The following is a 57671-nucleotide window of genomic DNA, read 5'->3' on the forward strand; positions in this document are numbered from 1 at the left end:
GTACGGTCCAGCAGCGTGTAGCGGCCAGCCAGGAGAATGCAGTCGAGATCCGCTTCCCGCATGACATCGAGGCAGACCGGAACTTCGTTGACGCCAAGACCGTAGGCGGCGACGGCGCCGCTCGATTTCAGCTCTTCAAGCGCTTTCAGGCCGCCGTCGAAAAGCTGGCGCAGGTAGATCGCGTTGCGCTCGGCCCCATGGGTGTAAACGCCGATATCGTGGACAAAGAGAATATCGATGCGGTTGAGACCAAGACGCGCATGGCTGAATTCGACCGAACGCATGATGCCGTCATAGGAATAATCGTAATCCGTATCGAAGGGCAGCGGATTGACGAAGCCGTAGCTTGGAACCTTGTCGTAGGCGACCGGCCGCTGCAGCCGGCCAACCTTGGTCGACAGAACGTAACTTCCCGTCGGTTTGTCGCGCAGGAAATCGCCGACACGCCGCTCGGCCAAGCCGAAACCGTACCAGGGGGCCGTATCGATGAAGCGAATGCCGGTTTGCCATGCGGCCTCAAGCGTTTCCATCGCCACATCCCGCGGACAGGCGCGGTACATGCCGCCGAGCGGGGCAGTGCCGAAGCTGAACTCCGTGACCGACAGGTCAGTCCGTCCTATTTTTCTGGTCTGCAGCAAAAGTTTCTCCTCGACGCCTCTTCTAGAACTGGTTGGCGACACGTTTCGTCAGAGTGTCGCGCCCAGGTGCCAGGGTACGAATTCATTGTCGCCATAGCCGAACAGTTCGCTCTTGGTTTTCTTGCCGGAGGCCGTATCGACGATCAGATCGAAGATTTCGCGTGCCTTGCCGGCAATCGTCGCATCGCCTGTGGCGATCGTGCCGCAATCGATGTCCATGTCCTCTTCCATCGACTGGTAGAGCGCCGTGTTGCTGGTCAGCTTGATCGACGGGCATGGGCGCGAACCGAAGCAGCTGCCGCGGCCAGTCGTGAAGGTGATAACATTGGCGCCGCCGGCGACCTGGCCCGTGGCTGAAACCGGATCGTAGCCGGGTGTATCCATGAACACGAGGCCGTGTTCCTTGACGCGTTCGGCATAGTTGTAAACAGCCGTCAGCGGCGAACGGCCACCCTTGGCCACGGCACCGAGCGACTTTTCAAGGATCGTCGTCAGGCCGCCGCGCTTGTTTCCCGGCGAAGGATTGTTGTCCAGCGAAGCACCGTGCATCGCCACGTAATTTTCCCACCAGGAGATCAGCCCGTCGAGCTTCTTGGCCACATCCTCGTTCACAGCACGGCTGCGGAGCAAATGCTCGGCACCGTAGATTTCCGAGGTTTCCGAAAGAATGGCCGTGCCGCCGGCGCCGGCGAGAATATCGACGGCGGCACCGAGTGCCGGATTGGCCGTGATACCTGAGAGACCATCGGAGCCGCCACATTGCAGGCCGACGATGATTTCGCTGACCGGAATGGCAACGCGTTTGGCAGTGCCGACCTCGGCCGCAATTTCACTCAGCACGCCAAGCGCGCGGGCAACCGCACGGCGCGAACCGCCCGCATCCTGAATATTGAAGTGGCGTTTTCCGGCACCCGCGCCGCTCTGGCCATAAAGCGTCAGCTGGTTGACTTCGCAACCAAGGCCGACCATGAGCACGCCACCGAAATTGACGTGTCGCGTATAACCGGCGAGCGTCCGGTGCAGGTTCTGCATGCCGTCGCCGGTCGAACTCATGCCGCAGCCCTGATCGTGAACGATCGGCACGAAACCGTCGATGCCGTCATAATGCGGCAAAATGGTCTTGTTGGCTTCCTCGGCGATCGCGCGACAGACGGTGGTGGAACAGTTGACGCTGGCAATGATGCCGATGAAATTGCGCGTTGCCGCCCGGCCATCAGCGCGGCGATAGCCCATGAAGGTGCGGGCCTTGTCAGCTTGGCTCGCCGCTTCGGGCGGCACGGGTGCGCCGATCGAAAGACGGTCCTGATCGAAGGCGAGATTGTGCGAATGCACATGGTCGCCAGCGGCGATCTCCACGGTTGCCCGGCCGATGGCCTGGCCGTATTTCACGACGGGTTCGCCGATATGCACCGGCCGGATCGCCACCTTGTGCCCGGGATCGATCCGGCCATTGGCACGAACACCGCCGGGAAGATCGCCACCGGCTTCGATGGCAAGGGATGCGACGGCGACATTGTCTTCCGGCGACAAAACGATGAAGGACGGTGCGGCCACCCTGAATATCTCCCGTGACGATTTTTGGGAGAACGGTGATGTTCTCCGATTTTTGTCTTTTATCTACAATAGACAGTTTTCCGTCAATGGGTATTATGCGCATCACCCAAGCGTCGATGCAAAACGGCAGTGACGCCAAAAAACAAATAGGGGATGAAACAATCATGCGGGATCAAGTCGTTGGCCAAGACAGGATGAAGCGAACCAGCTAGAGGAACGTTGATCAACAGGCGTTCGATCATTGCGGCAATCGGCACGACCGCATCTGCGGATCGACAGGTTTCTCTATCCAATCGGCAAAATCATGGCGAAGCAAAACACTGTCTTCAAGGAAGCCTTCAACCGGTGCCTCAAGCTCCTGGCCGAGACTGCAGCGTTGCCGTCAGAGCCGGAGCTGGGCGCCCTGCTCGGTGTCAGCCGGACGACGATACGCGCCATCCTGACACGGCTCGAAGAACTGAAGCTGATTACATGGGACAAGCGGGCAAAGACGGTGCTGCGGCAGCCGGAACCGGACGATTATTACCCGGTAGAGGAAACTGATTCGCTCTCCGACATCATCGAGCGCAGTTTCATGCGCCGGATTCTGGCTGGGGGGCCGAACCGGGAATGCAGATCAACGAGCTCGAACTCGCCCGCGACATCGGCACCGGCACGACCAGCGTGCGCGAATTCCTGATCCGCTTCAGCCGCTTCGGCCTGATCGAAAAGCGTCCGAACAGCCATTGGATTCTCAAGGGTTTTACCCGCGAATTCGCGCTCGAACTGACTGAAGTGCGGGAAATGTTCGAGCTTCGCTCGGCGCACTCCTTCGTGGCTCTTCCGGAGGGCCATCCTGCCTGGGCGGAACTGTCGCGGATCGAGTTGATTCATCACGAGATTCTGAACGACATCGACAACCGCTATATGGAATTCTCCGAACTCGACGAACGCTTCCATCGCCTGCTGCACAAGTCGTCCAGCAACCGCTTCATCGTCGATTTCTACGACATTATCGCCATCGTTTTTCACTATCACTACCAGTGGAACAAGGCGAATGCACGCGAACGCAATGCCCGGGCGCTCGAGGAGCATCTTGCCTATATCGACGCGTTGCGCGCCCGCGATCCGGCGAAAGCGGAAGAGGCCTGCAGACGGCATCTGCGCTCCGCGCGCGAAACCCTGCTTCAATCGATCCAGTAAAGGCTGCCCAGAACGATGAGAACAGCGATCGTACAAATCGGAACCAGCCGGTTTCTCCAGGCCCATGCCGACCTTTTCATCAGCGAAGCGCTGGAGCGTGGCGAGGCTGCCGGCAGGATCACTATCGTCCAGACGACGGGATCGGCAGAGCGCGCCGGACGTCTCTTGGCACTGGCGGCACCGGGTGGTTTTCCCGTTGTTGTCCGCGGGCTGGAAGCAGGGTGCGAGATCAACCGCAGCCAACAGGTGACGAGTGTCGCGCGCGCCTTGTCGACGACAACAGACTGGGCAGAAGTGATGCGCATCGTGGTCGAGGAAGCGGAAATCCTTATTTCCAATACCGGCGATACCGGCTACCGCGTCGATGCCGACAGCCCGGAGCAGACCGTTCCCGCCTCTTTTCCGGGTAAGCTTCTTCTTCTGCTCCATGCCCGCTACAAGGCCAATGGCAGGCCGCTCACCATGCTGCCCTGCGAATTGGTTTCGCGAAACGGCGACGTGCTGAAAGCGCTGATGCTGTCGCTTCAGGATGGTCGCATCGGTGATCCGGCCTTCGCAAACTGGCTCGATACCAAGGTGATCTGGGCCAATACGTTGGTCGATCGCATTGTTTCGGAACCGATCGAGCCTGCAGGCGCAGTTGCGGAACCCTATGCGCTCTGGGCGATCGAACAGCAGCCGGGTCTGTCGCTGCCCTGTAAGCACCCAAACGTCCTACTCGTTTCCGATCTGACACCCTATGAGAAGCTGAAGTTGCATATCCTCAACCTAGGACACACCGTACTTGCCGATATCTGGCTGAAACAAAAGCGACCCGACGCGGAAACTGTCCGGGACATTCTGGGCGTTACGGAAATCCGCTCCACGCTTCTCGGCATCTACGAAACGGAGGTCATCCCCGCCTTCGCAGCCAATGGGCTCGGTGCCGAGGCAAAAGCCTATGTCACCGCAACGCTCGAACGTTTCGACAATCCGTTTCTCGACCACCGCATGCGCGACATCGCCAATCATCACGCGGAAAAGCTTGTGCGTCGCATCGTCGATTTCAGTGCATGGAGCCCGACCATCGCTATGCCAAAGCTGATGGAAATCGCCAATGCGCTCTGATCAGTAGCCGGATACGGGTTTGGCCCCGGTTTCGCCTGAAAGAAACGTTTCGCGCAGTTGTGTCGTCGCGCTGACGAGAAGCGTAACATCTGTTCCAATGGCCATGAAGGTCGCTCCGAGGTCGCGGTAGATTCGTGCCTGATTGAGATCGAGTGTCATGATGCCCCGGGCCTTTCCGGCACGCTTGATCCGCTCGAACGCATCGGCGACGGCAGCGAATACCTCGGGAGAGCCCGGTTTTCCGAGATGCCCCATGTCGGCTGCCAGATCGGAGGGGCCGATGAAAACCCCGTCGACCCCATCAAGGGCCGCCACCTCATCGAGGATCGCAAGCCCGGCCCGGCTTTCGATCTGGAGAAGCAGGCAAATTTCGTCATTGGCCGTTTCGAGATAGTCGCCGATACGGCTGAACTGCGAGGCGCGCCCAAGGGCTGCCCCCACGCCGCGGATACCGTGCGGCGGATACCGCACGGCGCGGACCAGCGCCTGCGCCTGCTCGACCGATTCGACCATCGGAATCAGCAGGGTCTGCGCCCCTGCATCCAGGATTTGCTTGATCAGCCAGGCTTCGCCAATCGGCAGGCGCACGATCGGATGGCTGCCGGACCAGGCCAGCGCCTGAATCTGCGCCGCAAGCAGCGGAATGTCATTCGGGCCATGCTCGCCGTCGATCAAAAGCCAATCATAGCCGCTGCCGCTTACAATTTCCGCGGCATAAGGGCTTGACAGCGCCACCCAAAGCCCAAGTTGGAAACGATCCTCGCGCAAAGCTGCCTTAAAGAGGTTTTTCGGTGCTGGCATGCGGCATTCTCCTTCATCTCGACAACAATCCTTAGCCGGAATCAAAAAGCCGGCCAGAGCAGGCCGGCCGGCTTTTCCAAATGCAGCTCGGTATCTTAGGCAATGCCGCCAAGGCAGACATATTTGACTTCGACAAATTCCTCGATGCCGTATTTGGAGCCTTCGCGGCCGAGGCCGGAGAGCTTGACGCCACCGAACGGCGCTTCGGCCGTCGAAATCAGGCCGGTATTGACGCCGACCATGCCGTATTCCAGCGCCTCGGCGACGCGGAAGACACGCGAGAGATCGCGGGCGTAGAAATAGGACGCCAGACCAAATTCAGTGTCGTTGGCCTGGTCAATGACATCGGCTTCGTTCTTGAACTTGAACAGCGGCGCCAGTGGTCCGAAGGTCTCTTCACGCGCAACGGCCATATCCTTGGTGACATCGCCAAGAATGGTCGCCTCGAAAAGGTTCCGCCCAGCGCGTGCGCCTTGCCGCCCTGCAATACCTTGGCGCCCTTTTTCAAAGCATCTGCAATGTGTTCCTGGACCTTCTCAAGAGCGGCCTTGTCGATCAGCGGGCCGAGGATGACACCTTCATCCATGCCGTTGCCGGTCTTCAGCTTGCCGACGGCAGTTGCCAGTTTTTCGGCAAAGACATCATAGACGCCTTCCTGCACATAGATGCGGTTGGCGCAGACGCAGGTCTGGCCGTTGTTGCGGAACTTGGCGATCAGTGCGCCCTCAACTGCGGCATCGAGATCCGCGTCATCAAAGACGATGAACGGTGCGTTGCCGCCGAGCTCGAGGCCCAGCTTCTTGATGGTCGGCGCGCTCTGCTTGTAAAGCTCGATGCCGATTTCGGTCGAACCGGTGAAGGTTACCTTGCGCACGGTCGGGTTCGACGTCATCTCGCCGCCAATTGCAACAGCCGAGCCGGTGATGACGGAGAACAGGCCCTTTGGCAGACCTGCGCGCTCTGCAAGCAGCGCAATGGCGATTGCCGAAAACGGCGTCTGGGAGGCAGGCTTGAGCACCATTGCGCAGCCCGCTGCGAAAGCAGGTCCGGCCTTGCGGGTGATCATTGCATTCGGAAAATTCCAGGGCGTGATCGCGGCGACGACGCCGATCGGCTGTTTCATCACCATCAGGCGCTTGTCAGGCTGGTGGCCGGGGATGAGATCACCGTAGATGCGACGGCCTTCTTCTGCAAACCAGTCGATGAAGCTGGCACCATAGACGATTTCGCCGGTGGCTTCGGTCAGCGGCTTGCCCTGCTCCAGTGTGAGGATGCGGCCGAGATCATCCTTGTTTTCGATCATCAGGTCGAACCATTTACGCAGGATGCCGCAACGGTCCTTGGCGGTGCGCGCGGCCCAGCCTTTTTGTGCGACCCGCGCTGTCTCGATGGCGGTCTTCGTCTCCGCTCCACCAAGCTTCGGCACATAGCCAATAACCTCGCCCGTCGCCGGGTTGTTGACCGCAATTCCGCTTGCTGGATCTCCATTGATCCATTCACCCCCACAAGAGCGGCCTGACGGAAAAGCGTGGGGTCTTTCAGGGTGAGCGTCATTGCGGCAATCCTTTTTCCAAAACTTTGCAGAACTTATACAAGTTATTTCGGAATGTCGATATCGAATCTTGAGCAAACAAACGTCGCAAAGCGGCGGACTAGCAGAAAGCCTCCCTGATTGTCTGGATTAGCGAAACAGTCCATCTCCGAACCGCGGCCTTATCCGGTCGGGTCCTTTGCAGTAAAAATTACCGGCATTCCGCTCAGAAGCAACAGTTTCCAGAAGCCGACGACGGACAATACAAAGGACCATCCCATGACCACCAACAGCAACCATCGCCAAGCCGACTTTCCGATCGAGCCCATGTTCCTAAACCGCTGGTCGCCGCGGGCCTTCGCCGATGTGACCATGTCGGAGGCCGAACTGCTAACCATTCTGGAAGCTGGCCGATGGGCGCCATCAGCCTTCAACTCCCAGCCCTGGCGTTTTGCCTATGCTCTACGCGGCACGCAGCAGTGGGAGACAATTTTCCCGATCCTCAATGATTTCAACAAGAGTTGGGCCAAATCAGCCGCAGCCATCGTCATTGTCATTTCGAAGACGCATTTTACGGCACCGGGTGCAACCGAAGCCAAGCTCTCCCATAGCCATAGCTTCGATGCCGGCGCTGCATGGGGTGCCATCGCTCATCAGGCACAGCTCGACGGGTTCCAGGCGCATGGCATGACCGGCATACATTTCGACAAGGCTGTCGAAATTCTCGGAATCCCGGACGGCTACCGTGTCGAGGCAGCGATTGCGATCGGCAAGGTCGGCGACAAATCGCAGCTTCCGGAGCAGTTGCAGGCGCGCGAAACCCCAAGTTCTCGCCGCCCACTCTCGGAAATCGCTTTCAACGGCACATTTATTGACGCCTAAAAACACAAAAACCACGCCTCCTTGTGGTGGCGTGGTTTTCAAATTCGCATCGATGAATGACGTCAAACGTCGAGATTGGCGACGTTCAGAGCATTTTCGACAATGAAGTCGCGGCGCGGCTCGACCTCGTCGCCCATCAGGCGCGAGAACAGGCCATCGGCATCGGTGGCATCGGGGACTTTGACCTGCAGCAGCGAGCGGACGTTCGGATCGAGGGTTGTTTCCCAGAGCTGCTCGGCGTTCATCTCGCCGAGACCCTTGTATCGCTGCATCGAAAGGCCCTTGCGGCCAGTCGCAAAGATCGCGTCGAGAAGCGCCCGCGGACCACTGATTTCGAGCGCTCCGTCCTTGCGCCGCAGGATAGGCGGATGGCCATAGATTTCCTTCAGCCGCGGTGTCAGCTGGTCGATGTGGCGTGCATCCGAAGAACCGATCAACGCCATATCGAGGGCGGCGACTTCCTTGACGCCACGCACCATGCGCTCGAATTTCAGGCCACCGTCACCGGCAACCACCGCCGTCCAGCCCCGTTCGGTTTCCTCGGCGATCAGGTCGAGGCGTTTGGCTACTTCTGCTGCCGTCGCTTCGGACTGCGCCTGGTTGTTGTTCAGTTCCGGATTGAGCGCACCGGCAATCGCCGCCTGCTCGACGACCGAGCGGCTGTAGCGCGAATGCAGGCCCTCGACCAGGGAGCGCAGGCGGAGCGCATCGATGATGACTTCACGCAGATCCTGACCGGCGCGCACCTCGCCGGAGCCAAGCTCGAGCGACGCATCCTCAAGGCCCATGGAAATCAGGTATTCCTCAAGCGCCTTTTCATCCTTCAGATACTGGGCAGACTTGCCGCGCGATACCTTGTAGAGCGGTGGCTGGGCGATATAGAGGTGCCCCTGCTCGATCAGCGACGGCATCTGGCGGAAGAAGAAGGTCAAAAGCAGCGTGCGAATATGGGCGCCATCGACATCGGCATCCGTCATGATGATGATCTTGTGGTAGCGCAGCTTGGCGAGATTGAACTCGTCCTTGCCGATCGATGTGCCGAGCGCGGTAATCAGCGTGCCGATTTCCTGGCTTGAGAGCATCTTGTCGAAACGCGCGCGCTCGACGTTCAGGATCTTGCCGCGCAGCGGCAGGATCGCCTGGTTTTCGCGCGACCGTCCCTGCTTGGCCGAACCGCCTGCCGAATCACCCTCCACAAGGAAGAGTTCGGACTTGGCCGGATCGCGTTCGGAGCAGTCCGCAAGCTTTCCCGGAAGCGAGGAAATATCCAGTGCACCCTTGCGGCGGGTGAGTTCGCGCGCCTTGCGGGCCGCTTCGCGGGCGGCGGCTGCCTCGATGACTTTTCCGACGAGAATCTTGGCGTCGCCGGGATGCTCCTCCAGCCAGGTGCTGAGGGCTTCGTTGACGAGGCTTTCGACGACCGGCCGGACCTCGGAGGAAACCAGCTTGTCCTTGGTCTGCGAGGAGAACTTCGGATCCGGAACCTTGACAGACAGGACGGCAGTGAGGCCTTCGCGGCAGTCTTCGCCGGTCAGCGTCACCTTTTCCTTTTTCATGATGCCGGAACTCTCGCCATACGAGATGATCTGGCGCGTCAGGCCACCACGGAAGCCAGCCATATGCGTGCCGCCGTCGCGCTGCGGGATGTTGTTGGTGAAGCACAACACGTTCTCGTGGTAGCTGTCGTTCCACCACATCGCGACTTCGACGGTGATGCCGTCCTTTTCGCCCCGGATGGCGACCGGCTTGGCCACGAGCGGCTTCTTGGCGCGGTCGAGATAGGCGACGAACGCCTCGAGACCGCCGTCGTAAATCATCTCGGTTTCGCGAATATCGGAATGGCGCTTGTCCGTCAGGAGGATACGAACGCCGGAATTGAGGAACGCAAGTTCGCGCAGGCGATGCTCCAGCGTTCCGTAATCGAACTCGATCATCGTGAAAGTTTCGGTCGAGGGCAGGAACGTGACCTCGGTACCTGTCTCGCCATTGCTGTCGCCGATCACCTTCAAGGGTGCGTCAGCCACGCCATGGGTGAAATTGATCTCGTGGATCTTACCCTGGCGCTTGATTTTCAGCTGCAGCTTGACCGAGAGCGCATTGACCACGGAGACGCCGACGCCGTGCAGACCGCCGGAGACCTTGTAGGAATTCTGGTCGAACTTCCCGCCCGCATGTAGTTGCGTCATGATGACTTCGGCAGCAGAAATGCCTTCGCCGGTGTGGATATCGGTCGGGATGCCACGGCCATTGTCCGTCACGGTCACCGAACCGTCGGCATTCATCGTTACCGTGACAAGGTCGGCGTGGCCCGCCAACGCCTCATCGATCGCGTTGTCGACGACTTCGTAGACCATGTGGTGCAGGCCAGAGCCATCGTCGGTATCGCCGATATACATGCCCGGCCTCTTGCGAACGGCATCAAGGCCTTTGAGTACCTTGATGGAGTCTGCACCATATTCGGCATTTGCGCCGGTTTCGGTTTCGGGAGTATCGGTCATTCAGCGTGGGTCTTTCCAAGGTTCTCGAGAGAGGGCAATTCGGTCCGAATCACCCTCGCAATGCCTTCCGGACTATAGGGAATTTGTCCATGGTTCCAAATCCTGCACGGCCTGAAGCGGCAGAAAACAGGGGATCATCACAGTTCATTATCAGCAAATCGGGCTTTTTCCAAAACATCTTCCAAACGGGTGAGGGTTTCGCCGGAAAGCGAGCGGATCTGGACGGCGAGCCGATTTGCAAAGGCCGTATGGGCGGGCGAAAGACCCGCGGTATCGAGTACCACACGCGGGTCGGACAGAGAGGCAAGGCGGAAGAGTTCATCGGCTTCGTCCCAGATCACATTGAAGTAGCCGGCGACGCGCTGCAGGAATTCGAAGCTTGGCGCCCCGCGTTTTCCATGTTCGAGCGCCGAGAGATAAGCGGCCGAAACGCCGATCGCTGCGGCCATATCCTTCTGTGATACACCTTTCTGACCGCGCAGAGCGTGCATCGCCTCTCCGAACGGCGTCACGATGTTTCGCCCCTGACCCGCGCCAGGCGCACATAGAGGGCACCGTCGCCTCCGTGATTGCGCGCCGCCGGCTCGTAGGACGAAATCAGCGTCCTGAATTCCGGCAGCGAAAACCACATCGGCACCGCCCGCTTCAGAGCGCCGTCGCTGCCAAGCGACGTCCCTTTGCCGGTGATCACCAGCACGTGCCGCAATCCGCGCTCATGAGCCCGGAGCAAAAAATGCAGCAGAAAGCCGTGCGCTTCGCTCTGGATCATCCCGTGCAGGTCGATCCGTGCCTCCAGCGTCAGATGCCCCTTGGCGAGCTTTCGTTTGACCGGTTTTTCGAGCGGCTGATGAAGCTTCGGGGCGACCTTCTTCTGCACGGCCGCATCGGCGGAACCGAAGGCCTCGGCGAGCGATTTGCCTTCCTTTACGATCACCGGCGCGGGCTTCTTCGGCTCGACGATCGGCTCCTCAAAGCCTTCCAGATCCTCCATCCGTCCGGGAAGTGGACGCGTCGAGCGCGCAACCTTGCCCCACAGGATGCGGTCTTCGCTGGAGAGCTTCTTTTCCTTAGCCATGACCGTATCTTGCCGCGGCCGCCTTTGGAATCAAGACGAAAAACGTGGCGGGGTTGCGCACGGAACCTGCCAGCCGCCCGGCTTCGTCGCCCGAGCCGGTAAAGATATCGCCACGTGCCGGCCCGACGATGGCCGATCCGGTATCAAGCGCGAGCATCAGCCGCCGGAAAGGTTTGCCGCCATCGATATGAGTTAGGCTGTCGCTTGCGATGAAAAACGGAACGCCGAATGTATGGATCATCCGATCGACGGCCAGCGACCGGCCGGGCTCAAGCGGCACTTTGGCGGCTGCGACCGGACCCAGTGCAGGATCTTCCACCTCCGCCTCGCGAAAGAAGATGAAGGAGCGATTGTGCCAGAGCACGGATTGCGCCTCGTCGGGATGATCGGCCAGCCATTGCCGGATCGATTGCATCGATACCGTTGCGGCGTCGATTGCGCCCCGCTCGATCAAAAGCTTCCCGACCGCCGAAAATCTGTGGCCGGTCTTGGCCGCATAGGTGATCCGGCGGACAGACCCATCCGGATAAACCAGGCGTGCAGCTCCTGCACATGGGCAAAGAAGACATCGACCAGCGAGTGCGCATAGGCGATCTCAAGACCCCGGCCATCGAGATATCCTTCTTCGATCGCCCTGCGGTCCGGATATTCGCCGATCCGTCCATCGCGGGACTGTCCGAAGGCAAAATATTCATCCATGTCCGACGGCCGGTCGGATCCGTCAATATCCACCAGGTCAAGGGGACGGCGATAGAACGGATACCGATAGGTTCCATCGGCCACAGCGCTGACGAAAACGTCCGGCTCGTAAAAGGCCGTGACGAAACCCGCCTCGCCATCCGCCCGATCGATCCGGAACGGTACGAACTGGTTTTCGAAGAAGGAGCGCACAGTATCGACATTGCCGATTTCGACCGTCGCTGCTGCGTCAAATGCCGGCATCAGGTCCACGGTCGAAATGCCGAGAGAACCGGCCTTGTAGGGCTTGACCTCAGTCACATGCCGCCGGCATCGGCCAAGGGCGGCCAGCAGCGGAGCCGGATTGTCGTCCGCCCATCCGGGAAGATCCGCAAAGGCAACCCGCTGCACATCGAAATCCATCACGACCGCCCGATCAGTTTTCGGATTCCGTGGCGATCAGCTTCCAGTTCGGATCGCGCGAGCGGGTGTCGCGGGCAAACGTCCAGAGATCGTTGACCTCGGACACGGCCTCCGCATCGCCATCGACGATCGCGCCGGCTTTGTCATAGGTCGCGGAAATCAACTGGCTGATGATACGCAGGGTGATGTTGGCTTCGCTATCCTTGATTTCGGCATGCACCATGTCGGCCTTCTCGATGCCGACAAAGGTGGACTTGACAACCTCGCCCTTGCTTTCACGATCCGCGATCGCCGCATCGAAGCCCTCAAAGACTTCGCGGGAAAGCAGACCCTTCAACGTTTTGCGATCGCCGTCGGCGAATGCCATGACGATCATTTCGTAAGCCATCTTGGCACCGTTGACGAATTCCTTGGGGTCGAAATCCGGATCGGAATCGACCATCCGACGCAGCCCATCGTTGAGAGGGGTATTGGGTCGGGCAAAGGAATCCACTGCTGTGTAGCGGCTGTCTTCCTCCGGCGCGCCGTCGCGTCGTGGCAGCTGCACGACCTTTCCCCGCTCCGGAGCTTCCGCTCCCTCCCGGGGCGAATACGGATCGACCGGCGGGCGTTCGTTGCCTGTCCTTCTGCCAAGGACACTGCGCAGCTGGAGGAATATGATCACCGCAGCAACCAGAAAAAACAATGTGACGAAGTCAAAAGAGCCCATTTCCACCCAGAACCGCTGTTAAAATTTCTTGCGCTTACCCCATATAGTCTGCATGTCACGATCATTCAAATGACTATATCGCTTCTTTGCCTTGAAAGACCGGGCTTTGCCGCCCCTTGCACCCGAGCGGACACAATGCGTTCCCTGATGATACCCCTTTTGTTCTGGCGCTGCCCTTGGCTGAGATCGCGACCTTCGTGCTTGTCGGTCGCGAGGTCGGCATCTGGACGACCCTGTTACTGGTTCTGCTAAGTGGTTTGGTCGGGGCGGTGCTGCTGCGTATCCAGGGCCTGGGTGTCCTGCGGCGGATCAGCGAGACGACTGGCCGCGGCGTCGATCCGGGTCGGGAACTTGTCCATGGCGTGATGATCGTTCTTGCGGCATTTCTTCTGATCATCCCGGGTTTCATAACGGACATTTTTGGTCTGTTGCTGTTCATCCCGGCGGTGCGCGAAGCGGGATGGCAACTGGTGAAGAGCCGCCTGACAATCGTGACATCAGGCACTGGCTTTCGGCGTGGTCCGGAAACATCCCGCGGACCTGACATGCGGCATGGTTCAAAGGTGATCGATCTGGACGACGACGAATTTTCGCATGACGATCCGCGCCGCCCACCCGCCGGCAATGGCGCCGACGACAAGGACCGCTTGCGCTGAGCCCTCCGGCGCCAAGGGTTGTAAGCCTCCATATGAAATGTTAGAGCGCTTCACCGAATTGAAGTCCGAAGGAAGAAGGCCTTATGACGACCGAAACAGCATCCAATGGTAACGCCGGCGCGGCCGAAAGCCCGTCGCTGAACATCCTGGCCCAGTACATCAAGGATCTTTCCTTTGAAAATCCGGGTGCGCCGCGTTCGCTCCAGGCCCGCGACAAGGCCCCTGCCATCAACATCAATGTCAACGTCAACGCCAATCCGCTGTCAGAAACCGAGTTCGACGTCGTACTCGCGCTGACCGCGGAAGCCAAGGATGGCGACAAGATTCTCTTCAATGTCGAGCTGACCTATGGCGGCGTCTTCCGCATCGCTGGCTTCCCGCAGGAGCACATGCTGCCTCTGCTGTTCATCGAATGCCCGCGCCTGCTGTTTCCGTTTGCCCGTCAGATCGTCTCCGACGCAACGCGCAATGGCGGCTTCCCGCCGCTGATGATCGATCCGATCGACTTTGCGCAGATGTTCACGCAGCGCATGGCCGAAGACAAGGTCCGGGCGCAGGTCTCGAACACCGCGAACTGATCCATTCTCTGGAATTTTCTATGGGTGCCCGGCTTTCGCGAGCCGGGCATTTTTTATGGCGGTTTTTATACCAGCGGATCGTATTTGGCCCAGATCGCCTTGTCGCCCATCTTCGCAACTAGTGCCGCATGGCTTGCAACATCCGCATCGCTCAATCGTGATGGCAAAGGATGTGGACGCTGTCCAGTCGGCACGATGGTTTCGTCGGTATCGGCAACTTCACCGCGGCTCTGGCCGGACATCAACCCAAGCGCCGCCTGCCGGCCGCCGATCATCTCGATATAGACTTCAGCCAGAAGCTCGGAGTCGAGCAGCGCGCCGTGCTTCGTGCGGTGCGAGTTGTCGATACCGTAGCGCCGGCAGAGTGCATCGAGCGAATTCGGTCCCATCGGGTGCTTGCGGCGGGCAAGCGACAACGTGTCTGTTACCAGATCATTGGAAACAGGCGGCAGGCCAAGACGCGCAAATTCCGCATTGATGAAGCCCATGTCGAAAGTCGCATTGTGTGCGACCCAGCGTGCCCCTCAAAAAAGGCGAGGAGCTCTTCAACAATCCCGGAAAAGCCCGGCTTGTCCTTCAGGAAATCATCGCTGATGCCGTGAATGGTCAGCGCGTCCGGATGCACCTTCCGGTCACCCGGATTGATGAAGACGTGAAAGGTCCGGCCGGTCGGGAAATGATTGTCGAGTTCAATACCGCCGATTTCGATGACGCGGTCCTGCCGATTGTCGAGACCGGTCGTTTCCGTATCGAAGATGATTTCGCGCATTCCGGTCTTCCCTATTTCAAAAGGTCAGCCACCACGGCAGCCACCTGAGCCCGGGCCGAATCAAGCCCCGCACCGGTATCGATGATGTAATCGGCTTTCGCGCGCTTTTCATCATCGGGCATCTGCCGCGCCAGGATAAGTTCGAATTTTTCCACGGTCATCCCGAGTCTCGCCAGAACCCTCTGGCGCTGGATGTCGGGATCGCAGGTCACGACCACGACCTTGTCGACCCTGCCCTCTCCGCCGGTTTCGAACAACAGAGGGATATCAAGAAGAACTAGAGGCGTTCCCAAGTCGCGGTGCACATCCAAAAACTTGGCTTCCCGCTCGCGCACCAGCGGATGGACAATGGTCTCAAGTGTCCGGAATCCGCTGGGGCTTTCTGCGAGGGTGCGCGACAGCGCTCCCCTGTCGACAACGCTACCATGCGTCGTGCCAGGAAAGGTTGCTTCGATTAGGGGAACAGCCTCACCCCTGTAAAGATCATGGACGACTGCATCAGCATCGTTCACCGGAATACCGAGATCGGCAAACATCGCAGCCGTCGTTGATTTTCCCATGCCGATCGAACCGGTCAATCCGAGGATAATCATGCGTGCCCGTCCATGTCGTCGATGATGATCTGGCGCAGTGCGTCATCGACCACGGGCTTTTTCCCAAACCATCTTTCAAAACCGGGAGCCGCCTGATGCAGGAGCATGCCGAGACCGTCAACGGTCCGCAAGCCCTGCCCTTCCGCCTGCGCAAGCAGCGGCGTCTTCAGCGGCACGTAGACGATATCGGTCACGACGGCATCCGGGTCCATCACTGTAAAATCAATTTCCGGAACAGGCGTGCCATCCATGCCAAGCGATGTCGTGTTGATGAACAGGCCTGCACCCTTCAGCAGATCAGAGAGATCATCCATGGACTGTGCCTGAACCGCCGGGCCGAACCGGTCGGCCAGTTCCTGTGCCCGCGCAACCGTGCGGTTGACGACATGAATGGTTTTCACGCCGCGGTTCCTGACCGCCTGGACAACGGCACGGCTTGCGCCGCCTGCACCAAGGATCACTGCGGTGTCACAACGGTCCCAACCTGCAGCCCGTTCGTCCAGATTTGCAGTGAAGCCATAGCCGTCCGTATTGGTCGCATGGATCAACCTATTCTCGATCCAGACAGTGTTGCTTGCTCCGAGCTCCTGGCTCAGTTCGTCCGGTCTGTCGCAGAGCGCGAAAGCCCGCTCCTTGTGGGGAATGGTTACATTGCCGCCGCAGAAACCGGACGAGCCGTCCCGCAATGCAATTAGAAAGTCAGCAAATTTTTCCGGCGAGACTTGGTGCGCCCGGTAGCTTCCCGGCAGACCGAAGCTTTTCAACCAGTGCCCATGGATCAGGGGCGAGCGCGAATGCTTGATCGGGAAGCCGGTGACGAAGGCATGGTTAACAAATGTTTCACGTGAATCACGCATCGATCACCCGCAGTTCTCTCAGTTTTTCAAGCAAAGACAGCATCGGCAATCCGAGAATGGTAAAATAGTCGCCTTCGATTTTTTCGAACAGCTGGATGCCTTCGCCCTCCAGCTGGTAGGCGCCGACACTGGATAAGGCTTTTTCCCCGACCCGCTCCAAGTGACGGTCAATAAAATCCACCGACAGGGTTCGCATCGTCAACCGCGCAGACGAGACGTGTGTCCAGACGAGTGTCGATCCCTGCACGAGCGCAACTGCACTGTTCAGCTGATGGGTTTGGCCGGACAGGGAGAGAAGGTGGTTGCGCGCATCCGCCCCGTCGCGCGGCTTGTGATAGACCCTATCGCCGAGCGACATTGTCTGATCGGAGCCTATAACGATTGCGTCCGGACAGCTCTGCGCTACGTTTCGAGCCTTGGCTTCCGCCAGCACCAGGGCAACCTCCTGCGGCGATGCGCCCTTTTCTTCCAGAGGTGCTTCGATCGCCCGCTCATCAATGGTCGCCGGCTTCCAGTCGAAGGCAAGACCGGCATTGGTCATGAGCATCCGTCGGAAGGGACTGGACGAGGCAAGAATGAGAGAGGCTGACATTGCGGATCCTGTCGCGGCTTTCGGCGTTCGGCCTTACCGCAGACGCGGCCGAAGGGCAACGATGGCCGCAGCCGTTTCCTCGATCGAGCGCCGCGTGACATCGATCACCGGCCAGTTGTTGCGCGTGCAAAGGGCGCGCGCGTATTTCAGTTCCTCGGCGATCGAAGCCCGGTCGGTATAATCCTCACCGTGAAATCCTTGCGTCGTGCCGAGCACCCGGTGCTGGCGGACCTGTGAAATCCGGTCGGCGGTCGCAATCAGTCCGACGACCAGCGGGGTGGTCGCTTCATAGAGCCGCTCAGGCAAGGGTACGCCTGGCACGATCGGAATATTGGCGGTCTTGATGCCGCGATTGGCGAGATAGATGCTTGTCGGTGTCTTCGACGTTCGGCTGATGCCGATCAAGACGACATCGGCATCGTTGAAATCGGCGGGTAGCTGACCGTCGTCATGGTCCATGGTGAAGTTCAATGCGTCGATGCGGGCAAAATAATCGGCATCCATGACGTGTTGCGCGCCGGAGCGCCGGCGCGATGGCGCACCGAGATAGGTCTGGAAGAGATCGATCACAGGTTCAAGGACCGACACGCAGGGCACGCCCATCTCCTTGCACTGGGCATCGATGATGTCGGAAAGTTCGCGGTCGACGATGGTGTAGAGCACGATGCCCGGTGCCCCGTCGATTGCCTCCATCACCTGCATTAGCTGCTTGCGGTTGCGGATCAACGGATAGACGTGCTCCAGCGCATGCGACGACTGGAACTGCGCCGCCGCCGCCCGCCCTGCGGCAATCAGCGTCTCGCCCGTTGAGTCAGAAATGAGATGCAGATGGAAATAGTTTTTCTGGTTCTCCACGCTATTCTCCGGCAGCTGTTGATAAAGCGGGACGAACACAGCTAAGGGCGACGCCGGGGCGAAGGCAAGGGGAAAACCTCCGACTTATGCACAATTGGCTCGGCGCAGATTGTTTTTAGCCCGGCTTGTGGAGAAGACTCACGCAATGACAAAGTGTCACGTCCGTTCACAGCTTATCCACAAACAAGATGAAAACTCTGGGCATCGCAAATATTTGAATCAAAACCGTGTTTCGATCTTTTCCCCGCTCCTTTCATGCCGTCGTGAAATTTGGTGTAATCATGAAATTGAATCATCTCGAATGTGGAAAAGCAGCGGGGTCATTTTAATCCTTGATAGTCACCGACTCTAAGAAATAGAAACCTTTTAGATAAGTTAGTATTTTATAGGGAGTGCGTGACAAGTGACCGCGAATAGCCGTAAGGTCCTGCAGGTTCTGGATGGCCAGACACTGACACCACCTCCAATTTGGCTGATGCGACAGGCAGGTCGCTACCTGCCGGAATACCGGCAAACCAGGGCAACAGCCGGGAGTTTTCTCGATCTCTGTTACACGCCGGAACTTGCTGTCGAAGTGACGCTACAGCCAATCCGTCGATACGGTTTTGATGCAGCGATTCTGTTCTCCGATATTCTGGTGATCCCTGATGCGCTCGACAGAAATGTTCGCTTTGAAGAAGGCAGAGGACCGCTGATGGACCCTATCGATCCGTCTGGTATTCTCGCACTGAAGGCAGATAGCGTCGCAGATCACTTGAAGCCGGTGATCGAAACCGTGTCACGCCTTCGCCTGGAACTGCCCGGTGAAACGACACTGCTCGGTTTCTGCGGTGCGCCTTGGACCGTGGCGACCTATATGATAGCTGGCCACGGAACGCCGGACCAAGCGCCGGCCCGCCTGTTTGCCTATCGCCATCCTGAAGCCTTCGACCACCTTCTGTCGCTGCTTGCCGATGTTTCGGCCGATTACCTGGTGGCGCAGATCGATGCGGGCGCAGATGCCGTGCAGATCTTCGATTCCTGGGCGGGCGTTCTCGGTGAAACCGAGTTTCAGCGCTACGCCGTGAAACCTGTCCGCCGCATGATCGACAGCATTCGCGCCCGCCGTCCGCAGGCAAAGATCATCGCGTTTGCCAAGGGTGCGGGAATTCTGCTGAAGAATTACCGGCAGCAGACGGATGCTGATGCGATCGGGCTCGATTGGTCTGTGCCCCTGTCCTTTGCCGCAGAGCTGCAGAAAGACGGACCGATACAGGGAAATCTGGACCCGATGCGGGTGGTTGCCGGCGGGTTGGCACTGGATGAAGGGATCGATGCGATCCTGCAGCTTCTGGGCAATGGTCCGCTGATCTTTAATCTCGGTCATGGCATAACACCGCAGGCCGATCCTGATAACGTTTCCAAATTGGTCGAGCGTGTCCGGAGAGCTGCTTGATGGTCGAGCATCAGATCGACCATCGCCCGGGGAACAAGGCGCGGAGCCGCGCCCTTGTGGCGATCGTGGTCTTCCTCGCCGTCCTTGGTGGACTGTTGATCGCGCAGCCTGATAATCTCTATCTCTGGATCAAGGCGCTTCACATCATCGCGGTCATATCCTGGATGGCAGGACTGCTCTATATGCCGCGGCTGTTCATCTACCACACCGACGCGCCCGTCGGATCGGACCAGTCCGAGACGTTCAAAGTGATGGAACAGCGCCTGCTGAGGGTCATCATGAATCCGGCGATGATGCTTTCCTGGGGTCTAGGCCTCTATCTCGCCTGGAGTGTCTACGGCTTTCAGGGCGGCTGGCTACATGCCAAGATTCTGTTCGTCATGCTTCTGACAGGCGTTCACATCCATTTCAGCCGAGCTGTTCGTGCCTTTGCTCACGACGGGACACGGCGTGAGGCCCGCTACTGGCGTCTGATGAACGAGGCGCCGACGGTCTTGATGATCCTTATCGTCATCATGGCGGTGGTTAAACCGTTCTGAAAAAGCGGGTTGAACGAATTTTCGGCTAAATTGGCTGAGGCCCTTGCGGCGTTTCACGTGAATCGCTATTTTCACAACATCTCATCTTTCGTGGCATGTGTAAAAGTTACGAGTCTGCCCCTTCCCCTGCAGCTCCCTTTCAAAAAACACGCCGACCTCCATTGCAAAATATACCGAGTGTGGTGCCCTTCATGGCTGAAATGAAGCTACAAGAACTTAAAAACAAGACCGCTACCGATCTTCTGGCTTTTGCCGAATCGGTCGAGGTCGAGAATGCCAGCGTCATGCGCAAGCAGGAGCTGATGTTTGCGATCCTCAAGATGCTTGCCAGTCAGGATGTGGAAATCATCGGTGAAGGCGTCGTTGAGGTGCTTCAGGACGGTTTCGGTTTCCTGCGCTCGGCGAATGCAAACTATCTGCCTGGCCCGGACGATATCTACATCTCTCCATCGCAGATCCGCCGCTTCTCACTGAAGACCGGTGATACTGTCGAAGGACCGATCCGCGGTCCAAAGGAAGGCGAACGCTATTTCGCTCTGCTCAAGGTCAATACGATCAATTTTGAAGATCCCGAAAAAATCCGCCACAAGGTCCACTTCGATAATCTGACGCCGCTCTATCCGAACGAGCGCTTCAAGATGGAACTTGAGGTTCCGACATCAAAGGACCTGTCGGCACGCGTGATTGACCTGATCGCCCCGCTCGGTAAAGGCCAACGCGGCCTCATCGTCGCACCACCGCGCACCGGTAAGACAGTTCTCCTGCAGAACATAGCGCATTCGATCACTGCCAATCATCCGGAATGCTATCTGATCGTCCTGCTCATTGACGAGCGGCCGGAAGAAGTGACCGACATGCAGCGCTCGGTGAAGGGTGAAGTTGTCTCCTCGACCTTTGACGAACCAGCAACGCGCCACGTGCAAGTTGCGGAGATGGTCATCGAAAAGGCCAAGCGCCTGGTCGAGCACGGCCGCGACGTTGTGATCCTGCTTGATTCCATCACGCGTCTTGGCCGCGCCTACAACACGGTCGTTCCGTCGTCGGGCAAGGTGCTGACGGGCGGTGTGGATGCGAATGCGCTCCAGCGGCCGAAGCGCTTCTTTGGTGCTGCCCGTAATATCGAGGAAGGCGGCTCGCTGACGATTATTGCGACCGCCCTGATCGATACCGGCAGCCGCATGGACGAAGTCATCTTCGAAGAGTTCAAGGGCACCGGCAACTCCGAAATCGTCCTCGATCGCAAGGTCGCCGACAAGCGCATCTTCCCGTCGATGGATATTCTCAAGTCCGGTACCCGTAAGGAAGATCTACTGGTTCCGCGCCAGGATCTTCAGAAGATCTTTGTTCTTCGCCGAATTCTTGCGCCGATGGGCACAACGGATGCTATTGAATTCCTGATCGACAAGCTAAAGCAGACGAAGACGAACGGCGATTTCTTCGACTCCATGAATACCTGATCACAGGAAGTGATACTGGCAAAGGCCCGGGTTTTGACCCGGGCTTTTATGTTTCAAGTTTCGAATTTCCAATGGCACATTTTGCCGGCATGATTGAAATCGCTCCGTACCGATTCGTTCCCGTAACGTAATAGGGATGCGCCTTCCGATTCGGATGCGTTTCGAATCATAAATCCCGCTGCTATTGCCGGTTTGAGATGTTCCCAAGGACTAAGAGCGAAGTATACATGGACGACACGATCTATGCCCTGTCCTCCGGTGCCCTGCCCTCCGGTGTCGCTATTGTGCGGATCAGTGGGCCTCATACTCGTGATGTTTTATTCCGAATGGCCGGTGAGATCGGATCCAATCGTGTTGCCCATCTTCGATCGATTCGTAACCGGAACGGTGAGTTGATCGATAGCGGGTTAGTCCTCTTCTTTCCTGGTCCTTCATCATTCACGGGTGAAGACTGCGGCGAACTACAGGTTCACGGCGGTCGCGCCGTTGTCCAAGCTCTGTTGTCGGAGTTGGGGAGCATACAAGGTCTGCGACACGCAGAACCAGGTGAATTCTCGAGACGTGCCTTTCACAATGGCAAGCTGGATTTGGTGGAGGTCGAGGGCCTTGCTGACTTGATCAGCGCGGAAACAGAAATGCAGCGCCGTTTGGCGGTCGAGCATGCTCAGGGTGGAATGTCTGCGGTTTATCAGGGTTGGGCCCGTCGTTTGACTCATGCCCGTGCGATGATCGAAGCAGAGCTTGATTTCGCGGATGAGGATGATGTGCCTGGTTCCGTGGCGGAGGCCATTTGGGGGGATATGGCGAGCCTGCAAATAGAAATTGCGGAACATATTGCCGGCGCTCGTCTGGCGGAAATCATCCGGGACGGTTTGAAGGTGGTTATCGCCGGTCGGCCAAACGCTGGAAAATCCAGTCTTATCAATCATCTTGCGGGACGTGATGTTGCGATCGTCACGGATATTGCCGGGACGACCCGCGACGTCCTTTCCGTCGACCTTTCCTTAGCCGGATTCTCTGTTCGTCTTTACGACACAGCCGGCTTGCGGGAGACTTCGGAACCCATTGAACGCGAAGGTATAAGACGTGCTCGTTCTACTTTGCAGGACGCGGATTTGGTGCTTCTTCTTTCAGACGTGCCAAACGGGTTCGCAGATGTCACGCGCGAATCTGAGCACAGTAAACTCATCCGTGTGAGGACCAAGATTGATCAGATCGACCAAATATGGGATAAGGCCGACTTCGATATCGCGATTTCGACCAAAACCGGCGAAGGAATCGAAACTCTTTTGTCGCGGATATCTTCCTATCTACCTGTTTTAACAGGAAAAATCTCGTTTTCAATTCCATCGCGACGTCGCCATGTTGACTGTCTGAATCAGGCAGTGGATGCCATCGCAGCGAGTCTGATCCATTCCAAAACTGGGTTGGATATCCAGGCGGAATATTTGCGAGTTGCCGGTGATGCGCTTGGGCGCATTACCGGGCGAGTGGATGTAGAAGAACTTCTGGATGTGATCTTTTCGGAATTTTGCATTGGTAAATAGACTTCCAGGTCAGCGCCGCATAGACACTTGGTCGTGCACAGTGTTTCACGTGAAACGACTTGACTCAGCTCCGGTCCTCTGAATCGAGCTACGACGGGAGACGTCAGACATGACATTGAAATATGATGTTGTCATTATCGGAGGTGGACACGCCGGGTGCGAAGCGGCGAGTGCCGCTGCGCGCATGGGCGCAAGAACAGCTCTGTTGACGCATAGGCGGGATACTATTGGTGTCATGTCCTGCAATCCAGCCATCGGTGGATTGGGGAAAGGACATCTGGTTCGTGAGATCGATGCTATGGATGGTCTGATGGGACGCATAGCCGATGCTGCTGGCATACAGTTCCGACTTTTAAATCGAAAGAAGGGGCCTGCTGTTCGTGGCCCGAGGACTCAGGCTGATCGCCGGCTTTATCGTGAAGCTATGCAGGAGGCGATTGCTTCGATTGAAAATCTTGATGTCATCGAAGGCGACGCTTTTGATCTTCTCATGAATGGGCGGCAGCTTTCCGGTGTGACTCTTAAGAACGGCCGAACAATAAGCTGTCGTACTGTTGTACTGACGACGGGGACATTTCTTCGTGGCCTCATTCACCTCGGGGAGAGGAAGATTCCGGCCGGTCGTATGGGAGAGGAACCTTCGCTCGGTTTGTCCGCGACACTTGAGCGTTTTGGTCTGCGCTTGGGTCGGCTGAAGACCGGAACACCTGCTCGTCTCGACGGGCGTACAATCGACTGGGAAAATGTTGGTCGCCAAGGTGCCGACGATGAGCCAGTCCCATTTTCATTTATGACCGATCGGATTAACAACCGGCAAATCGAGTGCGGCGTGACGCGTACCACCGCCGCGACGCACAAGATTATTACGGACAATCTCGGTAAATCCGCGATGTATTCGGGGCAAATCATGGGCGTCGGACCGCGCTATTGCCCGTCGATTGAGGATAAAATCGTCAAATTCGGTGAAAGGGACGGTCATCAAATTTTCCTCGAACCGGAGGGCCTTGATGACAATACGGTATATCCCAACGGGATTTCGACTTCTCTCCCTGAAAACATTCAGCAGGAATTTATTCGGACAATCCCATGTCTGGAGCATGTTGTGATCCTTCAGCCGGGTTATGCCATAGAATATGATCATGTCGACCCGAGGGAACTATCGTCCACCCTTGAGGTCTTGAAGATTCCTGGTCTGTTTCTCGCGGGTCAGATTAATGGCACAACGGGATATGAAGAAGCAGGTGCACAGGGGCTCGTCGCCGGGCTTAATGCCGCGCTGGTTTGCGGCGGAAACGATCCACACGTTTTCAGCCGGACCAATTCCTATATTGGGGTGATGATCGATGATTTGACGTCCCGCGGCGTGAGCGAGCCATATCGGATGTTTACGTCCCGGGCTGAGTATCGTCTGTCTTTACGCGCCGACAATGCCGACGTCCGCCTAACACCGGACGCGATTAGCCTTGGGATGGTTTCGGCTGAACGACAACATCGCTTCCAATGTTGGGCGCGGACGTTCGAGACTGCGAAGGCCTCGCTTATGGCATTGCAGGTAACGCCTAATGAAGCGCGAAAGTTTGGGTTCCATATCAATCAGGACGGTCAGCGACGCTCCGCCTTTGAGCTGCTGTCCTATGCGGAGCATTCTATTGGATCTCTGGCGAGACTTTGGCCGGAGTTGTCAGCGATCGAGCCCAAGATCGCTGCGGCTTTGGAGATTGACGCGACTTATGCTGTTTACATGGAAAAACAGGCGGCCGACATCGCAAATGTTAAGCGAGAAGAATCTGCTGAAATTCCGGAGTATTTTGACTTTTCAATTTTATCCGGTCTTTCGAATGAGCTGGTTCAGAAGCTGACGCTGACGGCGCCACGCAATTTGGCCCAGGTCTTGAAGGTTGATGGTATGACACCTGCGGCAGCATCGCTGATTCTGGCCTATCTGCGGCGTGACACTGTGCAATCTGTACCTCCCAAAAAGGCTATTCAATGAATGCGAGTCTACCTTCGACAGTGAACGGATTGCGTGTTTCACGTGAAACAGCGGAAAAGTTGGACCACTTTTCTCGCCTCTTTCAGAAATGGGCCAAGACTATAAATTTAGTTGCCCCTTCAACGAGGCAAAACCTATGGGAACGTCATATTGCAGACAGCATTCAGATCTATCAGATGTATCCGGGTCCGAAACAATGGATTGATCTCGGAAGCGGCGGCGGATTTCCTGGGATCATAACGGCAATTTGCCTTGCAGAGTTGGGTGATGGCTGGGTTCATCTGATTGAAAGCAATAATAAGAAGGCCGCATTTCTCCGTGTTGCCCTTGCTGAAACAGGTGCGAGGGGCTCCGTGCACCCGATTCGTATTGAACAAGCGCCGGTCCTCATTCCACATTGTGACGCTATTTCAGCGCGTGCGCTGGCGGATTTGACGCAGTTGCTTGAATATTGCGCGGCGTGGATGCTTCCGGCTAGCTCGGTTACCGCCTATTTCCACAAAGGCCGGGATTACCAGGCTGAAATTGACAAAGCTGTTGGCCGCTTTCAGTTTGATCTGATAAAACACAAGAGCGTCATCGAGCCGGATTCCGTGGTTCTCGAAATCGCAAATCTTTCGCGGAAAATTCAGTGAACGGCGGATCAGTGCATGCTAGGCGAAAAGAACCGTATTATTACGATCGCAAATCAGAAAGGTGGCGTTGGTAAAACGACAACGGCCATCAATCTGGCGACGGCTTTAGCCGCAATCGGCGAAAAGGTATTGATTGTCGATCTAGATCCGCAGGGCAACGCCAGCACGGGCCTGGGTATTCAGCGACGCGATCGTAAACTCTCCTCCTATGAACTTATGATCGGCTCGCACAGTATTGAGGAAATCGTTCTCGATACTGTTGTGCCCAATCTTTCCATCATTCCGTCGACAATGGATTTGCTCGGTGTTGAGATGGAAATTTCCCAGGAAAGCAACCGGGTTTACCGATTGAAGCGCGCTCTGGAAGCGCCGGCGGCACTTCGCTACTCCTACGTGCTTGTTGATTGCCCGCCTTCCTTCAATCTTCTGACGATGAATGCGATGGCCGCGGCGCATTCCGTGCTTGTGCCGCTCCAGTGCGAGTTCTTTGCCTTGGAAGGTCTCAGTCAATTGCTTGAGACGGTCGACCAGGTGCGCCGTTCGGTCAATCCACTGCTCGACATTCAGGGTATCGTACTGACGATGTTCGATTCCCGCAATAATCTCGCGCAGCAGGTCGTCAACGACGTGCGTCTGCATCTGGGCGAAAAGGTCTATCATACCCTGATTCCTAGGAATGTGCGGGTTTCTGAGGCGCCATCCTACGGCAAGCCTGCCATCCTGTATGATTTGAAGTGTGCTGGCAGCCAGGCTTATCTGCAGCTGGCTTCGGAAGTGATCCAGCGCGAGCGACAGCGCAAGGCTGCGTGACTGATTCGATACCGAAACGATGAGTGTGAGTGATACCATGAACGACGACAATTCAAGACGGCGCCTGGGTCGCGGGCTTGCGGCGCTGATCGGCGAGATGGATCAGCCGGTTCAGGCCGGAGCCGCGGTGCAGCCGGTGAATGCCGATCGTAGAATTCCGATTGAGTTCGTTTCGCGCAATCCACGCAACCCGCGCCGGACCTTCGATGAGAGTGAGTTGCAGGATCTTGCCAGCTCCATTCGGCAGCACGGCATCGTTCAGCCGGTTGTCGTCCGGACAATTGCCGATGAGCGGTATGAGATTATTGCGGGTGAGCGCCGTTGGCGCGCGGCGCAGCTCGCCGGTTTTACCGATATTCCGGTTATTGTCCGCGACGTAGACGATCGGACCGCGCTGGAAATCGCTATCGTCGAGAACGTCCAGCGTTCCGATCTCAATCCTCTCGAAGAGGCAATGGGTTATGATCAGTTGATAGCCGAACATGGCTATACGCAGAACGATCTCGGGGAAATCATCGGAAAGAGCCGCAGCCACGTGGCAAACAGCCTGCGGCTGTTGAAGCTTCCCGAGCCAGTGCGGGATATGCTCTCCTCGGGCTCGCTCTCCGCCGGCCACGCGCGGGCACTGATCCCGACATCGGACCCGGTGACGCTGGCCCGCTCCATCATCGCCAAAGGCCTTTCCGTTCGCGACACAGAGCGGTTGGCGCAGAACAATATCCGGGCGCAGAACGACCCCACCTATGGTCAGGCATCGAAGCCGCAGGAAAAAGATGCTGATACGCTGGCGTTGGAGCGGACGCTGTCGGACAGCCTCGGGCTCGATGTCACGGTCAACCATAAGGCATCGGGTGGGCAGCTTCGCATTGCCTACAAGACCCTCGACCAGTTAGAGGAAATCTGCCGGCTGCTCGAGCGGCGCTGATAAAACGGCGCGCTATGTAAATTATTAAAATAATTCAATGACTTGAATACGAAGTTAGCGTCGCGCGGACTGAAGTGTGATAGCGAGCAAAGCCTGTAAGGCTGAACTTTCTTCCAAGCTCGGGCGGCTCCGGCTCTGGAAGATAGTGGCCTGCAATCGTCCGAGTTCGCGCTGGATTGCGGGTGCCGACCAGGTTTTAAGCGCAGATTCGACGATCGGTTTGCGGCGGAAGTGCAGGTGGCGACCGAGCGTCGCGGTTACCTGTGCCGGTTGAAGGCGCTTGTCGTCCATTTCAGAACGCATGAGGTCAAGCAGTTGAAATTGCTTCAAGCAACCCTGCAGGACGAGGAAGATCGGTGTCTTCGAGGTAACGATCTTCTGAATTGCATGGACGAGGCCGTCTGCGTCGCCCTTCAAGACCGCGTCTATGGCATCGTCCACTGAGATTGCGCTGGCGTCGCCGACGATTTCCTGGACGTGCTCGTCCTCGATCGTGCCCATGCCCCGGCAATACAGCGCGAGTTTGCGGATTTCATTGCGCGAGGCAATGCGATCCCCGCCTAGAGCTTCCTGCAGGCGCTCGCGGGCAGCCGGTGTTATTTTCAGGTTTTCCTGGGTAAGCTCATGGTCGATCAGCGTGCTGATGGCGCGGGCGTCGTCAGCATAACAGGCAACGGAAACGACGGAACGTGCGGTTTCGCCGATCTTGCGTAGACCGGTTCCCTTTTTCAGGTCGCCAGCCTCGATGATAACATAGCTTCCCGTCGGAGGTTGCTGGGCGAGCAGTTGAAATCCATCGACCAGCGCTTTCTCGCTGCCGGCACCGCGAACCCAGACGAGCTTTTCACCGCCAAAGAGGCCGATGGAATTGACTTCATCGAGCAAACGGCCTGGGTTCTGCTGCAGATCGGAGCTATCGAGCTTGATCAGCGAGAATGGATCATCCAGCGCAACGCCGGTCTTGGCCGCAATCAGCCCCGCGCGTTCGGAAACCAGCCCGCGATCGGGCCCGTAGACCAGATAGAGACGGTTGTCCCGGAGCGACCTCTGGAGGAACGAATCAAATTCGTGCGATTTGATTTCGGTCATCCGAGATCGTCCGTTCAGCGACCGAGTGCAGAAGCGATATCGGCTCTTATGACTTCCGCCAGTTCACGCGCAGCACGGTTTTCACCGTCCCGGATGGCGCGCAGCTTGGCAAATTCCTGGACCGGGAAATCGACCAGAGCAACCGCGGAGCGGTTACCGGACTTGACCGTTTCACCGGTATCAGCGCGAGACAGGTTGAAGTCGGCCTGGACAAGGATGCGACCTGCGCCCGCAGTGTCGGACGCCTGATCATAAAGCACGCCTTTCACCTGACTGGTCACGTTCAGTGCCAGTCGATATTCCGGGTTCGCCGGCTCCCCGGCACCACCGGAGGTCAGGAAGATCAGGCTGTTGCGCACTTCCTGTTCGACGCGGTCGTCTGCATCGGAAATCTCGATGGAAGCGAGCTTTCCCGCCGTCTGCGTGCTGATCGCATAGAGCGGCTTGACCTGACAACCCGAAACAGCGCCAAGGCCAAGAGAGAGCCCGCAGACAGCAAGAAGCCGAAGGCTTCGAGCGGACATATCAAACAACGACATTGACGATCCTCTGCGGCACGACGATGATTTTCTTCGGGTTCTGGCCGTTCAGTGCGGTCTTTACCGCATCAATCGCCAGCACCGCACTTTCAATGGCAGTCTGATCCGCATCGCGCGCGATTGTCAAATCGGCGCGCTTCTTGCCGTTGATTTGCACAGGCAGCGTGATCTCGTTTTCCGCGACGAGCGCTTCCTCGAAAACGGGCCAATCACGCTGGGCGATGAGGCCGGTTCCACCGATCTCCACCCAGCATTGCTCAGCCAGATGGGGCATCATCGGTGCCATCAGGCTGATCAGGATCGACGTCGCGTCCTTGACAGCAGCGATGGTTTCCGGGCTCGCCTTGCCTTCCGCAACGAGAGTCAACGGCGCTGCCAGGGCATTCACGAGCTCGTAGAGACGGGCGACAGCCTTGTTGAAGGCCAGTTTGTCGTAATCCGCCTGCACGGCTTTCAATGTCTTGTGCGCCAGCTGTGAAATCGGCAGGGCGTCGCCATCTTTCGCCGGCGAAGCATCGCTTGCCTCGAGGAAAGACGAAGCTTCTGAAATCAGTCGCCAGATGCGCTGCACGAAGCGATGTGAGCCTTCGACGCCTGCTTCCGACCAGATGACGTCCCGATCCGGCGGCGAATCCGAAAGAACGAAGAAGCGGGCAGTATCCGCGCCATAGGACGCGATGATATCGTCGGGATCGACGACATTCTTTTTCGACTTCGACATCTTCTCGATGGAGCCAATTGTGACTGGATCGCCCGTTTCGATCAATGTTGCTTGCCGCTTGCCATCGTTCTCGACGATGATGATCTCGGCCGGCGTAATCCACTCCCGCTGCGCACCCTCGCCGCGGCTGTAGGTTTCATGGACGACCATACCCTGCGTGAACAGGCCCTTGAATGGCTCGTCCAGCGCGACGTGGCCGACGGCCTTCATTGCGCGGGTGAAGAAGCGGGAATAGAGCAGGTGCAGGATCGCATGCTCGATACCGCCGATATACTGGTCCACCGGCAGCCAGTGGCTGGCAACCTTGGGATCCGTCGGGTTGTTTTCCCAGGGCGCGGTGAAACGCGCGAAGTACCAGGACGAATCCACGAAGGTGTCCATCGTGTCCGTCTCGCGCCGCGCATCCTTGCTACACTGCGGGCAGGCAACATGGCGCCAAGTCGGATGACGGTCGAGCGGATTACCCGGCTTGTCGAAGGTTACATCCTCCGGCAGTTTCACCGGTAGATCGGCTTTTGGCACCGGAACGACACCGCAAACCTCACAATGGATGACCGGGATCGGGCAGCCCCAATAGCGCTGGCGCGAAATGCCCCAGTCCCGCAGGCGGAAATTCACCTTGCGCTCGGCTTGCGGCGCGCCGGCGATCATCGTCTGTTCGAGCTTTTCGGCGACACGTTCGAAGGCGTCTTCGATCGCCAGACCGTCCAGGAAGCGTGAATTGATCATCACACCGTCGCCGACATAGGCCTCGTCGTCAACGCTGAAGGTTGCGGCATCGCCATCCCCAGGCATGACGACCGGAACGACCGGAAGATCATATTTGCGGGCGAAATCGAGGTCGCGCTGGTCTCCGGACGGGCAGCCAAAGATGGCGCCCGTGCCATAGTCCATCAACACGAAGTTGGCGACATAGACCGGCAGTTCCCAGGAGGGATCGAGCGGATGCCGAACACGGATTCCGGTGTCGATGCCTTTCTTCTCTGCCGTTTCGAGTGCTGCCAGCGATGTACCGGCACGGCGGCATTCGTCGCAGAAGGCGTCGATCTCGGTACTGCTTTCGGCTGCCTTTTTTGCCAGCGGATGGTCTGCAGCAATCGCAATGAAGGATGCGCCAAACAGCGTGTCCGCCCGCGTCGTGTAAACCGTTACTTCGGTGGCGTCGCCGGCACCGGTCTCGGGCACGATTTCCCAGCGGATCGACAGACCTTCAGAGCGCCCGATCCAGTTCTTCTGCATCAGCCGGACTTTTTCCGGCCAATGCGAGAGCGTATCAAGCGAATCCAGAAGATCCTGGCTGAAATCGGTGATGCGGAAGAACCACTGCGTCAGTTCGCGCTGTTCTACCAGGGCACCCGAGCGCCAGCCGCGGCCGTCGATCACCTGCTCGTTGGCAAGGACCGTGTTGTCGATCGGGTCCCAATTGACCTTGGACTGCTTGCGGTAGACCAGGCCCTTATCGAGGAAGTCCAGGAACAGATGCTGCTGGCGCTGGTAGTATTCGACGTCGCAGGTGGCGAATTCGCGCGACCAGTCCAAAGACAGGCCCATCACCTTCAGCTGTGCTTTCATCGACGCGATGTTCTGGTAGGTCCAGGCAGCCGGGTGCACACCGCGCTCCATGGCGGCGTTTTCGGCCGGCATGCCGAAAGCGTCCCAGCCCATTGGGTGCAGCACATTGTAGCCGCGGGCGCGCTTGTAGCGGGCAACGACATCGCCCATCGCATAGTTGCGAACATGGCCCATATGGATGCGGCCGGACGGATAGGGAAACATCTCAAGCACGTAGTATTTTTCGCGCGGGTCTTCGTTGTCCGTCTCGAAGACCTTGTTGTTGTCCCATTCCTGCTGCCAACGTGGCTCGGCATCACGCGGGTTATAACGTTCGGTGGCCATTTGTTTGGTGTTCCGGAAATTTGTACGGGAAATTATCCCGTGATCTTGGGACTGTATATTTGGGGCTGACCTTCACCATGAAACAGCCGTAGCGTCAAGTTTTTGAAGGATTTTGCGGCGAAACTTTGCGGCTGACGCCTCTTGCCCCCAAGTTCTGCTTGGCAGCCCGTCCTACATCCAATAATCGATCGGGTATAGCACGGCAGAAGCGCACCGGGGTACAGGCATGGATGTAGAAGCACGTTTGAGCGATGTCGTGAGCCGGATCCACGATAGCGAGCGGAGCGCCGGCCGACCGCTTGGTTCAGCCCAACTCGTCGCCGTTTCCAAAACCTTTGAGGCCGATGCCATTCGACCTGTCATCAGTGGCGGGCAGCGTGTTTTCGGGGAAAACCGAGTCCAGGAGGCCCAGTCGAAGTGGCCTCTGCTGAAAGCAGAGACGTCGGATATCGAGCTTCACCTGATCGGTCCGCTGCAATCCAACAAGGCAGCCGATGCCGTGGCCCTTTTCGATGTCATCGAAACAATCGACCGCGAAAAGATCGCCCGCTCTGTGGCTGACGAGATTCGCCGGCAAGGTAGGCCCATCCGCGTCTATGTGCAGGTGAACACCGGGCTTGAGCTGCAGAAGGCGGGTATCGCACCGGATGATACTGAAGCCTTCGTGACACTCTGCCGCGAACAGATCGGCCTCGAAATCGAAGGGCTCATGTGTATTCCGCCGGCCGACGAAAATCCGGGACCGCATTTTGCCCTGTTGGCCACGCTTGCCGAGCGCTGCAAGCTTGAAAAACTATCCATGGGCATGTCCGGCGATTTCGAGGCTGCGATACAGTTTGGTGCGACCAGCGTGCGCGTCGGCTCGGCGATCTTCGGCATCCGCTGACCCTCAAGGCCTGCTGCTGCGCCCTAGCTCTTTCGTCGGGCTTCTCCGCGTCCACTTCCTCTTTTATTGTCTGTTTAGGAGGCCGACGTTGTCGGCGGGAGTTGACGGGAGGAAACGGCGATGGCGAACAGCTATTCGGCGGTCTATCAGGCATGGAATCAAGATCCACACGGCTTCTGGTCAGACGCCGCGCAGGTGGTTGATTGGTTTACCCCCTGCAAATGTGTTCGATCCGTCACAGGGCGTCTACGGGCGCTGGTTTGCAGGCGCCAAGACCAACAGCTGTTACAATTGCCTCGATCGCCATGTCCAGGCTGGGCGTGGCGATCAGGTCGCTCTGATCTATGACAGTCCGGTCACCGGCACGGTGGAGCACTGGGCCTATTCCCGGCTGCTGGAAGAGGTAAAGGCTCTTTCTGCTGTCTACCTCAGCTTGGGCGTCACCAAGGGCGACCGGATCATTCTCTATATGCCAATGGTGCCGCAGGCGATCGTGGCCATGCTGGCTGCGGCCCGTATAGGCGCCGTTCACTCCGTCGTCTTTGGCGGTTTTGCGGCAAGCGAACTGGCGACCCGGATCGATGATTGCACACCGCGCCTGATTGTGACGGCCAGTTGCGGTATAGAGACCGCCCGTATCATCGCCTACAAACCGTTGCTTGATGCAGCAATCGATATGGCCCATCATAAGCCGGACCATTGCCTTGTCTTCCAGCGTCCGCAATGCCAGGCCCAACTGCAGCCGGGCCGCGATCTCGATTTCATCGCAGAGATTGAGCGCGCAAAAGCTAAGGGTGCTGAAATACCCTGTGTTCCGATGGCGGCGACGGATCCGCTTTACATTCTTTACACGTCGGGAACGACAGGCCAACCAAAGGGCGTCGTTCGGGATACCGGCGGCCACATGGTGGCGCTGCAATGGTCGATGAAGCATTTCTATGGTGTCGGCCCCGGTGACGTCTTCTGGGCAGCGTCCGATATCGGCTGGGTCGTTGGCCATTCCTATATCGTCTACGGACCGCTGCTGAACGGCAGCACCACGATCCTCTATGAAGGCAAGCCTATCGGTACGCCGGATGCAGGTGCCTTCTGGCGTGTGATTGCGCAACACCGCGTCAGCGTTTTCTTCACGGCACCGACGGCGTTTCGCGCCATCCGGAAGGAAGATCCACAGGCAAGTCTGCTGGCAAGGCATGATCTGTCGAGCCTTCGCGCCTTGTTTCTTGCCGGCGAGCGCGCCGATCCGGATACGCTGGTCTGGGCGGAGACTGTTCTGAAGGTGCCTGTGATCGACCACTGGTGGCAGACGGAAACCGGCTGGCCGGTTGCCGGAAATCCGCTCGGCCTCGGCCTCCTGCCCGTCAAGCACGGCTCCGCGACGGTGCCCCTGCCCGGCTATGATGTGCAGATTCTCGACGATGCCGGTCATCCGGTATCGGCAGGCACGCTCGGCAATGTGGTAATCGGCCTGCCGCTTCCGCCCGGCTGCCTGCCGACGTTCTGGAATGCGGACGAACGCTTTCGGACCGGCTGCCTCGAGGAGTTTCCGGGTTTTTACAAGACGGCGGATGCCGGCTATATCGACGAGGACGGCTATATCTTCATCATGGCGCGCACCGACGATATCATCAATGTCGCGGGCCACCGGCTGTCGACGGGTTCAATGGAAGAAATCTGCGCCAGCCATCCGGATGTGGCCGAATGTGCTGTGATCGGTATTTATGACGCGATCAAGGGCCAGGTACCCGCCGGTTTCCTGGTGCTCAATGCCAATGTTTCCCGTGAAACCATCGAGATCGAACGGGAAGTCGTGGCTCTCGTGCGTGACCGCATCGGTCCCGTCGCCGCGTTTAAAACGGTCATGTGCATCAAGCGTCTGCCGAAAACGCGGTCCGGCAAGGTCCTGCGCGGCACCATGCAAAAGATTGCTGATAGCCTCGAGTGGAAAATGCCGGCAACCATCGACGACCCCGTCATTCTGGAAGAGATCGGGACGGTGCTGCGGGCGCGCGGTTTTGGCCGCCAACCGCATCCGGCTTGATACGCTCTGCATCAGCCTGCACAAAGTTACGAGAAAAACGCGCATGAAAAACCCGGGGCAGTTCATCACTGGCCCGGGTTCTTGTTTCGGTTTGTCGACGTCGATCAATAATCGTCGTCTTCGTCCTTGCGGTCGGATTTAAGCGACTTGAGCTTGGCGAAAACCGCATCCGCATCGATTTCCTTCTCTTCCTCGCGCTCGTAGCTGAAAGGAAGTTTTTCCGTCTCGCGGGATGCTTCCAGCGTCGCGCCGAGTTCGGCAGCTGTCGGCAGCGGGCGGCCCTTGGCGGCGCGTTCGACTTCGAGGTCGAGGTCGATCTGCGTGCAGAGACCCAGCGTTACCGGATCCATCGGCGTCAGGTTGGTCGAATTCCAGTGGGTGCGCTCGCGGATCTGCTCGATCGTCGACTTGGTCGTGCCGACGAGACGCGAGATCTGGGCGTCCTTGAGTTCCGAATGGTTGCGCACCAGCCAGAGAATGGCATTCGGGCGATCCTGGCGCTTGGAGACCGGCGTGTAGCGCGGGCCTTTGCGCTTGGAATCGGGAACGCGAACCTTCGGTTCGGAAAGTTTCAGCTTGTGGTTCGGGTTGGCTTCGGCGCGGGCGATCTCATCGCGCGACAGCTGGCCGGTGCCGATAGGGTCGAGGCCCTTGATGCCCGTAGAGGCTTCGCCATCGGCGATTGCCTTCACTTCCAGCGGATGCAGCTTGCAGAACGTGGCGATCTGTTCGAACGACAGAGCGGTGTTGTCAACAAGCCATACGGCCGTCGCTTTGGGCATAAGCAGTTGTTGAGCCATGGATATAGTCCTTCTGTCCGTCCGCGCCGGTGTCGCGGGCCGTGGGGTGTAACCACTCAATTTCCGGGAAATTAGCGCCTCTATACCTGCGTCGTCGCAGAAATGCAATTCTTCTCCGACAAATGACCTTTTGTCTAATGGACGCCGTGTTTTGACCTGATATGTATTGCCACCGAAGAGGCCGTGCACGGGGAGTTGTGCCGTCCCGACAGCCTGCGCAGGGAGGAAATCGTCATGTCTGCCAAAACCTATCCGGTCCTGAAAGCCGCGAAAAACCGTACTCTGATCGATAGCGAAACCTACCAGCGATGGTATCGCGAAAGCATCGAGAACCCGGATCGTTTCTGGGACAAACACGGCATGCGGATCGACTGGTTCAAGCCCTATACGAAAGTGAAAAACACATCCTTCCATGGCCGCGTGTCCATCAAATGGTTCGAAGACGGCCTGACCAACGTTTCCTACAATTGCATCGACCGGCACCTGAAGGCCCGGGGCGACCAGGTTGCTATCATCTGGGAAGGCGACAACCCTTATATCGACAAGAAGATCACCTATAACGAACTTCATGAGCAGGTTTGCCGGCTCGCCAATGTGATGAAGAAACACGGCGTCAAGAAGGGCGACCGCGTCACCATCTACATGCCGATGATCCCCGAGGCGAGCTATGCGATGCTTGCCTGTTCGCGTATTGGCGCCGTGCATTCCGTGGTCTTCGGTGGCTTTTCTCCGGACGCGCTGGCCGGCCGTATCGTCGACTGCGAATCCACCTTCGTCATTACCTGCGACGAGGGCGTGCGCGGCGGAAAGCCCATTCCGCTCAAGGAAAATACCGATACGGCCATTGATATCGCCGCCAAGAACCATGTCATCGTCAACAAGGTCCTGGTCGTACGCCGCACTGGCGGCAAGACCGCCTGGGCGCCCGGCCGCGATCTCTGGTATCATCAGGAAATGGTCAGCGTGCCGCGCGATTGCCCGCCGGCCAAGATGAAGGCGGAAGACCCGCTGTTCATTCTTTATACGTCCGGATCAACCGGCAAGCCGAAAGGCGTTCTGCATACGACAGGCGGCTATCTCGTCTATGCGTCGATGACCCACCAATATGTCTTCGACTATCGAGACGGCGATATCTACTGGTGCACCGCGGATGTGGGCTGGGTGACCGGTCATTCCTATATCGTCTACGGCCCGCTGGCCAATGGTGCGACGACACTGATGTTCGAAGGCGTACCCAATTTTCCGGACCAGGGACGGTTTTGGGAAGTGATCGACAAGCACAAGGTCAATATCTTCTACACGGCGCCGACGGCGCTGCGCTCGCTTATGGGTGCAGGCGACAGTTTTGTGCAACGCTCGTCTCGGGCGTCACTGCGTCTGCTCGGCTCGGTCGGCGAGCCGATCAACCCGGAAGCCTGGGAATGGTACTACAACATTGTCGGCGAACAGCGCTGCCCGATCGTCGATACATGGTGGCAGACCGAGACCGGAGGTATTCTGATTACGCCGCTGCCAGGGGCGACCGACCTGAAGCCCGGTTCGGCAACGCGGCCTTTCTTCGGCGTGAAGCCACAGCTGGTGGACAATGAGGGCGCGGTGCTCGAGGGTGCTGCCGATGGCAATCTCTGCATCATCGACAGCTGGCCTGGCCAGATGCGCACCATCTATGGTGACCATGCCCGCTTTGCCCAGACCTATTTCTCGACCTACAAGGGCAAATATTTCACCGGTGACGGCTGCCGCCGCGATGAGGACGGCTATTATTGGATCACCGGTCGCGTCGATGACGTGCTCAACGTATCCGGACATCGTCTGGGGACAGCGGAGGTGGAATCCGCGCTGGTTTCGCATCATCTCGTATCGGAAGCAGCTGTTGTCGGCTATCCGCATCACCTCAAGGGCCAGGGCATATACTGCTATGTGTCCCTCATGGCCGGTGAGGAAGGAAACGACGCTTTGCGTCAGGATTTGGTCAAGCATGTCCGCAAGGAAATCGGACCGATTGCTGCGCCGGACAAGATTCAGTTTGCTCCAGGGCTGCCGAAGACCCGCTCAGGCAAGATCATGCGCCGTATTCTGCGCAAGATCGCTGAAGATGACTTTGCCTCACTCGGCGATACATCAACGCTTGCCGACCCAGCCGTCGTCGATGAACTGATCGAGAACCGGCAGAACAAGAAGGGTTGATTGGTCAGACTCGATACCGATCAAAGTCTTGGGTCTTTCGAAGCGGTTAACAAGCGCGCGGAAGACCCAAGCTTTGTTATAGGTTCCTGTGGCGTTGCCGGCCGAAGTTATGGACGATAAGGCGCTTGCCCCATGGCCGTCATGGCTGGAAGCGGTGCGGAAATTGAGATTGCAATTGCCGCCTAACCAATCGGAACGTTGCTTTTGTAAAGATCGGAGCGGAGGCGGTCACCTTGTTATGCTTTGTGCTCAACGAGGCTTTACCAGAACGAACACGTCTCCGCTTTCTTGCGCCCACCGCCATACTCCCTGACATAACCCGCCGAAAGCAGTTCCTGAGCCGGATTCCGTCCATCGGTCAACGCGACGTCGGCCAGCACCCGGCCGAAATATTTGTCGCCTGAAATATGCAGCAGTTGAATTTCGGTTTGTTCGCCGGCCATGGCCGCAAGTGCCGCTTGGGCTTGCTCTCCGGCTACCCGCGTCGATGCGCAATCCGACTTCATTTCCGGTGCGTCGATGCCGCGTAGCCGGACATAGACTTCCATGGTTTGCTGCGGCCAGGGTTTCGCCGCCACCAGCAGGGTGTCGCCATCGATGACCCGAATGATTTGTGCACGCACTGGTCCATCAACAATCGCGGTTCTGTCATAGGCCTGCGCCGGCACGCCGATAAAGAGGCTGCAAAGCGCAGGCACAAGAGGATTGAAGCTAAGACGGGCGATCGATTCCATTTAAGGAATATATTCCGGTTTTTTGTCAAAAGCAACAGGAATTATTTCCTCAGAAGTCAATGGCGCGGCCATTGACCTCCCAGTCGCCAAAGCGTGCCGGATCTGCCCCACCCCGCCCCCGTGCTCAATGGGTGGCGGGGTGGCGTGCTGAAGCTTGCGGCGCTGTTCAGCCTCCTGCAATGCGCGTTGCGCTGCCGGGGACAGCACCTTTTCCGGGGGCAATGGCTGGTTATCGTTGTCGTTCTGCATGGAAAGCTCAAATTTCCGGGAAAATGTTGAAGAATGGCTTGGCTACCCCCATCATATAGAAACCTTCCGGTTAAACGGAAGCAATGATTCACGTGAAACCAAATGTCGTCTGGGAGAATTCTATGAATCTCGTTCGCACCGCCATGCTACTGGCGTTCATGACTGCTCTGTTCATGGCCGTCGGTTTTGTCATTGGCGGCAGGGGCGGCATGATGATCGCGCTTGTAATCGCAGCCGGCATGAATTTCTTCTCCTATTGGAATTCGGACAAGATGGTACTGCGCATGTACAATGCGCAGGAAGTGGACGAGCGCTCGGCACCTGAATATTACGGCATCGTCCGCGAACTTGCGAAAAATGCCGGTCTGCCTATGCCGCGCGTCTTCGTGATCGACAACCCGCAGCCCAACGCTTTTGCAACCGGGCGCAATCCGGAAAACGCCGCCGTTGCGGCCTCCACCGGACTTCTCCACGCGCTGACTTATGACGAGGTCGCTGGCGTCATGGCGCACGAACTCGCCCATGTGCAGAACCGCGATACGCTGACCATGACGCTGACGGCCACGCTTGCGGGTGCGATTTCTATGCTCGGCAATTTTGCCTTTTTCTTTGGCGGCAATCGGGAAAACAACAATCCGCTCGGCTTTATCGGCACGATTGTTGCGATGATCGTCGCACCGCTTGCCGCCATGCTGGTACAGATGGCCATCAGCCGTACGCGCGAATATTCGGCTGATCATCGCGGCGCCGAGATTTGCGGCAATCCATTGGCGCTGGCCTCCGCCCTGTCGAAAATTGCCGGTGCCTCGCATCAGATTCCCAACGACGAGGCCGAGCGCAATCCAGCCACGGCCCATATGTTCATCATCAATCCGCTTTCCGGCGAGCGTATGGACAATCTGTTTTCCACGCACCCCGCTACCGAAAACCGCATCGCGGCGCTGCAGGAATTGGCCCGCGAGATGCAAGCGGTCTCGACGCCACCGGTCAGGGCTGATAATCCCGTGCGCAAATCGCGCTCCGTTCCATCAACCGGCTGGGGTCGCGGTGGTTCCGAACCACCGAAAGGTCCCTGGTCTTGACGTCTGACGAAAACAAAAACGATTCCTATCCGAAACGAAATCGTAAACCCACGCGATCCGCTGCCCCCGCGAAACAGGCGGCTATGAACATAGTGACAAGCCTGGACTAAAAGCGCGGCAGGCCGCAGCCAAAATGCTGGCTGCTGTTGTCGATCGCAAGACGTCACTTGATGGTATGCTGGATGCGGAAAACGGCAATCCGGTCTATCGTGAGCTCAACGACGCCGACCGTGCCCTCGTCCGAGCCATTTTGAATTCTGCCCTGCGCCAGCTGCCTCGTATCGAGGCGATGATCGGCTCGTTGCTGCAAACGCCGCTGCCGGAAGGTGCCCGCGCGCTTGATCATGTGCTGGCGGTTGCCGCGGCGCAGATCCTCTACCTCGATATTCCCGATCATTCCGCCGTCGATCTCGCTGTCGAGCAAGCCCAGACCGACCCGCGCAATCGGCGTTTCGCCAGTCTCGTCAATGCGGTGCTGCGCCGTCTGTCGCGAGAGAAGGACGCCTTGCTCGCAGGCATCGGCCAGAGCATTCCGGCCATTCCGTCCTGGTTCCATCAGCGCCTCGTCCAGTTCTACGGTGCCGATCATGCCAACCGGATCGCCGAGGCGCTTCTCACGCCTGCGGCGATTGATCTGACCGTCAAATCGAATGCGGCCGGCTGGGCGGAGCGGCTCAATGGGCGTGTGCTGCCGACAGGGTCTGTGCGCCTTGCGAGTTTCTCCGGCGGCGTGCCGTCTCTCGACGGTTTTGCCGAGGGCGAATGGTGGGTTCAAGACGCCGCGGCGGCTCTCCCGGCGCAGTTGTTCGGAGTTTTGGACGGCAAGCGTGTCGTCGATCTCTGTGCTGCCCCGGGCGGCAAGACGGCGCAGCTTATCCTCGCCGGCGCTAAGGTCACGGCGCTCGATCAGTCGTCCAGCCGCCTGAAGCGCCTGAAGGGCAATCTCGCACGTCTCGGGCTGGATGCGGCGACGCAGGAGATCAATATGGCGGATTTCCAGACGGAATCGCTTTTTGATGCGGCTCTGCTCGATGCGCCCTGCTCTTCGACCGGCACGATCCGCCGCCATCCCGATGTCCTCTGGACCAAGGGCTTGGCGGATATCGAAAAGCTGGCTTTGCTCCAGGAAAAGCTGCTGCGCCACGCGTTGACACTGGTGAAACCGGACGGCCTTGTCGTGTTTTCCAACTGCTCGCTCGATCCTCGCGAAGGGGAAGAGGTCACCAAGCGTGTGCTGGCCGATGGCGGCTGCGAGCGGGTGCCTGTCGATCCGGCGCAGTGGCCAAGCCTGGAAGACGCCATCAACCCGGTCGGCGAGTTCCGTACGACACCGGCGATGATACCGGCAACGGAGGATTTTTCGGGCGGACTTGACGGGTTTTATGCCGTGGTCCTGCGGCGGAAAGCCTGAGCACACACCGTCATTAACCAAAATTGGCAGTTGGGTGTTTCCGCGGCTGACTGCACGTCAATTGACGTGCGCCTCGCCTTCTGCCACTCAATAGGGGTGCGATCCATAAAAGTTTAATGACTTTTCTGGCACCATGGTGTTTCAAGCGGCATCACGGGCGGTTCGGAATCCAAATTCCGCACCGTTCGAAAGAGGTCGTTCCGGGAGTGGGGGACACACGGGCGTCGATGCAGTTTTCTGACAGGCAAAGGCTTCTCTATCTGTATCTGCGTGAGGGCTGGCGCCGTTTCTCGCATCGGCTTGCCTTGGGTCGAAATACCGCCTTTCGTTTTGCCGGCTCCACACCCGATCGCCTGATCGTCGCGCCGACTGACCTGCGTGCTGTCGATCCCTTTGTCGCGCAGGAAATCATTGATGGCCGCTTCCCGCTGGCTGGCCGCGTGCTGGACACCGAGGGCGAATCGCCGTTTGAGTTGGACCTCCCCTCGCGCGAGTTTGGGGTCCGGCTGCATTCCTTCGGCTGGCTGCGCCATATGCGCTCGATCAAGGAAGACGAAGCTTTTACCCGGATTCGCCAGCTGCTCAATGAGTGGATCGCCAGCCACGGTCGCGTCATTGGCGGCCTCCCTGGGAGGCCGACATCATCGCTCAGCGGTTGATCGCGTGGATGTCCCATTCGCCAATCATTCTGCGCAATGCCGAGCACGCCTTCTACCGCCGGTTTTTGAAAAGCCTTGCCTTCCAATTGCGCTATCTCAAGCATGTGGCAGACACCACGGATGAAGGCGAGGCACGCCTGCGCGTCCGCATCGCGCTTGCCATGGCCTCCGTCTCGATGCCGGCTTCGGCGTCTTCCATCCGCAAGGCCGCACGCAATCTGGATGATGAACTGGATCGGCAGATTCTGGCCGATGGCGGCCATTGCTCGCGCAATCCGCGGCTGGGGCTTGAGTTGCTGCTGGATCTGCTGCCGCTACGCCAGACTTATGTCAATCTCGGGCATGACGTACCGACACGGCTCATTCCCTGCATCGACCGGATGTATCCGGCGTTGCGCTTCTTTCGTCACCAGGGCGGCGAACTGGCGCTGTTCAACGGCGCGACCTCGACGCTTGCCAACGAGTTGATGTCCGTGCTGCGCTACGACGAGACCGCCGGCGCGCCGTTCAAGGCACTGCCGCATATCGGTTATCAACGCCTGGCGGCAGGCAGTGCGATCGTTATCGTCGATACGGGGACGCCGCTTTCTGTGGCCCTGTCGCGCAATGCCCATGCCGGATGCCTGTCCTTCGAGATGTCGTCCGGGCGCTATAGGTTCATTATCAATTCCGGTTCGCCGAAATTTGCCGGCGAACGATTCCGCCAGATGGCGCGCATGACGGCGGCCCATTCGACGGTCACCCTCAATGATCGCTCATCCTGCCGGCTGTCGCAGTCGCGTTTCCTTGGGCCGATCGTGACGGGCGGTGTCTCCAAGGTCACGGTACGCCGGACCGAGGAAAGCGGGCACCCGGAATCCATCGTCGCCACGCATGATGGATATGCCGAAGCCTTTGGTCTGATGCACGAGCGCGACATTGGCATCAACGCTCAGGGAACGACGGTGCGCGGCCGCGACCGCCTGTCTCAGCCGGACGGACAGGAACCGGCGCAGACCAATACGGCTATTGCCGTTGCCAGGTTTCATATCCACCCGGCGATAACGATGCGCAAGAACAATGCCCATGAAGTGTTCCTCACGGCGCCGGATGGCGAGACCTGGCTGTTTTCCTGCCGTGACGCCGAAGTTGAGATTGAAGAGGACGTATTTTTTGCCGATCCGTCCGGTGTGCGCAAATCCTCCCAGGTGACGATCACTTTCGCCGCCGCCAGCCAGCCGGAAATCCAGTGGATTCTGTCGCGCGAAGCCTGACGGGCGCTGTTTGCCGTGGTTTGCTGTTTTCGTCGGTTCCTTCCCGGGGAAAGCTGTGCTAACGGCTGCCTCAATCTGCCGGGCCCTTCCTCCCATCGCCCGGCGTTGCCCAAGGAGCTAGGCAAGATGGCTGTTTCCTCCAAGAAAATTCCCGCCCCCGATCAGGTGAAGATCGTAACGGCCCTTCTGTCCGTTTCAGACAAGACCGGCATTGTCGAGCTTGCCCGCGCCCTTCATGAAAAGGGTGTGCATCTTGTATCGACTGGCGGCACCCACAAGACGCTGTCGGAGGCCGGCCTGCTGGTTCGCGATGTGTCGGAATTGACCGGTTTTCCCGAAGTGATGGACGGCCGCGTAAAGACCCTACATCCTGGTGTGCATGGCGGCCTGCTCGCCATTCGCGACGATGCCGATCATGTTGCTGCGATGAAGGAACACGGCATTACCGGCATCGATCTCGCCGTTATCAATCTCTATCCGTTTGAAGACGTCCGCGCCAAGGGCGGCGATTATCCGACGACGGTTGAAAACATCGATATCGGCGGTCCGGCCATGATCCGTGCATCGGCCAAGAACCATGCCTATGTGACGATCGTCACCGACCCGTCCGACTATGCAGCACTCCTGGAAGAGCTTCAATTCGGCTCGACGACGCTGGCGTTCCGCCAGAAGATGGCGGCCAAGGCCTATGCCCGCACGGCCGCCTACGACACGGCGATTTCCGGCTGGTTTGCCGAAGTGCTGGAGACCCCGATGCCGCGCCACCGCACGATCGGCGGCGTTCTCAAGGAAGAGATGCGCTACGGCGAAAACCCGCATCAGAAGGCTGCTTTCTACGTGACCGGCGAGAACCGTCCGGGCGTGGCGACCGCGACCCTGCTGCAGGGCAAGCAGCTTTCCTACAACAACATCAATGATACGGATGCGGCGTTCGAACTGGTTGCCGAGTTTCTGCCGGAAAACGCGCCGGCTTGCGCCATCATCAAGCATGCAAACCCCTGTGGCGTCGCCACCGGCTCGACACTGCTCGAAGCCTATAACCGTGCGCTTGCCTGCGACTCGACCTCGGCCTTCGGCGGCATTATCGCGCTCAACAGCGAGCTGGATGGCGCAACAGCCGAGGAAATCGTCAAGCTGTTCACGGAAGTGATCATTGCGCCGTCAGTCACTGGGGCCGCCAAGGCGATCATTGCGAAGAAGCCGAACCTGCGCCTGCTCGTCACCGGCGCCCTGCCCGATCCCCGTGTTCCAGGCCTGACGGCAAAAACCGTTTCTGGCGGCCTGCTCGTTCAGACCCGTGACAATGGCATGGTCGAGGATCTTGAGTTGAAGGTCGTCACGAAACGCGCGCCGACGGCGCAGGAACTGGAGGACATGAAGTTTGCCTTCAAGGTCGCCAAGCACGTCAAATCCAATGCCGTGGTCTACGCCAAGGATGGCCAGACAGTCGGTATCGGCGCCGGGCAGATGAGCCGCGTTGATTCCGCGCGCATCGCCGGATTGAAGGCGGAAGAAGCAGCCAAGGTGCTTGGCCTTCCCGCCCCGCTGACCCATGGTTCCGCGGTCGCTTCCGAGGCCTTCCTGCCCTTCGCCGATGGTCTGCTGTCAATGATTGCGGCCGGAGCCACCTCCGTCATCCAGCCCGGCGGCTCGATGCGCGATGTGGAAGTGATCAAGGCGGCGGACGACGCCGGCATCGCCATGGTTTTCACCGGCATGCGCCACTTCCGTCATTGAGACGCCGCGTTTGACACCTTAAACCGTAGCCGGCGCTCTAAAGAGCCCGGTTCGCCGGGTAAGGAGTCCTGAGCAGAACCAGCAGACCGACGACGAGAAAGGCGATCAGCGCCATCATGCCGATGCGTGCCGAGCCGGTGGCAAGCGTAATGGTCGCGACGGATGCCGGTGCCAGGAACGATGTTGCACGACCGGAGAGCGCATAGAGACCGAAATAGCGTCCCGCTTCTTCAGGGGTGACGCTGCGTGCCAGGTAGGAGCGCGACGAGGCTTGTACCGGGCCGAAGGCGATGCCGACAAGGAGCCCGAAGACGATATAGGCTTTCTCGGCCGCGGTGCCGAACAGGCCTCCGGAATCGGCGGTCGATAGCGGCAAAAGCCCGAACAGCGTAAAACCGGGGCCAGTAGACACGATACCAACCGTCGCGATGACGAGGCAGATGAGGCTCACAACCACGATGCGCTTTGAGCCGAGCTTGGCGTCGAGCCTGCTTGCGTAAAGGCAGCCGCCGATCGCGACGACGTTGAGAATGATGCCGTAGACGCCGAGTTCCACCGTCTGCCAGGCAAACATGCCGGCCGCAAACGTGCCGCCAAGCGCCAAAAGCCCGTTGACGCCGTCCTGGAAGATCATACGCGCTATCAGAAATCGCAGTATGCCGCCGCGGTGGCGTAGCGTGCCCAGCGTTTCCTTCAGCTCCTTCAAGCCTGTCCGCACGGCCATGCCCGCAGGCAAGGTTCCCTTCGGCGCATCCGGAGTGAGGAAGAACATCGGCAGGATGAAAAGGAAATACCAGATCGCCGAGATCGGTCCCGTCACGCGCGCATCGGCCCCGGTTGCGGGGTCGAGCCCGAAGAGCGGTGGAATGCCCAGAATTGTTTTTCCGGATTCCGGGTTTGCCGCCAGCAGGGCGACAACAGCGACGAGGACGATCATGCCGCCGAGATAACCCAGACCCCAAGCGATGTTGGATACACGCCCCGCTTCCTTTTCATCGACGAGGCGCGGCATCATCGAATCATTAAAGACGATCGAGAATTCCGCCGCGATGGAAGCGAGGATGATGAAGATCAACGGATAGAGCATGGATGAGCCCGGCACGGCGAACCAGAGCCCTGCAAGCGAGGCGATCTTTATCACGGCAAAGAAGCCGATCCATGGCTTTCGTGGACCCGTGGCATCGGCGATCGATCCCAGCACCGGAGACATGATCGCGATCGCGATACCGGAGATGGTCAGCGTATAGCCCCACATTGCCTGGCCATAGGCAGGATCATCCGTGAGCCGTGAAACGAAATATGGTCCAAAGATGAAGGTGATGATTACAGTAAAGAACGGCTGTGCTGCCCAGTCGAACAGCATCCAGCCCCATAGGCCGGCTTTGGTGACTTTACCCCGCGTCGCTGGTTTATCCGTCGTCCCGATATGCAAGAAGTTATCCCAGTCTGCCGGCGGCCTGCTATTGAAAGGTTCAACGTATACGCCCGCCGCTGTCGGCGAGCGCTGAGTCCAACGGCCTTATTTGTTTCCCACGAAGTTCGGGGACTGTCTCATCTTGCCGGCTTGCGCGCAAGATCGGTAAGCAGGCCAGCGGCAACGGTGATCTTGGCCAGCGTTGTTTCGCCGGATTCGGTAAGCTGCGTCAGCTGGTCGCTGATCCGGCCGATGCGCTCAGGATCGCTGTCCCGCCAGGCTTGAACAGGATTGCGCTCGCTCTTCTGGGCTGCCAAGGCGGCGATGGTGATATCGCGTCTGGCGTTGGCGATGTCGCCAATGCTGCGGGCCAGTGCCATGGCCTCATATTGCTCCGTCGCTGAGACCCTGTCGGCCGCGACCAGCAGGCGGGCAATGCGAAGATTCTGAGTAACGCCAGAATAACTGAGTGCAGTGCGGGCAAGCGTGACGCCGGTTTCCGCCGAAATCTGCATGATTTCCGGGACCTGCGTCATCAGGAAGAGATTGGCGATCTCCTCTGCCTGGGATTGCGGCACGCCTTTGTCGATGTAATAGGCGGCCTTCTTCGCGACTTCGGCGGCAGCGTCTTCCGGAATGGCAGTGTTCACGCCGGGCTTAAGCTTCTGGATCGCCTGCCGCAGCTTTTCGACGGCCTCGGCAAGTGGTCCCGCTGTCGCCTGTGTGCGCAATGCGCGCTCGGTGACGATCGCGAAAATGCGCGCCACTTCCTGGTAAAGCTCGTTCTGCACAGTACCGCTTAGAACCGTATCCAAAGCATCGATGTCGGCCTGGATTCGCTTCAGATCATAGCCATCGCGGGCGAGAACCGCAGCCTTGACGACATCTGCCGGCATGAAGCCCGTCTGGTCGATGAGTGTGCTGACGAAGGCCGGGCCGCCGCGGTTGATCGTGTCGTTGGTCAAAATTGTCCCGATGATCTCGCGCCGCAGCCGGTGGCCGTCGATATCCTGGGCGTGCGCCTTGTGCATTTTCTGGGGAAAATAGCCACGCAGCGTCGTTAGAAAATAAGGATCGTCCGGCAGATCACTCTGGACCAGCTGCTCGAACAGCACGAGCTTGGCATAGGAGAGAAGCACGCCGATTTCCGGTCGTGTCAGAGGCCGGCCGGCCTGATAACGCTCGCTGAGTGCCAGGTCATTGGGCAGCATCTCGACCTTGCGGTTCAGCTGACCGTCGCTTTCCAGTCGCGTCATCAGCCGGGCAAGTGGGGTGCGGTTGGCCAGTCCCTGCATCTCGGTCAGCGAAATCGCCAGGGATTGTTCGTAGTTGTTGCGCAGCACGAGGCCTGCGACTTCATCGGTCATGGACGCGAGCAGCGTGTTGCGCTTTGCGCGCGTCAGGCGGTCGTCGCGCATCGCGGAAGCGAGCGCAATCTTGATATTGACCTCGACGTCGGAAGAGTTGACGCCAGCGGAATTGTCGATGGCGTCCGAGTTGCAGCGCCCACCCTTGAGCCCGAAGGCGATGCGGCCCTTCTGGGTAACACCGAGATTGGCACCCTCGCCGATCACCTTGGCACCCACCTCCTCAGCCGCAATGCGGATCGGGTCGTTGGCGCGGTCGCCGACTTCAGCATCGGTTTCGCTGGAAGCACGGATATAGGTACCGATGCCGCCGAACCAGAGCAGGTCGACCGGGTTCCTCAGGATCGCCGTCATGATTTCGAATGGTGTCGCCTGGCCCTTGTCGATACCGATCGCCGCCATGGCTTCCGGCGTCAACTTCACAGATTTTTCCGAGCGTGGAATGATCATCCCACCCTTGGACATTGTTGTCCGGTCATAGTCCTGCCAGGAGGAGCGCGGCAGCGCGAACATGCGCTTGCGCTCAGCAAAGGACCGGTCGGTATCCGGATCAGGATCAATGAAGATGTCGCGATGGTCGAAGGCAGCGACCAAGCGGATCTTTTCTGAGAGCAGCATGCCGTTGCCGAAGACGTCGCCCGACATGTCGCCAACGCCAGCGACAGTGAATGGTGTGGTCTGGATGTCGATATCCATCTCGCGGAAGTGCCGCTTCACGGTTTCCCAGGCGCCGCGGGCGGTGATGCCCATCTTCTTGTGGTCATAGCCAACGGAACCGCCGGAAGCGAATGCATCATCCAGCCAGAAGCCGGCTTCCTGCGCCAGGCCGTTGGCCGTGTCGGAGAAGGTCGCCGTGCCCTTGTCGGCCGCCACCACGAAATATGGATCGTCACCGTCGAGTCTGAGCGTATTGGCTGGCGGCACGACATCGGCGCCAACGATGTTATCGGTGATCGACAGCAGCGTGCGGATATAGGTCTTGTAGGCCTCGGTGCCCGCCTTGAAAATTTCGTCGCGGGTGCCACCGACGGGCAGTTGTTTCGGATAGAAGCCGCCCTTGGCGCCGACCGGCACGATGACGGCGTTCTTGACCTGTTGCGCCTTGACGAGGCCGAGCACCTCGGTGCGGTAATCCTGGGCACGGTCGGACCAGCGCAGGCCGCCGCGCGCCACCTTGCCGAAGCGCAGGTGTACGCCCTCGACCTCTGTGCCATAGAGGAAGATTTCGCGGAATGGCCGCGGTTCGGGCAAAGCTTCCAATTGCTTCGGGTCGAGCTTGACGGCGATCAGCGCCGGCGGGTTGCCCTCGGCGTTGCGCTGGAAAAATTCGTCCGCAGCGTCGATTGCACGGCATTGACGTAACGGCGCAAGATTTGGTCTTCGTCAAGGCTTGGGACAGCGGCGAGCGCGTCCTCGATGCCGCCGAGCAACGCCTGAAGGCGCTTGGCTCGCGGCTTCTCTTCAAGCGTGGGATCCATCCGGGCCACGAACAGCTTGACGATTTCCGCAGCGATCGGTGGATATTTGTTCAGCGTGTCGGCGATATAGCCCTGAGAATAGGTAATACCGGCCTGGCGCAGATAGCGCGCATAGGCACGCAGCACCGTCACTTCGCGAGCGTTAAGGCCGGAGAGCAGGATCAGCCGATTGAAAGCATCATCCTCGATTGTTCCGTTCCAGGCAGCAAGAAATGCCTCCTCGATCAGTGGACCTGCTTTTTCGAGGTTGAGCACCTGCCCGTCGCGGTGGATCAGTTCCATGTCGTGCAGCACGACAAGCCGGCTATCGGACGCGGGCGTCGTGACGATGATGTCGTGGGTCTGCTCGCTGATGACGCGGAAGCCGAGGTTTTCCAGCAAGGGGACGCGGCGCGAGAGCGAGACCGGCTCGCCGGCATGAAAAATCTTCAGTTCCAGCGCTTCCGCCGGCTTGCCGCGTTTCTGATAGAAGGAAATCCGGATCGGATCGTTGTCTACACAGGCGGCGATCGCTGGCAGATCGGCATAGGCTTCCGCGGGGGTGAAGGCCGCCTGATAGGCTTCGCCGACGGAGATCGTGATGTCTTCATGGGCCGACAGCAGCCGGAACCGGTCACTCCAGCGGGTGACGATATCGCGCACGGCTTCTTCCAGCCGTGCCTGGGGGATACGGGTTGTTTTGCCGGTCGAGCGGCCGATGATGAAGTGAACGCGGGCAAGTCCGCCTTCCGGGAAAGCCGGATAATAGGCAGAGACGCGGCCGTCATAGATAGTCTTCAGATAGGTACCGATCTTCTCACGAATCTCGGAATCATACTGTTCGCGCGGCACGTAGACGATAACGGAGACGAAGCGGTCGAAATGATCGATGCGCGGCAGGACCCGGATGCGGGGGCGGTCGCCAAGCTCGTTGATCTGTTCGCAGAAGCTGGCAAGCAGGTTGATATCGATCTGGAAGAGATCGTCGCGGGGGTAGGATTCCAGCGTATTCATCAGCATCTTGCCGGAATGGCTCTGGGGATCGTAGCCGAAATGATCGACTATCTTCTCAACCTTGAAGCGCAGCAGCGGAATTTCCGAGGCCGGCCGGGTATAAGCCGTGGAGGTGAAGAGACCGACGATCCGCAATTCGCCGGTGACGTTTCCGCTCGCATCGAAGCGCTTGACGCCGATGTAGTCCATATAGGCGCGGCGGTGGACGACGGATTTTACATTGGCCTTGGTGACGATGAGAAAGTCGGGACCATCGAGAAAGGCAAGGATTTCAGGCGTGGTCAGCACCGCATCCTTGCCCTGGCGCAAGACGCGGACGTCCGGATTGGAAAGCAAACCCAGGCCGCGACCGCTGCCACGCTCGACTGTAGCAGTCTCGCCCTTGCCGGAATAGGTGTATTCACGCATGCCGAGGAAAGTGAAGTTGTTGTCGCGTAACCAACGGAGGAAGGCGAGTGCCTCGTCCCGGTCGCTTTTCTTGCGGGCGGGACCGTGGTTCTCCAGATCGTGCATGGCCTGATCGAGCAGCACGGTCATCTGGCCCCAGTCGTCAACGGCCTGATGCACCCGCTCAAGCACGGCGCCGACCCGTTCCGTCAGCGACTGCGCATCGCTTGCGGAAAGCTGCGACAGGTGAATCTGGATATGGCTCAGCCGGTTGCCGGGGTCGCTTTTTCTTCCGGATCGAAAAGCTTTGCCGGCTTTCCATCCTCCGCCACGATGATCGGATGGATGGCGAGATGAATGTCGCGATGGGTGCTCGTGACTTCACCCATAACCGAGTCATAGAGAAACGGCATGTTCCTGTCCGTGACGGCAAGTATGGATACCGCATTGCCTCCGGGCGCAATTCCTTCCACTGTCTCCACGGTGATCGCCGGCTGACCGTCGCCACGCAGCGAAAGAGCCCGATGCGCATGGGCGGCCGTCAGCGCCAGCATTTCCGGTGTATACACGTCGATGTCGTCGCTGCTCGCCCTGCGGAACAGGATTTCCGGCGCAAGAATTTCCTTGCCCAAGGTTTTCGCGGCCGCTTTCACCGCTTCAAAATGCTTGTCCCGTTTTGGATTGTATTTGGCGCCCATGACAGTCTCTCCCCGCAATCATGATTTGGCCGAACCTATCAGAAGATTGATGCTTGGCGATGGTTTTTGTCTTTGATTCCAGCAATTTTCCGACGGTCTGCGGCTCACTTTACAATGGTTTCGTCCATTTTCTGCATATCCGTGCAAAAATCGAATTTCGCTTCAAGATTGAAATTGCACCGGTTCCAAGGTTATCATCAGATGCTTTTTACAGCGATAGTTGACAGGAACATGAATGTCGGGTGATCAGGTGGACGTGCAAAGAATGGAAACTGTCCATGCCCGAGACCGAAGCCGGCGCAATCATTGTCATTTCTAGTCACGTCGTCCGGGGTACAGTTGGAAATCGTGCAGCGGTATTTGCGCTGGAAAGCCTTGGCTATCCCGTCTGGGCGTTGCCGACGGTCATTCTTCCCTGGCATCCCGGCCATGGCCTTTCGACGCGGGTCACCATCGGCGCGGATGATTTCTCCTGTATGATCGATGACCTCATCGCCTCGCCGTGGATTGGCGAGGTTCGAGCTGTGCTGTCAGGTTATCTCGGAGCACCACATCAGGTAGAGGGTGTTGCCCGGCTGGTCGAGGCGCTGAAGCAAAGGAATGCCGAGGTTTTCTACGCCTGTGATCCGGTGATTGGTGATGCCGGCGGCCTCTATGTGCCGGAAGCGACCGCTGTCGCTATCCGGGATCGACTGCTGCCGCTCGCAAATCTGGCCACGCCCAACCGGTTCGAGCTCGCTTGGTTATGCGGGGGAGCGGCCCTGGAAACCAACACCGCGATACTGGAAGCGGCGCTGTCGCTTGGTCCCTCGCGGATGCTGGTCACCTCTGCGATTGCGATGATGGCCGGCGGAACCGGAAATCTCTATCTGACCGGAAACCACGCCTTGCTTGCCGAACACAGGCTGATCGAAAATCCTCCGAACGGCACGGGTGATTTGCTGGCTGCGGTGTTCCTTGCCCGGATTCTGGAAGGTCTGAACGATGAGCGGGCCTTGCAGATGGCGACGGCCAGCGTATTCGAGGTGATTGCCCGCACAGCGCGCCGCGGTGCGGATGAATTGACGCTCGAGCAGGACGTGTCCAGCCTGTCGACGCCGATGGCGATGGTACAGATGCGGCGTTTGATGCACCCGGGGCAGATTCGGCGCAGGTAAGCGCATCGCATTTTGAGCTGCCTTGTTGGTGATAGGGCAGGCTTTTAATTTGGATGCACTGCAATGTAAAAGGCGGTAGACAGGAGCGGGTGCACAGATCGCCCGTCCTCAACATGCGGGGTAATCGAGAAACATGAGTTTTCCGGATCATTTGCTCAACGGCTATCGTAATTTCATGAGCGGGCGCTTCAGCGAACAGCAGCAGCGCTACAAGGTGCTTGCGGAAGCGGGACAGAAGCCGAAGACGCTGATTATTGCCTGTTGCGACTCGCGTGCTGCGCCGGAAACGATTTTCGACAGCGGCCCCGGCGAGCTTTTTGTCGTGCGGAACGTTGCCAATATGATGCCGCCCTATGAGCCCGACGGGCAGTATCACTCGACCTCTGCGGCGCTCGAATTCGCCGTTCAGTCCCTGCGCGTCAGCGATATCGTGGTCATGGGCCATGGCCGCTGTGGTGGTATCAAGGCAGCGCTCGATCTCGATTCCGAGCCGCTGTCTCCGGGCGATTTCATTGGGAAATGGATGAACCTGCTCAAGCCCGCCGCCGAGCAGATCCACAGCAACAGTATCCTCACTGCCGCCGAGCGCCAGCGTGCACTGGAACGCGTCTCGATCCGCAATTCGATCGCCAATTTGCGGACATTCCCCTGCGTCAGCATTCTGGAAGGCCGCGGCAAACTCCGGCTTCATGGGGCCTGGTTTGATATCTCGACCGGTGAACTCTGGGTCATGGATGCGGCCACCGGTGATTTCCTGCGACCGGGCATGTAAGCAATGCAAAGGCGGCCTGAGCGCCGCCTTGCCCTATCCGCTTCCCAGCGGTGGCTTTTGATCGGATGCTTCCGGTGCCGTTGCAAGCGAAGCCTGGCTGTCTGCCGAAACAACCGGTGTCGGCAGAGGCGTGCCGCGCTTGCGTTCGCGCGCCAGCGTCAGCAGTCCGGACAGGATGATCAGCGCGATGCCGGCCGCCATCGGTAAATCGATCATATCGTCGAAAAAGAGATAGCCGAAGAGGATCGCCCAGATCATCTGGCTGTATTGTGGCGGTGCGACGAGATTGGCCGGCACCAGCCGCGCGGCATTCATCAACAGTATATTTCCAAGCGCACCGAGCAGGCCGTAGCTGGACAGGAACAGCCATTCCGTCGGTGTTGGCAGCTTGAAATCCGAGAGCATCAATGCTCCGCTGACGATCAGTGTCCCGAGCAGGATTGATCCATAGAGCGACAGGCGTTTTTCGCCTGGCCCCATGGCGCGCACGATGACGATCGCGATTGCGCCTGCAACCCCTCCCGTGGCCGCCGCCAGGTGACCGATCGACAGTTCCCGGAAGCCGGGCCGCAACACGATGAGCACGCCGATGAAACCAAGGATAACGGCGGCCCAGCGCTGCCAGCGCACGTCTTCCTTGAGAAAGATGACCGAGAGGATGGTGACGAAGGACGGCAGCAGGAAGAGAAGCGAAAAGGCTTCGGCCATCGGCAGCTTGGTAAAGGCGATGATCGAGGCGATGGAGCCAATGGCGCCGGCGGCAAACCGCAGCAGCCAGAGGCCGCGGTTGGAGGTCCGGACGAGGTCCGCCCAGCTGTCGTCGGTGGTCTTCAGGAACGGCACGGCGGCAAAGCCGAGCACGGCGCCGATGAAGGCGATCTCATAGGGCGGCAACGCATCGTTCAAGGCTTTGATCGATGCGTCGCTGAAGGCGTAGACGGCATAGGCGAGAAACGCGATAGCGATGCCTCCCGCCGAAGACTGTGGTCTTGTCATGCGGATGAGCCCTTGTCGGTTCAGCCGCCGTCGATCTCTGCGCCGATGATGGCAATAGCTTGCTGATAGACGCTGGCGGCATTCCAGCCCTGGATGGCGCCGAAATTGCCCTGCCCCTGCTGATAACCGCCGCCGGCACTCCAGCCGTGACCGCGTAGGAAGTTGGCCGTCGAGGCCAGTGCATCCGCCTTGGAACGAACCATGTCGACATGGCCGTTGCCGTCGCCATCGACGCCATATTTCAGGACGTTGGCGGGAAGAAACTGCGTCTGGCCGATTTCGCCATGGGCAGCACCGCGTGCGCTCGGCGACAGGTCGCCGCGCTGCACCAGCTTCAGTGCGGCGTAAAGCTGGTCGGTGAAAAAGGCGGAGCGGCGGCAGTCATAGGCCAGCGTCGCCACGGCCGACAGCGTGTGTTCCTTGCCCAGGAATCCGCCGAAGCCGGTTTCCATGCCCCAGATCGCCAGAAGTGGACCGGCCGGAACGCCGTAGCGGCTTTCGATCTTGCTAAGCAGAGCAGCGTTCTGCGCCTTCATCTTCTTGCCGCGCGAAATGATCGCCGCGCCGCCACGCTTCTGCATGAACTGGCTGAGCGAAAGCTTGAAGCTTTTCTGGCCGCGGTCGGCGCGGATGGTGGCCTTCGCATAGGAGACGTTGGCAAAGGCCTTGTCGAGCACCGAAGGATTGATGCCGTTGCCGGCAGCCTCCTGCTTGAACTCCTGAACCCAGGCATCAAAGCCGCTTGCATTGTTGCCGCATTGCGCGGCGCTTGCCATGGAAGGCAGGGCGATCGACGCCAGAATTGCCGTGAAACCTGCCAGTGCGCACTTTGCCTTGTGCATTGAAAAACCTCGTGATCGCCAGAATCTGAAAGAGTATTGCAGGATGCCAGTCTTTTCAGCGACTGTCACGATACTGCCGGTGGCGCAGATATTCACATTGTTTCACGTGAATCCTCGGCCGAGATACCGTCAGTCGTGTCAATTGCTCTGAAAATCAGCAAGCCCCGCAGTTCGTAAACGAAACATGCGAGGCTTTTATTGGTTAAAACTTTAAAAAGTCTGATCAGGCGGCCTTTTTCTTTGCCGTGATCAGGCCGCGACTGACGAGAAGCTCGGCAATCTGAATGGCATTGAGGGCAGCACCCTTGCGCAGGTTGTCGGAAACCACCCAGATGTTCAGGCCGTTCTCGACGGTGGCATCCTCGCGGATGCGCGAGATATAGGTCGCATCTTCGCCAGCGCATTCGTAAGGCGTCATGTAGCCGCCGTTTTCATGCTTGTCGACGACGAGGCAGCCCGGCGCTTCGCGCAGGATGTCACGGGCCTGATCGGCACTGATTTCGTTTTCGAACTCGATGTTGACCGATTCCGAATGGCCGATGAAAACCGGAACGCGCACGGCCGTGCAGGTCACCTTGATTTTTGGGTCGAGCATCTTCTTGGTTTCGGCCAGAACCTTCCATTCTTCCTTCGTATAGCCATCTTCCATGAAGCTATCGATGTGCGGAATGACGTTGAAGGCGATACGCTTGGTGAACTTCTTCGATTCCATCGGATCAGCGACGAAAACGGCGCGGGTCTGGTTGAAGAGTTCGTCCATGCCGTCCTTGCCGGCGCCGGAAACCGACTGGTAGGTCGAGACGACGACGCGCTTGATCTTGGCGAAATCATGCAGTGGCTTGAGGGCGACCACGAGCTGCGCGGTCGAGCAATTCGGATTGGCGATGATGTTGCGGCGGGTGAACATCGCGATTGCATCCGGGTTTACTTCCGGAACGATCAGCGGCACGTCCTGATCGTAACGCCAGGCCGACGAGTTGTCGATAACGACGCAGCCTTGGGCGGCGATCTTCGGCGACCACTTGAGCGAGACGGCGCCGCCTGCCGACATCAGGCAGATGTCGGTATCGGAAAAATCGTAGTTCTCTAGGTTCTTGACCTTCAGCGTCTTGTCGCCGAAGGACACTTCTGTGCCCTGGCTGCGAGCAGACGCCAGCGCCACGACCTCATCGACCGGGAAGCCGCGTTCCTCGAGGATATTCAGCATTTCGCGTCCGACATTCCCGGTCGCGCCTGCAACGGCAATCTTGAAACCCATTGTCTTGCTCTCTTTCTTCATCTCTCCGCTGGGCTTTGGGGGAAACCCGCTGGCCAAAGGCGCGGGCTTCGTGTCCCCGGCCATACCGGGGAGAGAGCGGCGGACCAGAGACGTCAGACGGTTTTCGTCGTCGTTTTGGCCGTTGTTTTGGAAAAATCCTGGAAATAGCGAACCCGCCCGGCAACAAAAGCCGGGGCGATCAGCGCAGCGATGGTCAAACCAATCCGGTGCATTGCGTGTCCCTTTTCCGCTGCTGCTCTTACGCGTTTCTGGCATAGAGTCAAGACGGGATGACCGTATGAGCCGTCTTGCGTGCTGCTGGTATGGTTCTACATCAAGTCCATACTACAAAAGCTCAACTTCCGAAGGCTTTGTCGCCATCGCGAAGAGCCTGCCGGTCCCGTTGCGCGGCGGATCGTCACTGCGCCATTCTCATAAGACTTTGGTCTTACGACCAATCGTGGGCTTGGCATGCCGCGCACGTAAACTAGTCTGCCCAGTCTACGTGGAGGAAAATGTGCCCTTGGGGAACGGTTTTTACCGTCAATGGCGCTTATGGGGCCGATCGCAAGGTCGGCGAACAAGGAGGAGGCATAAATGGCAATAGCTGAAGTCAATGCGGGGGATCGCTCGCGCCCCATGACGGGAGAGGAGCGGAAGGTCATCATGGCCTCTTCCGCCGGCACCATTTTCGAGTGGTACGACTTTTATCTGTACGGTTCGCTCGCCGCGATCATCGGCGCACAGTTTTTCACCGCTTTTCCCGAGGCTACCCGCAACGTCTTTGCACTTCTGGCATTTGCGGCAGGCTTCATCGTGCGTCCGTTCGGCGCGCTGGTTTTCGGCGCCCTTGGTGACATTGTCGGCCGCAAATACACCTTCCTGATGACCATTCTAATCATGGGTCTCTCGACCTTTCTCGTCGGTCTGCTTCCCTCATACAGCAGCTGGGGCGTCGCGGCGCCGATCATCCTGATCATCCTGCGCATGTTGCAGGGTCTGGCGCTCGGCGGCGAATACGGTGGTGCTGCAGTCTATGTGGCAGAACATGCCCCTGCCAACCAGCGTGGCTATTTTACCGCCTTCATCCAGACCACGGCGACGTTGGGCCTGCTTCTCTCGCTCGTCGTGATCCTGTCGGTGCAAGGCTACGTTAATGGCAACTGGGCGCCGACGGCGGTGCTTGATGCGGCCGGTGCCGTGGTGATGAACCCCGACGGCACGGAAAAGATGATCAAGGCCTTCGATCTCTGGGGCTGGCGCATTCCATTCCTCGCTTCAATCGGCCTGCTGGCTATCTCGCTTTACATCCGCCTGCAGATGAACGAATCTCCGGCCTTCAAGAAGATGAAGGAAGAGGGTGCGGCTTCCAAGGCGCCGTTGCGTGAAGCATTTGGGACCTGGAGGAATGGCAAGATCGCTCTGATCGCTTTGTTCGGCCTCGTCGCCGGTCAGGCCGTTGTCTGGTATTCGGGCCAGTTCTACGCTCTGTTCTTCATGCAGAACGTGATCAAGATCGATAGCTTCACCGCCAACGTTCTGGTGGCTTGGTCGTTGATCCTCGGTACCGGCGGCTTCCTCTTCTTCGGCGCGCTTTCGGACCGGATCGGCCGCAAGCCGATCATTCTCGCAGGTTGCCTGATCGCAGCACTCACCTACAACTTCGTCTTCCCGCTGCTGACTCAGACAGCCAACCCGGCACTCTA

Annotated in this window: 39 protein-coding genes and 10 pseudogenes (2 of these 49 running past the window's edge); 23 read left to right on the forward strand and 26 right to left on the reverse strand. The window is 58.5% G+C overall.

Annotated elements, in window-relative coordinates; translation table 11 throughout:
* The 3 genes and pseudogenes from P6U16_RS11535 to P6U16_RS11545 all read right to left on the reverse strand — a co-directional run.
* A pseudogene (locus P6U16_RS11535) lies at positions 1–635 on the reverse strand (aldo/keto reductase) (it extends 384 nt beyond the left edge of the window).
* A 51-nt stretch (positions 636–686) separates the two neighbouring features.
* On the reverse strand, positions 687–2192 hold the full coding sequence (locus P6U16_RS11540; protein WP_277700717.1) for an altronate dehydratase family protein: 1506 nt from the start codon (positions 2190–2192) through the stop codon (positions 687–689).
* An 83-nt stretch (positions 2193–2275) separates the two neighbouring features.
* Positions 2276–2434, reverse strand: a complete 159-nt coding sequence (locus P6U16_RS11545) for a hypothetical protein (RefSeq protein ID WP_277700718.1) — start codon at positions 2432–2434, stop codon at positions 2276–2278.
* 62 nt (positions 2435–2496) lie between these two features.
* Between P6U16_RS11545 and P6U16_RS11550 the strand changes: the two are divergent.
* Together P6U16_RS11550 and P6U16_RS11555 are read left to right on the forward strand one after the other, a co-directional pair.
* A pseudogene (locus P6U16_RS11550) lies at positions 2497–3374 on the forward strand (GntR family transcriptional regulator).
* Positions 3375–3389: 15 nt separating this feature from the next.
* Positions 3390–4481: a mannitol dehydrogenase family protein gene (locus tag P6U16_RS11555; RefSeq protein ID WP_277700719.1), complete on the forward strand. Its 1092-nt coding sequence runs from the start codon at positions 3390–3392 to the stop codon at positions 4479–4481.
* On the opposite strand, the gene hpaI is transcribed toward P6U16_RS11555, so the two are convergent.
* Together hpaI and P6U16_RS11565 are read right to left on the reverse strand one after the other, a co-directional pair.
* Positions 4482–5282, reverse strand: coding sequence for a 4-hydroxy-2-oxoheptanedioate aldolase (gene hpaI, locus P6U16_RS11560; RefSeq protein WP_277700720.1), 801 nt, complete (start codon positions 5280–5282; stop codon positions 4482–4484).
* A gap of 31 nt (positions 5283–5313) precedes the next feature.
* Positions 5314–6912: pseudogene (locus P6U16_RS11565) on the reverse strand (NAD-dependent succinate-semialdehyde dehydrogenase).
* A gap of 180 nt (positions 6913–7092) precedes the next feature.
* On the opposite strand from P6U16_RS11565, the gene P6U16_RS11570 reads away from it, so the two are divergent.
* Positions 7093–7695 carry a nitroreductase family protein gene (locus P6U16_RS11570; protein WP_277700721.1) on the forward strand — a complete coding sequence of 201 codons (603 nt, stop codon included), beginning with the start codon at positions 7093–7095 and terminating at the stop codon, positions 7693–7695.
* Positions 7696–7757: 62 nt separating this feature from the next.
* On the opposite strand, the gene gyrB is transcribed toward P6U16_RS11570, so the two are convergent.
* The 5 genes and pseudogenes from gyrB to P6U16_RS11595 all read right to left on the reverse strand — a co-directional run bounded on the left by gyrB (position 7758) and on the right by P6U16_RS11595 (position 13078).
* Entirely contained in the window at positions 7758–10193 is a 2436-nt protein-coding gene (gyrB, locus tag P6U16_RS11575) for a DNA topoisomerase (ATP-hydrolyzing) subunit B (RefSeq protein WP_277700722.1), read from the reverse strand.
* Between the two features lie 137 nt (positions 10194–10330).
* Entirely contained in the window at positions 10331–10705 is a 375-nt protein-coding gene (locus tag P6U16_RS11580) for a helix-turn-helix transcriptional regulator (RefSeq protein ID WP_277700723.1), read from the reverse strand.
* Positions 10702–11268 (reverse strand): Smr/MutS family protein, encoded by a 567-nt coding sequence (locus tag P6U16_RS11585; RefSeq protein ID WP_277700724.1) that lies wholly within the window; start codon positions 11266–11268, stop codon positions 10702–10704. Before P6U16_RS11585 ends, P6U16_RS11580 begins: the two co-directional genes overlap by 4 nt.
* Positions 11261–12369: pseudogene (locus tag P6U16_RS11590) on the reverse strand (murein transglycosylase A). The gene P6U16_RS11585 and the pseudogene P6U16_RS11590 overlap by 8 nt, the downstream one beginning before the upstream one ends.
* 13 nt (positions 12370–12382) lie before the next feature.
* The gene (locus P6U16_RS11595; RefSeq protein ID WP_277700725.1) at positions 12383–13078 is read right to left on the reverse strand and encodes a Tim44/TimA family putative adaptor protein; all 696 of its coding nucleotides are present in this window, start codon (positions 13076–13078) and stop codon (positions 12383–12385) included.
* Between the two features lie 176 nt (positions 13079–13254).
* Here P6U16_RS11595 and P6U16_RS11600 point away from each other — a divergent pair, with 176 nt between their 5' ends.
* Both P6U16_RS11600 and secB read left to right on the forward strand, forming a co-directional pair.
* The gene (locus tag P6U16_RS11600; protein WP_277700726.1) at positions 13255–13734 is read left to right on the forward strand and encodes an FxsA family protein; all 480 of its coding nucleotides are present in this window, start codon (positions 13255–13257) and stop codon (positions 13732–13734) included.
* Between the two features lie 83 nt (positions 13735–13817).
* Positions 13818–14312, forward strand: a complete 495-nt coding sequence (secB, locus tag P6U16_RS11605; protein WP_277700727.1) for a protein-export chaperone SecB — start codon at positions 13818–13820, stop codon at positions 14310–14312.
* A 65-nt stretch (positions 14313–14377) separates the two neighbouring features.
* Here secB and dnaQ read toward each other — a convergent pair.
* The 5 genes and pseudogenes from dnaQ to P6U16_RS11630 form a co-directional block, all read right to left on the reverse strand.
* Positions 14378–15081: pseudogene (gene dnaQ / locus P6U16_RS11610) on the reverse strand (DNA polymerase III subunit epsilon).
* 11 nt (positions 15082–15092) lie between these two features.
* Positions 15093–15674 carry a dephospho-CoA kinase gene (gene coaE / locus P6U16_RS11615; RefSeq protein ID WP_277700728.1) on the reverse strand — a complete coding sequence of 194 codons (582 nt, stop codon included), beginning with the start codon at positions 15672–15674 and terminating at the stop codon, positions 15093–15095.
* Positions 15671–16531, reverse strand: coding sequence for a shikimate dehydrogenase (locus tag P6U16_RS11620; protein ID WP_277700729.1), 861 nt, complete (start codon positions 16529–16531; stop codon positions 15671–15673). The genes coaE and P6U16_RS11620 overlap by 4 nt, the downstream gene beginning before the upstream one ends.
* Positions 16524–17123, reverse strand: a complete 600-nt coding sequence (locus tag P6U16_RS11625) for a Maf-like protein (RefSeq protein WP_277700730.1) — start codon at positions 17121–17123, stop codon at positions 16524–16526. The genes P6U16_RS11620 and P6U16_RS11625 overlap by 8 nt, the downstream gene beginning before the upstream one ends.
* A 33-nt stretch (positions 17124–17156) precedes the next feature.
* The gene (locus P6U16_RS11630; protein ID WP_277700731.1) at positions 17157–17978 is read right to left on the reverse strand and encodes a pyruvate, water dikinase regulatory protein; all 822 of its coding nucleotides are present in this window, start codon (positions 17976–17978) and stop codon (positions 17157–17159) included.
* Positions 17979–18381: 403 nt separating this feature from the next.
* On the opposite strand from P6U16_RS11630, the gene hemE reads away from it, so the two are divergent.
* The 8 genes from hemE (at position 18382) to P6U16_RS11670 (ending at position 27319) form a co-directional block, all read left to right on the forward strand.
* Complete coding sequence (hemE, locus tag P6U16_RS11635) at positions 18382–19413, forward strand: uroporphyrinogen decarboxylase (RefSeq protein WP_277700732.1); 1032 nt, start codon at positions 18382–18384, stop codon at positions 19411–19413.
* Positions 19413–19952, forward strand: coding sequence for a protoporphyrinogen oxidase HemJ (gene hemJ, locus P6U16_RS11640; protein WP_277700733.1), 540 nt, complete (start codon positions 19413–19415; stop codon positions 19950–19952). The genes hemE and hemJ overlap by 1 nt, the downstream gene beginning before the upstream one ends.
* Positions 19953–20143: 191 nt before the next feature.
* A complete protein-coding gene (rho, locus tag P6U16_RS11645) occupies positions 20144–21409 on the forward strand; it encodes a transcription termination factor Rho (protein ID WP_099050890.1) in 1266 nt (421 codons plus the stop codon).
* A 197-nt stretch (positions 21410–21606) separates the two neighbouring features.
* Complete coding sequence (mnmE, locus tag P6U16_RS11650) at positions 21607–22956, forward strand: tRNA uridine-5-carboxymethylaminomethyl(34) synthesis GTPase MnmE (protein WP_277700734.1); 1350 nt, start codon at positions 21607–21609, stop codon at positions 22954–22956.
* Between the two features lie 109 nt (positions 22957–23065).
* Positions 23066–24949, forward strand: coding sequence for a tRNA uridine-5-carboxymethylaminomethyl(34) synthesis enzyme MnmG (mnmG, locus tag P6U16_RS11655; protein ID WP_277700735.1), 1884 nt, complete (start codon positions 23066–23068; stop codon positions 24947–24949).
* On the forward strand, positions 24946–25584 hold the full coding sequence (gene rsmG / locus P6U16_RS11660) for a 16S rRNA (guanine(527)-N(7))-methyltransferase RsmG (protein ID WP_277700736.1): 639 nt from the start codon (positions 24946–24948) through the stop codon (positions 25582–25584). The genes mnmG and rsmG overlap by 4 nt, the downstream gene beginning before the upstream one ends.
* A 15-nt stretch (positions 25585–25599) precedes the next feature.
* The gene (locus P6U16_RS11665) at positions 25600–26394 is read left to right on the forward strand and encodes a ParA family protein (protein WP_277700737.1); all 795 of its coding nucleotides are present in this window, start codon (positions 25600–25602) and stop codon (positions 26392–26394) included.
* A gap of 37 nt (positions 26395–26431) precedes the next feature.
* On the forward strand, positions 26432–27319 hold the full coding sequence (locus P6U16_RS11670) for a ParB/RepB/Spo0J family partition protein (RefSeq protein ID WP_277700738.1): 888 nt from the start codon (positions 26432–26434) through the stop codon (positions 27317–27319).
* A gap of 54 nt (positions 27320–27373) precedes the next feature.
* On the opposite strand, the gene holA is transcribed toward P6U16_RS11670, so the two are convergent.
* The 3 genes from holA to leuS are packed head-to-tail and all read right to left on the reverse strand — an operon-like array spanning position 27374 to position 31564.
* Positions 27374–28408, reverse strand: a complete 1035-nt coding sequence (gene holA / locus P6U16_RS11675; protein WP_277700739.1) for a DNA polymerase III subunit delta — start codon at positions 28406–28408, stop codon at positions 27374–27376.
* Between the two features lie 14 nt (positions 28409–28422).
* On the reverse strand, positions 28423–28947 hold the full coding sequence (locus tag P6U16_RS11680; RefSeq protein ID WP_277700740.1) for a hypothetical protein: 525 nt from the start codon (positions 28945–28947) through the stop codon (positions 28423–28425).
* Complete coding sequence (leuS, locus tag P6U16_RS11685; RefSeq protein WP_277700741.1) at positions 28934–31564, reverse strand: leucine--tRNA ligase; 2631 nt, start codon at positions 31562–31564, stop codon at positions 28934–28936. The genes P6U16_RS11680 and leuS overlap by 14 nt, the downstream gene beginning before the upstream one ends.
* Before the next feature lie 226 nt (positions 31565–31790).
* On the opposite strand from leuS, the gene P6U16_RS11690 reads away from it, so the two are divergent.
* Complete coding sequence (locus P6U16_RS11690) at positions 31791–32450, forward strand: YggS family pyridoxal phosphate-dependent enzyme (protein WP_277700742.1); 660 nt, start codon at positions 31791–31793, stop codon at positions 32448–32450.
* Between the two features lie 120 nt (positions 32451–32570).
* A pseudogene (locus tag P6U16_RS11695) lies at positions 32571–34491 on the forward strand (propionyl-CoA synthetase).
* Positions 34492–34595: 104 nt separating this feature from the next.
* On the opposite strand, the gene P6U16_RS11700 reads toward P6U16_RS11695, so the two are convergent.
* Entirely contained in the window at positions 34596–35291 is a 696-nt protein-coding gene (locus tag P6U16_RS11700; RefSeq protein ID WP_277700743.1) for a DUF1013 domain-containing protein, read from the reverse strand.
* A 234-nt stretch (positions 35292–35525) separates the two neighbouring features.
* On the opposite strand from P6U16_RS11700, the gene acs reads away from it, so the two are divergent.
* Positions 35526–37478, forward strand: coding sequence for an acetate--CoA ligase (gene acs, locus P6U16_RS11705; protein ID WP_277700744.1), 1953 nt, complete (start codon positions 35526–35528; stop codon positions 37476–37478).
* 260 nt (positions 37479–37738) lie between these two features.
* On the opposite strand, the gene P6U16_RS11710 is transcribed toward acs, so the two are convergent.
* Both P6U16_RS11710 and P6U16_RS11715 read right to left on the reverse strand, forming a co-directional pair.
* A complete protein-coding gene (locus tag P6U16_RS11710; protein ID WP_277700745.1) occupies positions 37739–38212 on the reverse strand; it encodes a thermonuclease family protein in 474 nt (157 codons plus the stop codon).
* Between the two features lie 49 nt (positions 38213–38261).
* Positions 38262–38516, reverse strand: a pseudogene (locus P6U16_RS11715) (DUF1674 domain-containing protein).
* A 67-nt stretch (positions 38517–38583) separates the two neighbouring features.
* On the opposite strand from P6U16_RS11715, the gene htpX reads away from it, so the two are divergent.
* The 4 genes and pseudogenes from htpX to purH all read left to right on the forward strand — a co-directional run bounded on the left by htpX (position 38584) and on the right by purH (position 44603).
* A complete protein-coding gene (htpX, locus tag P6U16_RS11720; RefSeq protein WP_277700746.1) occupies positions 38584–39543 on the forward strand; it encodes a zinc metalloprotease HtpX in 960 nt (319 codons plus the stop codon).
* A pseudogene (locus P6U16_RS11725) lies at positions 39540–40954 on the forward strand (RsmB/NOP family class I SAM-dependent RNA methyltransferase). The gene htpX and the pseudogene P6U16_RS11725 overlap by 4 nt, the downstream one beginning before the upstream one ends.
* A gap of 227 nt (positions 40955–41181) precedes the next feature.
* Positions 41182–42866: pseudogene (locus tag P6U16_RS11730) on the forward strand (heparinase II/III family protein).
* 126 nt (positions 42867–42992) lie between these two features.
* Positions 42993–44603 (forward strand): bifunctional phosphoribosylaminoimidazolecarboxamide formyltransferase/IMP cyclohydrolase, encoded by a 1611-nt coding sequence (gene purH / locus P6U16_RS11735; protein ID WP_277700747.1) that lies wholly within the window; start codon positions 42993–42995, stop codon positions 44601–44603.
* A 37-nt stretch (positions 44604–44640) separates the two neighbouring features.
* On the opposite strand, the gene P6U16_RS11740 is transcribed toward purH, so the two are convergent.
* Together P6U16_RS11740 and P6U16_RS11745 are read right to left on the reverse strand one after the other, a co-directional pair.
* On the reverse strand, positions 44641–46029 hold the full coding sequence (locus tag P6U16_RS11740) for an MFS transporter (RefSeq protein WP_277703827.1): 1389 nt from the start codon (positions 46027–46029) through the stop codon (positions 44641–44643).
* Between the two features lie 125 nt (positions 46030–46154).
* A pseudogene (locus P6U16_RS11745) lies at positions 46155–50940 on the reverse strand (NAD-glutamate dehydrogenase).
* Between the two features lie 278 nt (positions 50941–51218).
* Between P6U16_RS11745 and pdxY the strand changes: the two are divergent.
* Complete coding sequence (pdxY, locus tag P6U16_RS11750) at positions 51219–52097, forward strand: pyridoxal kinase PdxY (protein ID WP_277700748.1); 879 nt, start codon at positions 51219–51221, stop codon at positions 52095–52097.
* Between the two features lie 133 nt (positions 52098–52230).
* A complete protein-coding gene (locus tag P6U16_RS11755; RefSeq protein ID WP_277700749.1) occupies positions 52231–52869 on the forward strand; it encodes a carbonic anhydrase in 639 nt (212 codons plus the stop codon).
* A 33-nt stretch (positions 52870–52902) separates the two neighbouring features.
* On the opposite strand, the gene P6U16_RS11760 is transcribed toward P6U16_RS11755, so the two are convergent.
* From P6U16_RS11760 to P6U16_RS11770, 3 genes are all read right to left on the reverse strand, one after another.
* Entirely contained in the window at positions 52903–53865 is a 963-nt protein-coding gene (locus P6U16_RS11760) for a DMT family transporter (protein WP_277700750.1), read from the reverse strand.
* A 20-nt stretch (positions 53866–53885) separates the two neighbouring features.
* On the reverse strand, positions 53886–54707 hold the full coding sequence (locus tag P6U16_RS11765) for a lytic transglycosylase domain-containing protein (protein WP_277700751.1): 822 nt from the start codon (positions 54705–54707) through the stop codon (positions 53886–53888).
* A gap of 223 nt (positions 54708–54930) precedes the next feature.
* The gene (locus P6U16_RS11770; protein ID WP_277700752.1) at positions 54931–55965 is read right to left on the reverse strand and encodes an aspartate-semialdehyde dehydrogenase; all 1035 of its coding nucleotides are present in this window, start codon (positions 55963–55965) and stop codon (positions 54931–54933) included.
* Positions 55966–56604: 639 nt separating this feature from the next.
* Between P6U16_RS11770 and P6U16_RS11775 the strand changes: the two genes are divergently transcribed.
* Positions 56605–57671, forward strand: partial view of an MFS transporter gene (locus tag P6U16_RS11775; RefSeq protein WP_277703828.1) — the 5' portion only. The gene runs 685 nt beyond the window's last position; 1067 of the gene's 1752 nt are visible here — the first part of the coding sequence; the start codon lies at positions 56605–56607; its stop codon lies off the right edge, out of view.

It is taken from the genome of Rhizobium sp. 32-5/1, from assembly GCF_029537235.1.
GTDB lineage: Bacteria > Pseudomonadota > Alphaproteobacteria > Rhizobiales > Rhizobiaceae > Pararhizobium.

Bases quoted from the DNA above. Each gene is read 5' to 3' on its own strand.
- P6U16_RS11625 (WP_277700730.1), bottom strand. From the start codon at position 17,123: ATGTCAGCCTCTCTCATTCTTGCCTCGTCCAGTCCCTTCCGACGGATG.
- P6U16_RS11680 (WP_277700740.1), bottom strand. From the start codon at position 28,947: ATGTCGTTGTTTGATATGTCCGCTCGAAGCCTTCGGCTTCTTGCTGTC.
- P6U16_RS11665 (WP_277700737.1), top strand. From the start codon at position 25,600: ATGCTAGGCGAAAAGAACCGTATTATTACGATCGCAAATCAGAAAGGT.
- hpaI (WP_277700720.1), bottom strand. From the start codon at position 5,282: ATGCCAGCACCGAAAAACCTCTTTAAGGCAGCTTTGCGCGAGGATCGT.
- rsmG (WP_277700736.1), top strand. From the start codon at position 24,946: ATGAATGCGAGTCTACCTTCGACAGTGAACGGATTGCGTGTTTCACGT.
- purH (WP_277700747.1), top strand. From the start codon at position 42,993: ATGGCTGTTTCCTCCAAGAAAATTCCCGCCCCCGATCAGGTGAAGATC.
- holA (WP_277700739.1), bottom strand. From the start codon at position 28,408: ATGACCGAAATCAAATCGCACGAATTTGATTCGTTCCTCCAGAGGTCG.
- htpX (WP_277700746.1), top strand. From the start codon at position 38,584: ATGAATCTCGTTCGCACCGCCATGCTACTGGCGTTCATGACTGCTCTG.
- P6U16_RS11765 (WP_277700751.1), bottom strand. From the start codon at position 54,707: ATGCACAAGGCAAAGTGCGCACTGGCAGGTTTCACGGCAATTCTGGCG.
- coaE (WP_277700728.1), bottom strand. From the start codon at position 15,674: ATGATTATCCTCGGATTGACCGGTTCGATCGGCATGGGAAAATCAACG.
- P6U16_RS11700 (WP_277700743.1), bottom strand. From the start codon at position 35,291: ATGGCTCAACAACTGCTTATGCCCAAAGCGACGGCCGTATGGCTTGTT.
- P6U16_RS11555 (WP_277700719.1), top strand. From the start codon at position 3,390: ATGAGAACAGCGATCGTACAAATCGGAACCAGCCGGTTTCTCCAGGCC.
- P6U16_RS11570 (WP_277700721.1), top strand. From the start codon at position 7,093: ATGACCACCAACAGCAACCATCGCCAAGCCGACTTTCCGATCGAGCCC.
- P6U16_RS11690 (WP_277700742.1), top strand. From the start codon at position 31,791: ATGGATGTAGAAGCACGTTTGAGCGATGTCGTGAGCCGGATCCACGAT.
- rho (WP_099050890.1), top strand. From the start codon at position 20,144: ATGGCTGAAATGAAGCTACAAGAACTTAAAAACAAGACCGCTACCGAT.
- mnmG (WP_277700735.1), top strand. From the start codon at position 23,066: ATGACATTGAAATATGATGTTGTCATTATCGGAGGTGGACACGCCGGG.
- P6U16_RS11770 (WP_277700752.1), bottom strand. From the start codon at position 55,965: ATGGGTTTCAAGATTGCCGTTGCAGGCGCGACCGGGAATGTCGGACGC.
- P6U16_RS11545 (WP_277700718.1), bottom strand. From the start codon at position 2,434: ATGATCGAACGCCTGTTGATCAACGTTCCTCTAGCTGGTTCGCTTCAT.
- P6U16_RS11755 (WP_277700749.1), top strand. From the start codon at position 52,231: ATGAGTTTTCCGGATCATTTGCTCAACGGCTATCGTAATTTCATGAGC.
- P6U16_RS11670 (WP_277700738.1), top strand. From the start codon at position 26,432: ATGAACGACGACAATTCAAGACGGCGCCTGGGTCGCGGGCTTGCGGCG.
- leuS (WP_277700741.1), bottom strand. From the start codon at position 31,564: ATGGCCACCGAACGTTATAACCCGCGTGATGCCGAGCCACGTTGGCAG.
- P6U16_RS11585 (WP_277700724.1), bottom strand. From the start codon at position 11,268: ATGGCTAAGGAAAAGAAGCTCTCCAGCGAAGACCGCATCCTGTGGGGC.
- gyrB (WP_277700722.1), bottom strand. From the start codon at position 10,193: ATGACCGATACTCCCGAAACCGAAACCGGCGCAAATGCCGAATATGGT.
- P6U16_RS11760 (WP_277700750.1), bottom strand. From the start codon at position 53,865: ATGACAAGACCACAGTCTTCGGCGGGAGGCATCGCTATCGCGTTTCTC.
- P6U16_RS11620 (WP_277700729.1), bottom strand. From the start codon at position 16,531: ATGCGTGATTCACGTGAAACATTTGTTAACCATGCCTTCGTCACCGGC.
- pdxY (WP_277700748.1), top strand. From the start codon at position 51,219: ATGCCCGAGACCGAAGCCGGCGCAATCATTGTCATTTCTAGTCACGTC.
- mnmE (WP_277700734.1), top strand. From the start codon at position 21,607: ATGTTCCCAAGGACTAAGAGCGAAGTATACATGGACGACACGATCTAT.
- acs (WP_277700744.1), top strand. From the start codon at position 35,526: ATGTCTGCCAAAACCTATCCGGTCCTGAAAGCCGCGAAAAACCGTACT.
- hemJ (WP_277700733.1), top strand. From the start codon at position 19,413: ATGGTCGAGCATCAGATCGACCATCGCCCGGGGAACAAGGCGCGGAGC.
- secB (WP_277700727.1), top strand. From the start codon at position 13,818: ATGACGACCGAAACAGCATCCAATGGTAACGCCGGCGCGGCCGAAAGC.
- P6U16_RS11595 (WP_277700725.1), bottom strand. From the start codon at position 13,078: ATGGGCTCTTTTGACTTCGTCACATTGTTTTTTCTGGTTGCTGCGGTG.
- P6U16_RS11710 (WP_277700745.1), bottom strand. From the start codon at position 38,212: ATGGAATCGATCGCCCGTCTTAGCTTCAATCCTCTTGTGCCTGCGCTT.